We start from the raw sequence: 52133 nt of genomic DNA, 5'->3' as shown, positions 1-52133 counted from the left end.
ATCCTCGCCTCAGCCATCTTCCCCTTGAACACCAGCATTCTCGAGGGCGTCAACAACCGCATTAAGGTCATCAAGCGTATGGCCTACGGGTTCCGGGATTCAGCCTATTTCTTCCTGAAGATCAAGGCCGCCTTCCCCGGAAAGGCGCGATGAACCAAAAAAAAGCCCGGCGGAAGCCGGGCGAGTAAGCCTTGCAAGGATTGCGGCCCGGCAAGGCCCCGCTCAGGGAGGTAAAGCGGGGGGCGGCGAACCGCCCAAGGGGCAATCTAGCACCGGCCTGCCAAGGGGCGCAATACCGGGCATTCCCGGGGATAGACGCCGCCGCCGCGAGGTGGCGCACAATCCTTGCCATGCATCTGTCCAGCCCCACCCCCTTCCCCGCGAACCGTCCGCGCCGCCTGCGCCGCGACGCGTTCACCCGCAACCTGGTGCGCGAACACCGCCTGTCGGCGCACGATTTCATCTACCCGGTGTTCGTGCACGAAGGCGAGAACCGCCGCGAGGCCGTGCCCTCGATGCCGGGCGTGGAGCGCCTGAGCCTGGACCTGCTGCTGCCCGTGGCGGCAGAGTGCGTGCAGCTGGGCATTCCCTACCTGGCGCTGTTCCCGGCCATTGACGCTGCACTCAAAACGCCCGACGGCAAGGAAGCGCTGAACCCCGACGGCCTGATCCCGCGCGTGGTGCGCCGCCTCAAAGCCGAGTACCCGCAGCTGGGCGTGATGACCGACGTGGCGCTCGACCCCTACACCAGCCACGGCCAGGATGGCGTGCTCGACGAGACGGGCTACATCATCAACGATGACACCGTGGAAATTCTCGTTGGCCAGGCCCTGGCACACGCCGCCGCGGGCGTGGACATGGTGGCGCCCAGCGACATGATGGACGGGCGCATTGGCGCCATCCGCGACGCGCTGGAGGCCCATGGCCACATCCACACGCGCATCATGGCCTACAGCGCCAAGTACGCCAGCAGCTTCTACGGCCCCTTCCGCGACGCCGTGGGCACGCGCGGCGCCCTGGGCAAGGCCGATAAAAACGTGTACCAAATGGACCCCGCCAATACCGACGAAGCGCTGCGCGAAGTGGCGCTGGACTTGGCCGAAGGCGCGGACATGGTCATGGTCAAGCCCGGCATGCCCTACCTGGACGTGGTGCGCCGCGTGAAAGACGAGTTCAAGGTGCCCACCTTCGCCTACCAGGTGTCGGGCGAATACGCCATGCTCAAGGCCGCCGCCGCCAACGGCTGGCTGGACCACGACGCGGTGATGCTGGAAGCGCTGCTGGCCTTCAAGCGCGCGGGGGCCGACGGTATCCTCACCTATTTTGCCCGGGATGCGGCACGTTTGCTGCAAAAATAAGAGCTGCTTGCGCTTGACCAGTAAGCGCTGGAGGCCGATTTGACTGTGAACACCGTGGCGCCGCTGCGCATCTTCCACCTGCAGCCTGGCAGCGGCGTGCGCGAGCTGGCGCAGTTGCCCTCGGCCCCGCCCGCGCAGGGCTTCTACTGGCTGGCCTGCACACGCGGCGCGCTGCAGGAACAACTGGCCAGCGTGCAGGCGGCACTGCAGGCCGCCGCCGGACTGCAGCTGGTGGATCTGCACGTCTCCGACCTGCTGAACGCGCAGCTGCCCTCGCGCTACGACTACACCTCGCAGTACGACCTGCTGGTGCTGCGCCGTCTGGCCAGCGCCGGGGCCGATGCGGCCGCGCCCCTGCCGCCGCTGCGCAGCGGCCCGCCCGTGCTGCGGCGCATCGACACCAGCCCCGTGGGCTTCGCACTGTTCGACCAGGTGCTGCTGTCTGTGCACCCCGGTGACTGCGGGGTACGCGACGCCTACGCGGCGCGGCTGCTTGCGGCCCAGCCCACCGACCCGCGCGACGGCCGCGCCAGCGCCACGCCCGGCGCGCGCACGCCCGCCAGCCCGGCCGACCTGATGCTGCGCCTGGCCAACCTGATCGTGGACGGCTTCCTCGACCTGCGGCGCGAACTCTCGCGCCAGCTCGACCACTGGCAGACCGAACTGCTGCGCCCGCGCACGCGCTTTACCAACTGGGGAGCGCTGCTGGACGCACGCCTGTCGCTGCACGAGCTGGACGACGTGTGCGAGGACCAGCGCCAGGCAGTGCAGGACTGGATCGACGCGCTCGACACCTGGAGCGCGCCCGAAGGCACGCAAGGCCCGCGCGAACTCGATCTGCTCAAGGTGCGCAGCCGCGACCTGCTGGAGCACATCGAGCGCGTGGTGCACCACGTGCGCCGCCTGGAGCAAAGCACCGAGACCGTGGTGCAGATGCACTTCAGCGTGCAGAGCAACCGCACCAACGACATCATGCGCACGCTCACCGCGCTCACTGCGGTGTTTCTGCCGCTGAACCTGATCGCTGGCATCTTCGGGATGAACTTTGAGTTCACCCCCTTTGTGCACCAGCAAAGCGGCTTCTGGTGGGCCATGGGCGCGATGGCTGCGATCGCGCTGGCGCTCGTGCTGCTGTTCTGGCGCAAGCGCTACCTGGCCAGAACCGAGGAACGGTAAAGCTCAGGGCGCAGCAACCCCGGCGCTGGCGCCGGCGCCGGCGCCCACCAGCGCCTCCTTGAGCATGGGGTCCGCTGGCGACTGGCCGAGCCAGATGCGCAGAATCATGCCGAAATACTCCGCGTCACCCACGGGCGCGCCCTGCGGCTGGCCCTGGATGAAGAAGGTCGTGCCCTGACCGGGCACGTATTCCATGGCGAAGGTGTCGCCTTCGACGAGCTTGCTGCGGCCCGAGAAGATTTCCACCAGCCGGTTGCTCGCGGGGGTATGGCGGCGGATCTGCTCCGGCGTGGCGTTGGCCGACAGACCCTTGATAAACGACAGCCCCAGATCCGTGCCCGGCAGGTCGCGCAGCGCGACGAAGCTCAGGCGCACCGGGCCCTTGGCGGCCAGCACTTCGTCCGCCGTGCGCACCTTGCGCGGCAGGTACAGCGCCATGTCGTACACCTTGAAGATGGCGCGATAGCGCGTGCCCGCGCCCTGCAACACCAGGGGCGTGCCCTGCACGGTCTGCGTGGGCGCAAACGCCGTGGCGGCACTGGCCGCCGGCGCGACGAAGACCAGGCTGGCCGCCGTCAAGGCCAGCGCGCCGGCCATGCGGGCCGCCGCCTGCGCCGGGGCGTGGTACGAAAGATCGGGGGAGGCATTCATGGTTCGGAGTTCCGCTGAAGGGGGAAATCGCGCCAGCACCTGGGGGCAGTGGCGCCTCGGCTGCGGGCCATCATAGAGGCAATGGTTCCTGACACCAAATTCATAGAATTTGGCTATTAACTCCTGTTTTCATAGCTGCCAGCGCTTGCTTAGCAAGGGCTGCAGGCCTATTGCGCAATGATTTGATTGCGCACCCGCAGGAATGCGATGACGTTTGTTGACGCTCTCAGGCCACAGCGGGCTGTGGCGCGGGCGCGGCGTGCTCCTCGTCGTCGCCGCTGGAGCAGGCACCGCCACAGCCGTGGATCAGTTCCTGCGGCAAGGCGTCGGGCGCGTGCACGGTGTCGGTGGCGGGGTCGTAGCCCACGCGGCGCAGGTGCAGGGCCAGGGCGGCGTCCATGCTTTGCGAGTGCTGCGGGAACCACACGGCCAGCTCGCGCGCCATGGTGCGCACCACGTCGAGCTCGCCCTTGGCGCCGCGCTCGGCGCCCTCACGCATGATGGTCAGCACCACCTTGTGCTGCGTGCTGTGGCAGTTGCCGGAGGCAAAGCGCGTGGCGGCCATCCAGTAGTCTTCCTGGCCGAAGTGCTGGTCGGTGTGGTCGATCAGCGCCTGCCAGGCGGGCAGCACCTGGTCATCGCCGGCCTGCTCGACGGCAGCGAGCAGATCCACAAACTCACGGTGGGTGTCGTCCATCAGTGGCAGGTCGAGCACCAGGGCTTCGGTCCATTCGAGTGCAGCCATTTTTCATCCTTACCGGTCAAACAGGGGCGCCAGCTTAGCCAGCACGGCGGAACGCGCCTTGACTCAAGTCATCTCACCCAGCTGCTGGTGCTGCGGTACGCCCCCAGTGCGGGATACCTGCAGCGCGCGCGCGCAGCTCGCCGAGAACAGCAGCACCGCCGAGGAGAAGTAGATCCACATCAGCAGCACCACAAGGGAGCCCGCCGCGCCGTAGGCCGACACCACCGCCGCCGTGGCGAGGTACAGCGCCAGCGCCTGCTTGCCCACGCTGAACAGCAGCGCACCCACGGCGGCGCCGAACACCAGGCAGGACAGTGGCGGCTTGGGGCCGCTGCCAATGCGCATCAGCCCCACGAACAGCAGCACGGTCACCCCGAGCGACACCGATTCGTTGACCCCGCGCAGCACCGTCCCGGTGCCGAACGGCAGCCAGGCGCTGGCCCAGGTGGCGAGCACGTTGATGACCGTGGACAGCACCAGCGACACCAGCAGCAGGAAGCCGATGACCAGCACGTAGGCCAGCCCGCGCAACCGCAGCGTGGCCATGCGCCACCAGGCCTTGTCCTCGTGCACGGGCTGGCCGCCGGTCCACAGGCGCTCCAGCGCCGACTGCAGCTCGACGAACACGCCCGTGGCGCCCGACAGCAGCAGCACGAAGCCCGCGATGGACGCCAGGCGCCCCTCGCCCGGCGCCTTGGCGCTGGCCAGGGCCAGTCGCACCACCTCGGCGCCGCGCTCGCCCATCACGCCGCGCACCTGGTCAATGAGGTTGGTCTCCAGGTACGCCTTGTCGATCCACCAGCCCAGCACGCCCACCAGCACCAGCAGCAGCGGCGCCAGGCTGAGCATGCCGTAGAACGACATGGCCGCGCTCATGCGCAGGCCGTCGGCGTCGCGCCACATGCGCACGGCGCGCAGGAACAGCGTGGCCTGGGAGCGCAGCAGCGCGCGTGCGGCGCAGAAGAAAGATGGGGGCATGCGCCCGATTGTGCCGGCGCTGCGTGCATTACCAGCCAAATCGGGCTCCAGCGCTCGACAGTCAAGCGCTGACAGCTTCATTTTTTATAGCACTCAGAGGTTTGGTGCGAGGCGGCGGCGCAAGGTCTCCAGGTCCATGCCACGGCGCGCGGCCATGTCCTGGAGCTGGTCCTCGCCGATCTGGCCGACGTTGAAGTACGTCGCCTCGGGGTGCGCCAGGTAAAAGCCGCTGACGCTGGAGGCCGGGAGCATGGCCAGGCTCTCGGTCAGGCCCATGCCAATGTCTTCGGCTTGCAGCACCTTGAACAGGTCGATCTTGGCGGTGTGGTCGGGGCAGGCGGGGTAGCCGGGCGCGGGGCGGATGCCCTGGTACTGCTCTTTGATGAGCTGCTCGTTGCTCAGGTGCTCATCGGCGGCATAGCCCCACAGGTCCTTGCGCACGCGCTCGTGCAGGCACTCGGCGAAGGCCTCGGCCAGGCGGTCGGCCAGGGCCTTGAACATGATGCTGCTGTAGTCGTCCAGGGCGGCGAGGAATTCTTTTTCCTTCTTCTCGGCGCCGATGCCCGCCGTGACGGCAAACAGGCCCGCGTAGTCGGCCACGCCGCTGTCCTTGGGCGCAACGAAGTCGGCCAGGCAGCGGCTGGGGCGCATCACGGGCCGGCCATCCGGGCCGTCCACGGCCTGCTTCTCGGTCTGCTGGCGCAGGCCGTACCAGGTCATCAGCACCTCGGTGCGCGACGCGTCGGTGTAGAACTCGATGTCGTCACCCACGCGGTTGGCCGGGAACAGGCCCAGCACGCCGTTGGCCTGCAGCCAGCGGCCTTCGATGATTTTCTTCAGCATGGCCTGGCCGTCGGCGAAGACCTTGCGCGCCTCCGTGCCCACGATCTCGTCGTCCAGGATGGCGGGGTAGGGCCCGGCCAGGTCCCAGGTCTGGAAGAACGGGCCCCAGTCGATGTACTGGGCGATTTCGGCCAGGTCGAAGTTCTTGAACACGCGCCGCCCCAGCACGCGCGGCACGGTGGGCGGGTGCTGGGTGAAGTTCACGGGCGTGGCATTGGCGCGCGCTTTTTCCAGCGGCCACAGCGGGGTTTTCTTTTTCTTGGCGTGCAGCTCGCGCACCTTTTCGTAGTCGGCCTCGACTTCGGCCAGGTACGCCGCCTTGCCCTCGCCCAGCAGGCTTTGCGCCACGCTCACGCTGCGCGAGGCGTCGGGCACATAGACCACGGGGCCGTCGTAGTTGGGCGCAATCTTCACGGCGGTGTGTACGCGCGAGCAGGTGGCGCCGCCAATGAGCAGCGGAATCTTCTTGATGCGGAAATACTCGTCCTTGTCCATCTCGCCCGCGACGTACTGCATCTCTTCCAGGCTGGGGGTGATGAGGCCCGACAGACCGATGATGTCCGCCCCCTCGGCCTTGGCGCGCGCCAGGATTTCATGGCAGGGCACCATCACGCCCATGTTGATGACCTCGAAGTTGTTGCACTGCAAAACGACGGTGACGATGTTCTTGCCAATGTCGTGCACGTCGCCTTTGACGGTGGCAATGACGATCTTGCCCTTGCTCGACACGTCCAGGCCCGCAGCTTCTTGCTGGCGCTTTTCTTCTTCGATGTAGGGAATCAGGTGGGCCACGGCCTGCTTCATCACGCGCGCGGATTTCACCACCTGGGGCAGGAACATCTTGCCCGCGCCGAACAGGTCGCCGACGATGTTCATGCCGTCCATCAGCGGCCCTTCGATGACGTGCAGCGGGCGGCCACCGCCCTTGACCACGATCTCCTGGTAGGCCTCTTCCGTGTCCTGGACGATGAAGTCGGTGATGCCGTGTACCAGCGCGTGCGACAGGCGCTCGCCCACGGTTTTCGGGTGCTCGGGCGTGCCGCGCCACTCCAGCTTTTTGCTGTCGTCCTTGGCGGCGCCCTTGGCGGCCTCGGCGATCTCCAGCAGGCGTTCGGCCGCGTCGGGGCGGCGGTTTAGCACCACGTCTTCCACGCGCGTGCGCAGTTCGGGCTCCAGGTCGTCGTACACGCCGACCATGCCGGCATTGACGATGCCCATGTCCATCCCGGCCTGGATGGCGTGGTACAGGAACACGGTGTGGATGGCTTCGCGCACCGGCTCGTTGCCGCGGAAGCTGAAAGACACGTTGCTCACGCCGCCCGACACCTTGGCGCCCGGCAGGTGCTGCTTGATCCAGCGCACCGCCTCGATGAAATCGACCGCGTAGTTGGCGTGCTCTTCGATGCCGGTGGCCACGGCAAAAATGTTGGGGTCGAAGATGATGTCTTCGGGCGGGAAGCCCACCTCATCGACCAGGATGCGGTAGGCGCGCTCGCAAATCTCGATCTTGCGCGCAAAGGTGTCGGCCTGGCCCTGCTCGTCAAAGGCCATGACCACGGCGGCGGCGCCGTAGCGCTTGATGAGCTTGGCCTGCTGCTTGAACGGCTCCACGCCCTCTTTCATGCTGATGGAGTTGACGATGCCCTTGCCTTGCAGGCAGCGCAGCCCGGCCTCGATCACCTCCCACTTGGAGCTGTCCACCATCACCGGCACCTTGGCGATGTCGGGCTCGGAGGCGATGAGGTTCAGAAAGCGCACCATGGCGGCCTTGCTGTCGAGCATGGCCTCGTCCATGTTCACGTCGATGATCTGCGCGCCGTTTTCCACCTGCTGGCGCGCCACCGACAGCGCTTCCTCGTACTGCTCGTTGAGGATCATGCGCGCAAACGCCTTGGAGCCGGTGACGTTGGTGCGCTCGCCGACGTTGACGAACAAACTGCCCTCGCCAATGAACACGGGCTCCAGGCCGGAGAGTTTCATGGGAGGAATGGCAATAGCGGACATCAGGCTCACCTGTGCGATCAGTTCGGGGATGAAACAGGCGAGCGTCGTTGCGAAGGGCACAGGGCGCCAGGCCCATGGCAGCCCCAAGCCTGACGGGCCGGCACGGGCCCGCTGCAACGCTCCTTGGGGGAGGCGAGATTTTACGCGGCCCCAAGGCCACAAGTAAAAACAGGCTGTAGCGCTTGACTGGCAAGCGCTGAAAGCTCCTATTTCAAGAGCAAACCAGCGCCAACCCATGGCGCGCGGCGCCGCTGGCAGGCGCGGGCCACTGCGCGCGCCACACCTGCGCCCTGCCAAACAAACGTTGACGCTTCCCGGCTTGTCCAGAGAATCGACGGGATCAGCCATGCGCTGGAGCAGCCAACAACCATTTTTCAACGACGATGAACATGAACAGATATTCCCGATGGGGGGTGCGGTGTCGATGGCGGCGGTGCTGGCCGGCTGCGGCGGAGGCGGCGATGCAGTCAACAACGCGTTCCAGCCCGGCGATGCTCTGACCTTCAGTGTCGACACGGGCGACAACGGCCGCATCGAGCGCCATTTCGTGGTGCATGGCATCTCGCCTGCGGGCGACCTGGTGGCACACAGTGCGCCCGGGCTGCTGCCGGAGCGCTTTGTGATGCTGCCCGAGGCCACGCAAAAGTCCGACGCGCTCGATACCGCCACATTGCAGGCGTTCTACAAGCAGTTATGGCAGGCCATTCAGGCGCACCGGGGCAGCGGGGCGGACTCGGCGGTGGAGATCGACGATTTCGACGTGGACCTGGTGTCCATCTACCGCGACTTTCAGCGCTCTGGCCTGTCACTGGCCGAGTACGTCGGGTTTTATGAGCCGCTCGACCAGGAGCCCTTCTTTGCACAACAGGAAATGGCCGAGGAGGGTTTGCTGGACTTCCTGGCACACACCGGCTGGAGCGCCGGCGACTGGCTGCAGGCCCTGCAAACGAGGCAATGGGACTGGCCCCGCTTCCTGCAGCTCATGGCGCAACGGGGCCACAATTTCTCCGATCTTCAGGCGCTGCAAGCCGCGTGGAAGGAGGCCGGCATCGGGGACTTCGTCGCCCGCTACACAGGCTCTCCCCTGCTGAAGGCCGCAAGCAATTTCAATTTCCAGACCATCAATAAATCCGGCACCATCATCAAGGGCGGGGAATTCAAGGACGGATTTTCTCCCGCAATTCACTGGGAAGACCCAGGCAACGGGGCTTTCAAAAGTGCGTCTGCACGCTGCATGAACCACGCCGAGGTGTTTGGCCGCGCCAAAGTGTCCGCCGCGGAGATTTACTATGAAACCCATTGGAGTTCATCGCGGAGCGAACAAAATCCCGGACTCAGAATCATCTCGTTGTCGTTCAGGGCACCGTCTTACCCGCTTTCGGCGGTTCGCTCCACGGCCCCCCTCAATCCGTTTTCTTTCATGATGGCCCACAGCGTGCAAGTCCGCACCGAGCTGGTCAACCCGGAAAACGTGGGCAGCGTCAACGCGCCGAATATCCGCTTCCAAGTGCTGGCGAAGTACAGCGTCTCCAAGTTCTTCAACTCCCGCCACCTGGTGACCCAAACCACCTTCGAGACGGGCAAGGACACGGGCAAGGAGTACTGCACAACCAAGACCCTGACCACCCAGTAGCGGGCCGAGGCTGGCAAAAGCCGAGAAAGCCGCCGCTACCGCACCGGCAGGAACTGCAGGAACGTGCCCCCCGCCAGCCCCTGCACGTAGCCGATGACGGCACGGCGGTACTTCTCGGTCGTGACCTGGGCCAGCAGGTCGAGCCGCGCGATGATCTTGCCGAACTCGCGCTCGTAGCTCAGGTTGCGCTCCTGGGCGTTGATCTCATCGGCCAGCAGCAGCGGGCCGCCCCGGGCGTTGCGGCGCTGCGCCAGCATCCACACCGCCGTCTCCAGATTGCGCGCGGCGTTGTACAGGTGCTGCGCGTCCAGCCCGTCGATGAGGAAGAACTCGGTCTTGCCGCCGTGCGCGGCGATCAGCATGTCGGCCACGGCGTGGATGAAGGCGGCCACGCGGTCGTCGGCGTACTCGGGCGCGAGGGCCAGGGCCAGCGCGTCAATGTCGCGGCGCTGCTGCAGCGGCGCCCAGCCGCTGCGCTGCTCGATGGCCGTGCGCAGGCGCGCCACCGCCTCGTCACGGCCAGGCGCACCGCCCTTGCGCCATTCGGTGGGGTTGCGGCGGTAGAGCTTGTCGGCCAGGCGGTACAGCGCCTGCAGGTTCTCGCGCATGGCGATGGTGGCCACGCGGTTGATGTCCGACTGGCCCCACTCCCGCGTGCTGGCCTCGGCGCCCTGGACTTCGCCCTTGTGCGCGGGGGCGGGGGCAGCGCAGGCGCCCAGCAGCGCCAGGGCCAGCACGGTGCTGGCGGCGTGGGTGGGCGTGCGGATGGGGCGGTGCATGGCGTGCCATTATGAGCAAAATCGGGGCTTAGCCCTTTCCCAGCAAGCGCTAGCAGCTATCAAAGCTGCAGCGCGCGCAGCTTGCGGTACAGGGTGCGCGGGCTGATGCCCAGGGCCTGGGCCAGTTCGCGGCGCGTGCGGCCCGGGGTTTGCAGCGCGCTGCGCAGGGCGGCCGCCTCCAGGCTGCGCAGGTCGGCGCCGGGCGCGGTGCCGCCAGGGGCCTCGGGTGCGCGCGCGCCCTGGTCGAACGACAGCGCACGCGCCACGGCCGGGCCGGTGAGGGTGTCGCCGTCGGTCAGCAGCGCCGCGCGCTCGAGCACGTTGCGCAGCTCGCGCACGTTGCCCGGGAAAGGGTGCTGCACCAGGCAGCGCAGCGCAGCGGGCGAGAGCGTGAGGCGGCGCCCCGGCGCCACACGCTGCAGCAGCGACTCGGCCAGCAGCGGGATGTCCTGGGCGCGCTCACGCAATGCGGGCAGCTGGATGGGGAAGGTGCTGAGGCGGTAGTACAGGTCCTGGCGGAAGCGCCCCTCGCGCACCATGGCGCGCAGGTCACGGTGGGTGGCGGCGACGAGGCGGATGTCGGCGCGGCGCAGCTCGGTCTGGCCGACGCGCCGGTAGGTGCCGCCTTCAAGCAGGCGCAGCAGCTTGACCTGCATGGACAGCGGGATGTCGCCCACTTCGTCGAGGAACAGCGTGCCGCCGTGCGCCGCCTCAACCAGCCCGGCGCGCGCGGCGTGTGCCCCGGTGAAGGCGCCTTTCTCATGGCCGAAGAGTTCGCTCTCAAACAGCGTCTCGGGCAGGCTGGCGCAGTCCACCACCACAAGCGCGCGCGCCGCACGGCTGCTGGCCTCGTGCACGGCACGCGCGGCCAGTTCCTTGCCCGTGCCTGACTCGCCCAGCAGCAGCACGCTGGCCTGCGAGGGGCCGACGCGCGCGATCAGCTCGCGCACCGCCTGGAACGCCGGGCTGCGCCCGATCATGCCCTGCGCGCCAGCCGCCGCGCCGCTGGCGCTGGGCTGCGGCTCCATCTTTTCCAGGAAGTACTGCAGCTGGCCGCCCGGGCCGCGCAGCGGCAGCAGCTCGATCTGCACGTAGTCCTCGCCGCAACGCGTATGGTGCAGGTGCAGCACGCGCTCGCGCTGGCGGCTTTGCAGCGCGCGCGCCAGCGGGCAGCTCTCGCCCGCCTGGTCGCAGGGCACGCTGGAGTGGTGCGAGACCTCGTGGCAGGTGCGCCCCAGCACCGGCCGCCCCTGGCCATACTGGCGCAGGTAGGCGGCGTTCGCCGCCAGGATGCGGTAGTGCCGGTCGAACAGGATGTGCGGCTCGGGCAGCGATTCGAGCCAGGCGGTCAGGGTTTCGGGCAGGGGCGGGGACGGGTGCATAGGGGCAAGCGCGGCGGCGCGTGGCGTGGTCAATCTGCCATGGAGTGCCATCTACGGCAGCAGGCGCCGCCATTTTGACACCACCCATGGCACAGCGCTGTGCCACAGAAAGTGCAAGCCATTGCTGGGCATGGCTTTTTTGCCAAGGCGCGGTGCGGCACAGGCTGGCACGAGTCTTGAGTTGAAGCAAGGCACATTCGACGCACCAAGGAATCCGCCATGACCGCCCAGACCCTCCCGCCACTGCCCGCCGCCGATGCTGAGCGGCGCACCCTGCTCCAGGCCACGGCCACAGCGGGCGCCGTGGCCGCGGCAGCAGCAGCGGTACCGTTTGCCACCAGCTTCGCGCCGAGCGAGCGCGCCCGCGCCCAAGGTGCGGCCGTGGAGGTGGACGTGAGCACCCTGGCCCCCGGCGAGATGGTGACCGTGGAGTGGCGCGGCAAGCCGGTGTGGATCCTGCGGCGCACGCCCGAGATGCTGCAGGCGCTGGCGCAGCACGATGCCGCGCTGGCCGACCCCGAATCGCACAAAGACCAGCAGCCCGCCTATGCGCGCAACGCGCACCGCTCGATCCAGCCCGAAATCTTCGTGGCCGTGGGCATTTGCACGCACCTGGGCTGCTCGCCCACGCAGGTGCCAGCGGGCGGTGCGCGGGGCAACCTGGGCGCCGACTGGGATGGTGGGTTTTTCTGTCCCTGCCATGGCTCCACCTTCGACAATGCTGGCAGGGTGTACCGTAACAAGCCCGCCCCGACGAACCTGGAGATTCCGCCACACCAGTTCCTGAGCGCCACGCGGCTGCTCATCGGGGAAGATGCCCAAGGCTGATACCCCCCGTGCTTTCGACTTCATAACAACAGCAAGCCCACCATGACCACACCCGCGCCCCAGCAACAGCCGCCCCAAGGCAAGTTCATCCCGCTCTACCAGGCCAAGAACAAGGTCTACCCGCGCGCCATTGACGGCGTGTTCAACCGCTGGCGCTGGGTGCTGGTGTTCCTCACGCAACTGGTGTTCTACGGTCTGCCGTGGCTGCAGTGGGGCGAGCGCCAGATGGTGCTGTTCGACCTGGGCGCGCGGCGCTTCTACCTGTTCGGCCTCGTGCTGTACCCGCAGGACTTCATCTACCTCACGGGCCTGCTCATCATCTCGGCACTGTCGCTGTTCCTGTTCACGGCGGTGGCGGGGCGGCTGTGGTGCGGCTTCTCCTGCCCGCAGACGGTTTATACCGAGATCTTCATGTGGCTGGAGAACCGCATTGAGGGCGACCGCAGCACGCGCATGCGCCTGGACAAGGCGCCCTGGACCTCGTGGGAGAAGCTCTGGCGCAAGGGCCTGAAGCAGACGGCCTGGATCGCCGTGGCGCTGTGGACGGGCTTCACCTTCGTCGGCTTCTTCGTGCCGATCCGCCAGCTGGGCGGCGAAATCATGGCGCTGCAGGGCACCTGGCAGCTGTTCTGGGTGTTCTTCTACAGCTTCGCCACCTACGGCTTCGCCGGCCACATGCGCGAGCAGGTGTGCAAGTACATGTGCCCGTACGCGCGCTTCCAGAGCGCCATGTTCGACAAGGACACGCTCATCGTCACCTACGACACCCAGCGCGGCGAGCCGCGCGGCGCGCGCAGCAAGAAGGTGGACCCGAAGGCCGCCGGCTTGGGCGACTGCATCGACTGCTCGCTGTGCGTGCAGGTGTGCCCCACGGGCATCGACATCCGCAACGGGCTGCAGTACGAGTGCATTGGCTGCGGCCTGTGCGTGGACGCCTGCAACAGCGTGATGGACAAGGTGAACTACCCGCGCGGCCTGATCCGCTACGCCACGCAGAACGGCATGCTCCAGCGCTGGAGCAGCGCGCAGATGGTGCGCCGCGTGCTGCGCCCGCGCGTGCTGTTCTACACCACGGTGCTGGTGGGCCTGAGCGTGGCGCTGCTCACCAGCCTGAGCCTGCGCGTGCCGCTGAAGGTGGATGTGGTGCGTGACCGCGCCGCGCTCTCGCGCCTGGTGGCGGGCGGCCAGCTGGAGAACGTGTACCGCCTGCAGATCATGAACGCCACCGAGGCGCCGCAGCGCTACCGCATCAGCGCCAGCGGGCTGGAGGGGCTCACGGTAGCGTCGGAGCCTGAAGTGGAGATTGGCCCTGCCGAATCGCGCTGGGTGCCGGTGCTGCTGCGCATTCCCTACGGCAGCGCCAGCGAGGGCTCGCACGCGGTGCACTTCGAGGTGCAGACCGTGCAAGGCGCGGCGCATGTGACCGAGAAATCGGTGTTCCTGGTGCCCCGATAAGGCGCCGCAAGGGTTTCCCACGGCTGCCAGCGCGCAAAGGGGCGAGCGCTGGCAGCCGTTTTTTTATGGAATTCGACAAAAATCGAACTCCAGCCCTTGTCCATCAAGCGCTAGAAGCTATCAAAACAAGAGCAACTCTGCCACTCAATGCAGCTGTGGCTGGCTAAAGCGCACCGGCAAGTGCACCGTAGCGCCCGGCAAGGCCGCGCTGATCTGCGCCTGCGCGGCTGCGGCCTGCTCCAACGTGGCGTAGCGCAGCAGCGTGGTCTGGGTGTGCTCGTAGTACTTCACCGCCTGGGCCTGGGACAGGCTGGCGCCGAGCTGCTGGCGCACCTGCGCCGTGGGCAGGCCAACGATGAGCACCTCGTGGAAGGTGCGCCCGACCTTGCCGCTGGCATCCACCAGGTAGGAGGCGCGGCCATCGCCGCCAGCCTTCTGCGCCGGCAGCACGCGGTACTTTTGCCCGCCGATACTCACGCTCTGCAGCGGGCCCATGGCCTGGAGCTGCTGGGCATTCAACTGCTGGCCGGGCGCCAGGGCGGGGGCAGTTTGCGCCTGGGCGCTCATGCAGACGCAGGCGCACAGCGCCAGCACGTAGGGGGGAAAACGCAATTGCATCGAAGACTCCTCACTGAGCGATGACCCGCGCCTGCACTTGCAGCGTGGCTTGCGGGGCCGTGGCGCCTTCGGCGGGCGCGGCGGCACAGGTGGTGGTGGCGGTGCTCCAGCCGTCGGCGGCGCTCCAGTCGGCGGGGTTCAGGCGCGGATTCGACGCCACGGCGTAGATTTTCCAGGTGCCCTGGGCATTTTCCCCGTGGAAGGCGTAGCTGCCCAGGCCATAGCCGGTAAATGCCGCCACGGCGCGCAGCGGGTGCGCGAAGTGGTCCAGCGGCATCTTCAGCAGCGACTTGGTGCCCGAGGGCGACTCCACCGCGATGCCCAGCGAGCCCAGGCACAGCTCGGTGCCCGTCAGGCGCACCTGGAACTGGTCCACCGTCTGGCCGCTGCCCTGGAAGGTGCCCAGCAGGCTGACTTTCTGGTACTCGAAGCCTTTCAGGTCGGCCACGGCCGTGAACTCCGGCACGGCCTGCTGCGCGCTGCGGCTGCGTGCAGGCTCCTTCTTGTAGAGCAGCGCCAGTTCCACGGCCTTGGCGGCGTCGGGCACGCCGAAGCCGTACCAGTTGGAGTAGCGGTAGCCCGCTGCGTTGGTCTGCCAGCCCAGCTCCACGGGCACCTGGGTGGCGCCGGGGGCGATCTGGCGCTTGTCGGCGGCCTGGGGCAGCAGGGCATTGGCCTGCAGGTCAAACAGGCCGGCGTGCGGCTTGTCCTGGCGCGGAGCGCGGAAGCCGCGCGTGCGCTTTTCGTAGCCTTCGTCCACCACGCGCGCCGACTGGCGCAGGATGTCGCGCACGTCGCGCCAGGTCAGCGCCGGGTTGGCGCTGAGCATGAGCGCCACCACGCCGCTGATGGTGGGGGCGGCGGACGAGGTACCGTTCATGGTGCTGTAGTCGCAGTCCGGGTTGTCCTTCACCCCGGGCACGCGCTCGCTCACGCCGCGCAGGAAGGCGTTGGTTCTCTCGGGATTGGCGTCGCTGCGGCTGTAGCCCTCGGTGCACGAGCGGATGTCGGTGGAGAAGATGGTCGGCCCGTCGCCCGCGCGGCCCTGGGCGATCTGCTCGGCGCTGAGGCGGGACTGTTCGCCGTATTGGCCTGCGCTGGCGTACTCCCCACCCATGCCGGTGATCCACAGCACCGATCCGGTACTGCTGTAGCTTGCAGCCTGGCCCTTGGCGTTGAGCGCGGCGGTGACGATGACGTTGGGCTCCAGGTTCGTCGTGTCATTGCCGGAGTTCACGCAGCCATAGCCACGGGTCAGGATGCCGCAGTTGGCAAACGAATCTTCACTCAGACCGACCTCGTCGAATTCGTTGCCCGCCGACTTGACGAACACGATGCCCTTGCCGTCGCGTAGCGCCTTGAGCCCGCGCAACGCCGCCTGACCGGCATCGCGGTAAGGCACCGCGTCGGTGTCTTCTCCGTAGGCTGCATTCATCACATGCGCCTTGCGCGACCAAGCCGCGCCGCCATAGGCATCCAGGTAGTTTTCTTCGGTCGCGACCACGCCCGTATCGATCAGCGGCACCCCGCCGAGCTTGGCCAGCGGCGCCATGCCCATCACACCCTTGCCGTTCTGCGCCGCGCCGATCATGCCCGCCACGTTGGTGCCGTGCGCTTCCTTCTTGGGGGTGAGCAGCGGGTTGGGGTCGTTCTGCCCGGTCAGGAAGTTCCACGACAGGTCGTAGTCGGCGTTGGCCAGCAGGTCTTCGTGGCCCAGGTCCACGCCGGTGTCGATCACCAGCACGTTCACGCCCTGGCCCTTGATGCCCTGGCGGTGCACGGGCTCCACGTTCAGGTCGATGCCGCCGCCAAACGCCGCCTCGTCGGCCTTGCCCTGGAAGTAGCTCTGCAGGTAGTTCAGCGCCCACTGGAAGGTGTAGAGCGGCTCCGTCTCGCCGCTCTTGCAGGCGTAAGGGCCGGTTTCAGGGCATGTAGGGGCCGGGGCGGGGTCTGAACCGCCGTCCCCGCCACAAGCCACCATGGCCGCCGCCACCAGTGGCATCAGCCCGATGCGCAGGCGCAGCGCGGCGCGGCCTGGCTTTGTTAAATGACGCATTGCTGCTCCTTTTCGCAGGGTCAAGAATCGCCTCCGGGGGCGATACAGCGGCAGGTTATCGGACGCTGCTCCAGGGTCAAGATATTTGTTGCACATGGCGCGGCGGCAGATCCCCTTCTGGCGAGGAAAACATGGACACAATTAGTAATGCGAATTATTATTACTAACTTTAAACGCCACTGCGTCCCGCACCCGCCCAGCCCCACGCCCTTGCGCGTCCAGCCACCGCGGTTCTTCCTGCATGAAAGAACCCCTATGCCCGCTCCAACCCTGACCCGCACCGCCGCTCTGGCGGCCACGTTCGCGCTGCCCGCGCTCGCACAAGAAGCCGTGCCGCAGCCCCTGCCCGCCGTCACCATCACGGCCACGATGACCGAGCAGGATGCGCGCACCGCGCCCGCCAGCGTCACCGTCATCACCGCCGAAACGCTCGCCGAGCGCAACGCCGCGGACCTGCTGGACGCCGTGCGCGATACCCCCGGCATCACCTTCAGCGCACGCCAGGTGGGCGGACGCAAGACACTGGCTCTGCGCGGCCTGGAGGGCAAGCACACCCTGACACTGATCGACGGACGGCGCATCAGCGCCAGCGACGACGTGATCGGCCACTCGGACTACCAGTACGGCTGGCCGCCCCTCTCGGCCATTGAGCGCGTGGAGGTCATCCGTGGCCCGCTGTCGGCGCTGTACGGCTCCGAGGCACTGGGCGGCGTGGTCAACCTGATCCCCAAAAAACCCGGCGACCGCTGGACCGGCTCGCTGGGCCTGGCGGGCACGCTGCCGGCACAGTCCGACAGCGCGGCGCATGCCGCGCGCGCCTCGCTGTACGCCGCCGGGCCACTGGGCGAGCGCGTGCGCCTGTCGGTGCAGGCCGAGGGCGGCTACCGCGGCACTGTGGCCGAGGCGGCGGATCCACGCGTCAGCGAACTCGAAGGCAGCCGCCCGCGCAGCCTGGGCCTGAACGCCGAATGGCGGCTGGCCCCTGGCCACACGCTGGAGCTGGGTGCCGTGGACGGCAAAGAGCAGCGCCTGTACGACGATGTGAGCAGCGCGAAAAAGGCCTATGAAAACCGCTACGACCTCACGCGCCGCCAGGCCCATGCCGGTTGGAAAGGCGAATGGGACGGCTGGCGCACTCAGGTGCGCGCCTACCGCAGCGAAATGAGCGTGCGCAACGAGCGCACCAACGGCGTGGCCCCCACCCGCGCGCAGGACATGCGCGACAACGTGGTCGATGGCCACGCCACCACGCGCAGGGGAGCGCACCAGGTCACCTTCGGCGGCGAGTGGCGCAACGAGGAACTGGTCAACGCCGGACTGAAAAATGGCAGCGACAACGCCACACACAAGGCGCTTTTCGTGCAGGACGAATTCGCCCTTGGCAAGAACCTGCTGGCCACGCTGGGCCTGCGCGCGGACCACCACGAAATCTTCGGCTCCGAAATGAGCCCGCGCGCTTACGTGGTGTGGGAAGCCAGCCCGCAGCTGGTCGTCAAAGGCGGCTACGGCCACGCGTTCAAGGCGCCCACGCTCAAGCAAATCTCGCCCAACTACGTGGGGGCCGAGGGGCCGCATACCTTCATGGGCAACGCCAACATCAAGCCCGAAACCTCGAATGCCTTCGAGATCGGCGCCGACTGGCAGGCCCTGCCGGGCCTGGCACTGCGCGCCACGTTCTTCCACACCGACGTCAAGCAGCTCATCACCTACCGCCTCGTCCAGCAGGAAGGCTCGCGCCGCACCTACCTGTACGACAACGTCGACGCCGCGCGCATCCAGGGCCTGGAGGCCGGCGTGACCTGGGACGTGACGCCCACGCTGCAGTGGAGCACCGACGCCACGCTGCTGCGCACGCGCGACAAGACCACGGGCGAGGCGCTGTCCGACCGCCCCCGCACCAGCGCCTCCTCGCGCCTGGCGTGGCGCGTGGCCGGCTGGCAGGCGCAACTGGGCCTGGACTACACCGGCAGCCAGACCAGCAGCGGCGAACACCTGCCGGCTTACACGCTGTGGAACGCCAGCCTGGGCCGCGCCTGGAGCGTGGGCGACGGGCGCACGCTGCACCTGCGCACCGGCCTGCAGAACATCGGCAACCTGCGCCTGGCGGACAAGTCGCCCAGCTTCGGCTACGCCGAACAAGGGCGGCGCCTGTTCGTGAACGCCCGCCTGGACTTCTAGGACTCCTGACTTGATAGCTGCCAGCGCTTGCCTGGCAAGCGTTGGAGCCATATTTGATGCTAAAAAAATTGCTGCATTTCCTGCTGCTCGCGCTGTGCTGCGGCACCGCCCTAGCGCAGCAGCCCCCGGCCCAGCCCGCGCTGTCGCTGCTGTTCATCGCCACCGGCAACGTGCCCGCGGGCAAGTTCCGCCAGCTCGCCGAGATCGCCCGGCCGCACGGCCTGACCGTGCAGGTGCGCTACCTGCACCAGCTGCCACGCAACGCCGACGCCGGGCTGTGGCGCGGGTATGACGCGGTGTTCATCGACAGCTACCTACAGGACGCCGTGCGCGAGCACCTGTCGGGCGCGCTGCCCGGGCTCCAGGTGCCGCACGCCTGGCTGTACGACCAGCAGCCCGCCTGGGGCGGCGGCCTGCCCGAGTCCGTGGGGCGGCGCCTCGTGGCTTATTACACCAACGGCGGGCGGCAGAACTTCGAGGGCTTCTTCGCCCTGCTGGCCGCGCAGCTGCGCGGCCAGCCCGTGCCGGCGCTGCCCGCGCCCATCGTGTTCCCCAAGGCCGCCGTGTACCACCCGGGCGCGCCCGGCTTGGTGTTCGCCAAGGCGCAGGACTTCCTGCGCTGGAAAGGCGTGCCCACGGGTGCCGCGCCGGGCCAGCGCCCGCCCGTCATCGGCATCGCGCTGCACCAGCAGTACATCGCATCGATGCAGACCGCCTTCATCGACGACCTGATCGCACGCATCGAGGCCGGTGGCGCCGTGGCGCTGCCGTTTTACACGCCGATGATGGACCCGTCCAGCTTCACCCGGCTGCTGCAACCGGCGGGCAACGGCGCACCGCTGGCCGATGTACTCATCACCACGCAAATCATGCTCAACGGCGAGGACCGGCGGCGCGAGTTCAGCGCCCTGGGCATTCCGGTGCTGCAGGCCATGCCCTACCGCCGCGGCGGCGAGGCCGACTGGGCCGCCGACCCGCACGGCGTGGCGCTGATGGATGTGCCCTTCTACCTGGCCCAGCCCGAGTACGCGGGCGTGATCGACATCCAGGTGGCCGCCGCCACGCGCAAGAGCGACGACCAGGTGGTGCCCATTGCCGCGCAGGCCCAGGCCGTGGTGGCCAAGGCCCTGCGCTTGGCGCAGCTGCAGCGCAAGCCGAATGCCGACAAGCGCGTGGCCGTGATGTTCTGGAACTACCCGGCGGGCGAGAAGAACCTCAGCGCCTCGTTCCTGAACGTACCGCGCAGCCTGCGCAGCACCCTCGCCGGCCTGCAGGCCGAGGGCTACACCACCGAGGTGCCCGACGAAACCATGCTCACCGGCCTACTGCAGCGCCTCTTGGCGCCCAACTACCGCGAGGGCCTGCTCCAGCCCCTGCTGCAGGACGGCCTGGCCGCGCGCCTGCCGGTGGCGCGCTACCGCGCCTGGCTGAACCAGCTCCCGGCCGAGACGCAGGCTGCGCTGCGCGCCGCCGGCGGCGAGCCCGAGCAGTCGCCCATGGTGCTGCGCCAGGGCGGCGAGGCGTTCTTCGTCATTCCGCGCCTGCAGCTCGGCCAGGTCACACTGCTGCCGCAGCCCGGGCGCGGCCAGCCGGGGCAGGACAAGGAAAAGGCCATCTACCACTCCACCACCGCGCTGCCGCCGCACCACTACCTGGCCGCCTACCTGTGGCTGCGTGAGCAGCAGCAGGCCGACGCGCTGGTGCACTTCGGCACGCACGGCACGCAGGAATGGCTGCCGGGCAAGGAGCGCGGCCTGTCGGTGCACGACGCGCCGCTGCTGGCGTTGGGCGACCTGCCGGTGGCCTACCCCTACATCGCCGACAACATCGGCGAGGCCACGCAGGCCAAGCGGCGCGGCCGCGCGGTGATCGTGAGCCACCAGACGCCGCCCTTCGCCCCCGGCGGGCTACACGCCGCGCTGACGCGCATGCACGACCTGCTGCACCAGTGGCAGGCGCAGGACGAAGGCGCCGTCAAGGAACGCCTGGCCGCCGACCTGCTGGCCGCCGCGCGCGCCGAGCGCGTGATCGCCGACATGGGCTGGACCGAGGCACGCGCGCAGGCCAACTTCGCCGCCTTCGTGCAGGAACTGCACACCCACCTGCACGAACTGGCGCAGACCGCACAGCCCCAGGGCCTGCACACCCTGGGCCAGGCGCCCGAGGAACTGCACCGCCTGGCCACGGTGCTGCTCATGCTCGGCCCCCCGTTCTGGGAAGCCGCCGTGCGCCAAGCCGGCGTACCCGCGCAGGATCTGGACGAAGCCCTGGTCGGCCCCTGGGACCAACTGGCGCAGACCGCGCCCTACCAGCTGCTGCAGCGCCACGTGATCGGCAACGCGCCGCTGGACGGCCTGCCCCCGGCGCTGCGCGACGCGCTGGTGCAGGCACGCCAGTACCACGAGCACCTGGGCGCGCAGGGCGAGATGCGCGGCCTGCTGGCCGTGCTGGCGGGGCGGCACATCGACACCTCCTACGGCGGCGACCCGATCAAGAACCCCGATGCCTACCCCACGGGCCGCAACCTGTACGGCTTCGACCCCTCGCGCGTGCCCACCAAACAGGCGTGGGAGGCAGGCAAACAGGCCGCCGACAACCTGCTGGCCGAGCACCGCCGCCAGCATGGCCGCCAGCCCGCCAAGCTCACGTTCAGCCTGTGGTCGGTCGAGACCATGCGCCACCAGGGCCTGCTCGAAGCGCAGGCCCTGTGGCTCCTGGGCGTGGAGCCGGTTTGGGACGAAGGCGGGCGCGTGACCGGCGTGCAACTGGTGCCGCGTGAGACGCTGGGACGCCCGCGCGTGGACGTGGTGCTGTCCGCCACCGGGCTGTACCGCGACCACTTCCCGAACGTGATGAAGCAGCTCGCCCAGGCGGTACTGCTGGCCGCGCGCGCCAACGAGGCCGACAACCCCGTGGCCGCCAACGCGCGCCGCATCGCGCAGCAGCTGATCGCGCGCGGCGCCGATGCGCAGGCCGCCGAGCAGGCGGGCGCCACGCGCATCTTCTCATCCGAGAGCGGGCGCTACGGCACCGGCCTGGACGATGCCACGCTGGCCACCGACACCTGGAAAGGCAAGGCCGAAGGCGACCGCAAGCTGGCGCAGCTCTACCTGTCAAAAATGCAGTTCGCCTACGGCCCCGACGAAAAGCAGTGGGGCAGCGCCGGGGTGGCGGGCGTGAAAGGTGGAGCGGACGGCGGCGCTGGCGTGAACCTGTACGCCGAGCACCTGCGCGGCACCGAGGGCGCGGTGCTCTCGCGCAGCTCCAACCTCTACGGCATGCTCACCACCGACGACCCGTTCCAGTACCTGGGCGGCATCTCGCTGGCGGTGCGCCACCTCGACGGCAAGGCGCCCGAGCTGTACATCAGCAACCTGCGCGGCAGCGGCGCCGGACGCGTGGAGGGCGCGGCGCAGTTTCTGTCGAAGGAACTCGCCACGCGCCAGTTCCATCCCGGCTACATCCAGGGGCTGATGAAGGAAGGCTACGCCGGCACGCTGCAGGTGCTGGACGCCACCAACAACTTCTGGGGCTGGACGGCGACGGCGCGCGAGATCGTGCGCGACGACCAGTGGCAGGAAATGGCCGACGTGTACGTGCGCGACAAGCACCAGCTCGGGCTGCGCCAGTGGTTCGAGCAGAACAACCCGCACGCGTTGGCACAGACCATGGAGCGCATGCTCGAAGCCGCGCGCCAGGGCTACTGGCAGACCGACGCAGCCACGCTACGCGAACTGAAGGAGCGCTGGCGCGACCTGGCGCGGCGCTTCGACGTGCGCACCGACAACGCCGCCTTCGCCGCCCTGGTCGGCGCCAAGGCGCAGCCCGGCACGGGCTACGGGCTGGACGCGCCCGCCGCCGCCCGGCCCACAGCCACCGCGCCGCCCGCGGCCGACAACGCGCCGCCGCCCGAACCCGCAGCAGCAGCAGCACAGCCGGAACCAGAACCAGCCCCGCCGCCGCCCGTCTCGGGCCTGCTGATGCAGCCCGTAACGCCGCCAGACGACACACCGCCGCCTGGCACACCGCTGCGCGACCTGGCCTTCGGCCTGCTGCTGGCGGCCCTCACCCTCGGCGGCGCCTGGCGCCAGCGCGCCGCCGCCCACCGATTCATCTTGCAAGGAGCCTGAAAACCATGAACACCCCCATCGAAGTGGCGATGTACGACATCAGCCAACTCTTCCTCTACCCCGTGCTCATCGCCATCGCCGCACTGTTCGCGCACGCTTTCTATGCGCTGGGCGCCTTCGCCTGGCAGGCCGTGGCGCGCCTGCGCGGGCAGGCGGCGGGCTTCGAGCTGCAGGCCGTGCGCGCGGCGCGACCGGGTACCACGGTGGTGGAGCTGGAGACACTGGCCGTCAAGCGCCTGGAGTTCGCGCGCATCGCCACGCGCGTGGCACCCATGCTGGGCCTGGTGGCGACCATGATCCCCATGGGTCCAGCGCTCAAGGCGCTGGCCGACGGGCAGCTCGCCGACGTGTCGCGCAGCCTGATGGTGGCGTTCTCGGCGGTGATCCTGGCGCTGCTGGCGGCCGCCATCAGCTTCACCGTGGTGAACGTGCGCAAGCGCTGGTACGCTGCCGACCTGGCCGCCATTGAGCAGGACATGGCCCCCGCCCCACCAGCCCATGCCGAAGGGCTGGCCCCGCTGACGGAGGCCACGGCATGAAGCACCTGCGCCTGATGGACGAGAACGAGGGCGATGACCCGATTCTCTCGGTGGTGAACCTGATCGACGTGTTCCTGGTCATCATCGCCGCGCTGCTGCTGGCCGTGGCGCAGAGCCCGGCCAACCCGTTCAGCGCCGAGCAGGTCACCGTCATCAAGAACCCTGGCAAGGAAAACATGGAGATCATCGTCAAGGACGGACAGAAGATCGAGCACTACCAGGCCAGCGACGAGATCGGCGAGGGCCAGGGCGCCAAGGCGGGCGTGGCGTACAAGCTCAAGGACGGTTCCATGGTCTATGTGCCGGAGCCGGGCGCGACGTCCGCGCCCCCCTGAGAAATCCTCCGCCGCGCGCGGCGGCGCCCCGGTATAGTCGCCCCGGTCACATGGCGATGCCCGCACCGTGCAAGGGCCGTCGCATCATTCTTTCCGGGAGGTTTTGTGATGAACATGCAGCGCGTGCGCCACGGCGCATCCATCGTCGCCCTGGGCTTGCTAGCCACCGCCTGCGGCGGCGGCGGTGGCGGCAGCGACCCCACCCCGCCCGCCCCCGTCTCGGCGCTCACGGCCGCCTGCAGCGGCGCCTTCTGCGGCGCCGCCAGCAACACCCGCTACAGCGGCGAGGGCGTGGGCGTGTGGAGCTACACCAACGCCAGCGACAAGGAAACCAGCATCCCCGTGGCCCTGGAGAACGTGGGCCAGCGCGCCGTGACGCTGGTCTACACCAACCCCAACGCGCCGGGCGTGCAAATGCCGCTCCTGACGCTGACACCCGCCACCACGGCCAAGGCGCAGCAGCACGGCGATGCGCATGCGCACCACAACCAGATCCCCGAGGCCGTGCGCCAATTCGACGTGGCCGCCTACCTGGACAAAGCAGGCACCGGACAGCCTAAAGCCGCCCCAGCCAAGGCGGCCGTGGGCGCACAGCGCAGCTGGTACATCAACGTCGACAAGATCGAGCAGCGCACCGCCACGCTGAAGCGGCAGAAAACCTTTGCCGACGGGCGCGTCATCAACCTGTGGCTCGAAGACGCGGAGGCCGGCGCGGGCAAGATGACCGATGCCATGCTCGACACCTTCATGGAGCGCTTCGCGCGCCCGGCCAACTCCGTGTACGGCCTGGTCACCGGCCTGGCGGGCCAGCCCTGGGGCGCCCACGCCTACAACGACCTGATCGCCGCCGAGCAGCCCATCGACATCGTGTTCGTGAACTTCGTGCCCGACGGCAAGCCGTATGGCCTGCTGGGCTACTTCTGGTCGCTCAACAACCTGCAGGCCAACCCGAGCGACGAGCAGCTCAAGTACAGCAACGAGTCTCTGTCGTTCTACATGGACACGGAAACGGTGTACCTGGACCTGGCCAAGGGCATGGACGTGCAGATCAGCACGCTGGCGCACGAGTTCGTGCACATGGTCAACTTCTACCAGCGCCGGGTGCTGCGCGGCATGTCCTATGGCTTCACCACCTTCCTGGAAGAAATGTCCGCCGTGATGGTCGAAGATGTGCTGGGCGAACGCATCACCCCCGGCTACAACACCGCGCGCGACGAGCACGTGCCCGCCTGGCTGGCCCGTTCGGGCTTCAACTGCGACCCGACCGAATGGAGCGTCGACAAAACCTGTTTTGGCTACAACGTGGTCGGCGCCTACGGGGCCTACCTGCTGCGCCAGTACGGCGTAGGCTTCTACCAGCAGATGCTGAAAAACACCTCGTCCACCGATTCGTGGACGGTGCTGGACAACGCCATCACCACTGCCGGCGGCCCGGGCCTGGCCGGCACGCTGCCGCGCTGGGGCGCCAGCATCGCGCTGTTGCCCGGCGCTGCCAGCCCGCAGGGCTACGGCTATCCGCAGCGCAACGATGCCAGCGGCTTCACGCTCGTAGGCATCAACGGCCCGGACTACGCCCCGGTGCGCCAGTTGCCCAACACGGTGCCCCCCACCCTCGCGGGCCATGGCCACTTCCCGCTCACGCGCCAGGCCAACGACAAAGGCGTGTACCAAGAGCAACTGAGCGTGCCGCAAGGCACCACGCTGACGGTGATCGTGCAGTAACAGGCTGCGCAGTCACTCGATCAACGGCCCCTCCAGGGGCAATGCCGCTCAGTTAAGCCTGAGCGGCCTTTTTCTTGATGGGGTAGTGAGTTTTGGTCATTCGCACCTCACGCGGATACCGTCTTTCGGATCTGCGAGGCGGCAGCACAAAGCGGCGGATGTTCTGGCGCATGGCCTTGAGCTTGCCCGGGATGGCCCCTGGGGTGCGCGAGCTTGAACTCCACAGCCACTCATCGACGATGTAGCGCAAGGCCGTGATGAAGCTGATGCGACAAGGCTGCACCTTGGCCTCATCCGCAATGCGCGTGATCTCCAGACGGATCAGGTTGTACATCAGCAAGGTGGCCCACAGTTCCTGCTTGACCCCCTGTGGCTGCTGGCTGCGCAGTGTCATGGTCTGGCGCAGCATGTCCGTCTTCATCTCCCCGTAGGCCAGTTCGATCTCCCAGCGCTCGTGGTACAGCGCGAACACCTCATCGGCCTTGTAGCGTGCGGGATCCATCAGGGATGTGAACAAGGTTCTAGGCTTGCCATCGAGTTCGCGTGTGATGGCTCGCACTTCCCACGTGAGCGGCAGGCCTGGGTCTTTCTTGCGCGCCTGGGGCGAGACCTTCATGCGCAGGCTCACGTCGCCGGGGCCGTGCGTTTGCACCACTTCGCCTTTGAGTCCTGCGCGCGCGGGGATCAGCCACTGACGCCCCTGGCGGTGCTGCAGCGGCCACAGCAGGCCCGCCGAGTAAAAGCCCTTGTCCACGATCACCAGCGAGTCGGCTGGCAGTTGCGGCCACAAGCGTTCAGCCAAGGTGTATTCGCTGGTGTCGTAGGCATCCACGCTGGCGTCCACCAGCAAACGCGCTCTCGCATCCAGCAGGCAGGCCATGCGTACCAGCGGGAAGGGGCTTTGATGCTTGGCATGGTTGCGCTGGCAGCCAAAGTGCTGCCGGTTCTCTTGCGTGTCCGGGGTGCGCCAGACGACGCCATCCAGGGCATACAGCGACAAACCTTGCCAGCGATGGCGCCCGGCCTCCCGATGTGCCCAGTGGGCAGCGGTGTGTCGAAACAGCCATTGCAGGGGTTCACTGCCCAGGCGCTGACGGGCCTGGCTCAGCGCGCTGGAGCTGATGCCTTCATTGCCCTGTCCAGGCAAGGCCAATTCCAGTACCTCAGCCACATTCACAATGGAGCGATCCCTGAGCAAGGCCACGCCCAGTACCAGCCACAGGGCTTGCTCCATGGGCAAGCGCCGCTTGCGCAGTGTCGCTACACCCGTCATCTGCAAGGCCTGCTCGATCCACTGCTGAGGGATGTTGCTTTGAACGACGCCCCATTGCTCGGGGCTCGCAAACTCGTGGGTATCGCTCAGGTACTCTTGCAGCAGCATCGGCCATCCGCTGGCCGACACGGGCCAGCTCAGTTCATATGGCCCCTACTTTACAAACAACAAAGGCCCCGAGGGGCCTTTGCTTAACTTAGCGGCATTGCCTCCAGGGGCCGTTTTTCATGGCCGCAACAATTTAGAAGAAAAAGGCTTCAAGCGCTTATCCAGAAAGCGCTTGAAGCTCTCTTTTTGGGAGCATGAAAGTGCCCCTTCCCGGCAAAGGGCCTATGCACGCGCCGCATGGCAGCCAAACACAGCCGCCTTGGACAGCGCAAAACCCGGGGAGTAAGCTGCGTGGCTTGACTTCCACAAGGAGACCTCTTCATGTCGAACCCATCCGGCATCGCCACGGCGGCACACCCGCTGCCTTCCTACCTTGACCCCCAGCACCTGGGACCCTGGGGCATCTACCTGCAGCAGGTGGACCGCGTCACGCCCTACCTGGGCAGCCTGGCGCGCTGGGTGGAAACGCTCAAGCGCCCCAAGCGCGCGCTGATCGTGGACGTGCCGATCGAGCTGGACAACGGCACCATCGCCCACTTCGAGGGCTACCGCGTGCAGCACAACCTGAGCCGTGGCCCGGGCAAGGGCGGCGTGCGCTTCCACCAGGACGTGACGCTGTCCGAGGTGATGGCGCTGTCGGCCTGGATGTCGGTGAAGAATGCCGCCGTGAACGTGCCCTACGGCGGCGCCAAGGGCGGCATCCGCGTCGATCCGAGAACCCTGTCCACGGGTGAGCTGGAGCGCCTGACGCGCCGCTACACCAGCGAAATCGGCCTGCTCATCGGCCCGACCAAGGACATCCCCGCGCCCGACGTGAACACCAACGGCCAGATCATGGCGTGGATGATGGACACCTATTCCATGAACGTGGGGGCCACCGCCACCGGCGTGGTCACGGGCAAGCCGGTGGACATCGGCGGCTCGCTGGGGCGCGTCGAGGCCACGGGGCGCGGCGTGTTCACCGTGGGGGTGGAGGCGGCCAAGCTCACCGGCCTGGCGATTGAGGGCGCGCGCGTGGCGGTGCAGGGCTTCGGCAATGTGGGGGGCACGGCGGGCAAGCTGTTCGCCGAGGCCGGCGCCAAGGTGGTGGCCGTGCAAGACCACACCGGCACCGTGTACAACGCCAGCGGCCTGGACGTGCCCGCGCTGCTGGCCCATGTGAAGGCGCAGGGCGGCGTGGGCGGCTTTGCCGGCGGCGAGCGCATGGCCCCCGAGGAATTCTGGGGCGTGGCCTGCGACATCCTGATTCCCGCCGCGCTGGAAGGCCAGATCACCAAGGACAACGCGTCGCGCATCCAGGCGCGCATGGTGATTGAAGGCGCCAACGGGCCCACCACTCCCGAGGCCGACGACATCCTGAACGACAAGGGCGTGCTGGTGCTGCCCGACGTGATCGCCAACGCCGGCGGCGTGACGGTGAGCTACTTCGAGTGGGTGCAGGACTTCTCCAGCTTCTTCTGGACCGAGGACGAAATCAACGCCCGCCTGGTGCACATCATGCAAAACGCCTTCGCCGCCATCTGGCAGGTGGCGCAGGAGAACAAGGTGAGCCTGCGCACAGCCACCTTCATCGTCGCCTGCAAGCGCATCCTGCACGCGCGCGAAGTGCGCGGGCTGTACCCGTAATACAAGCCAAATCAGCCTCCAGCGCTTGCCAGGCAAGCGCTGGCAGCTATCAAAGCAGGAGTCTTGGCGTCACGCCACGGGCGACTCTGGGTCAACCGCCTCGGCAGGCAGCACCGTGCGCAGCGCCAGGCAGAACGGCTGCTCGCACGGCGCCCGCCCGGCGTAAGGGCAGCCCTGCGACTGGCATAGCTGCGCCTCGTGCTCGCGCACCCGTTCTTCGTCCTTGGGCACCTGGCCGCTGGCCTGCAGCGCGGCCATGAGCAGCCAGGGGTCGCTGCGCGCTTGCAGCAGTTCACGGGCGTAGAGCGTCGGCTGCGCCAGCGGCTGGAAGTCCAGCGTCAGCAGCGCGCTGGCCCGTGGCGCTGCCGGTGTGGCCGGCTGCAGCACCAGCGCCCAGGTGCCCGACTGCAAGGCCTCGGGCTTGCCGGCGAACGCCGCCGCCAGCGGCGGGGCCGCGCCGCCTGCAGGCGCTGCCGTGGGTGGCTGCGGCTGGGCCTGCAGCCAGGGCTGGGGCACGCGCAGCGTGAGTGCGAAGCCGCGCGGGCCCTGTTCGGTCTGTACCACGCCCTGGCGCACCAGCCAGGTCTGCAACGGCGGCAGGTCGGGCGGCGCATGCTCGCCATCGACCTGCGGCAGCAGCGCTGCCGGCCAGGGCTGCACGGCCAGCACGCGCTGCGGCTGCGCCGGCGCCGTGAGCTGCTGCACCAGCATGGAAACCATGGCGCGCAGCGGCGCACCCACGCCCGTGGCCGGCCAGGGCGGCAGCACGGGCGCCGCTGCGCCCTGCGGCAAGACGGGGCGGCCTAAAGACGCAGCCAGCGGCGGGGGTGCAGCCGCACCCGGTGCTGCACCTGGTGCCACACCGGGCTGGCGCGGCGTGCCTGCCGCGCCCGGGCCACTGGCCAGCCAACTGGCGCGCGCCTGGGCGGACAGGCTGACCTGGTCGGGCACCTGCGGCGCGGGCGGCAGCGGGGTCGGCGCCCCTGCCGGCGATGGCACGGCCGACGGGCTGGGCGCGGGCAGTGGGGTGTCGCGGCTGGCACCCAGCAGCGCGTTCTGGCGCTGCAGCGCAGCCTCGGCCAGCACCAGGGCTGGCGGCTGCGGTACGGGGGGCAGGTTCACGGACATGGCGGCTGTGCGGCAGGGGGCGGTATCGCCCCGCATTCTGCGGCGCACGCGCCAGCCTGGCTAGGCCTTTTCAAAAACCATAGCTGCCAGCGCCTAGCTGGCGTGCTTTACAGCCCTTTTTACCTGTGAGAACGAACCAAGGGGCAAAGCGCCCCCGGGGGTGCTCTCTCACTCGCGGTAGAACAGCGGCCGGGTCTTGACGCCCTGCACCGCCTGGGCGATGGCGGCGATGTGGTCGGGCGTGGTGCCACAGCATCCCCCCAGCACGTTGACCAGGCCCTCGGCGGCGAACTCGTGCACCAGGCGGCTGGTGACTTCGGGCGTTTCGTCGAAGCCGGTGTCGCTCATGGGGTTGGGCAGGCCGGCGTTGGGGTAGCAGCTGATGAAGGTGCCCTGCGCGGCCTTGGCCAGCTCCTGGATATACGGGCGCATCAGCGCCGCGCCGAGGGCGCAGTTCAGGCCGATGGTGAGCGGGTTGGCATGGCGCACGCTGTGCCAGAAGGCGGTGACGGTCTGGCCGCTGAGGATGCGGCCCGAGGCGTCGGTGACGGTGCCACTGACCATGATGGGCAGGCATTCGCCGGTCTGCTCGAAGGCTTCATCCACGGCGAACAGCGCGGCCTTGGCGTTGAGCGTGTCGAAGATGGTCTCGACCAGGATCACGTCCGCGCCGCCCTCGATGAGCGCCAGCGTCTGCTCCAGGTAGGCGGCGCGCAGCTGCTCGAAGGTGACGTTGCGCGCGCCGGGGTCGTTGACGTCGGGGCTGATGCTGGCCGTCTTGGGCGTGGGGCCGAGCGCGCCCGCGACAAAGCGCGGCTTGTCGGGCGTGGAGAACTTGTCGCAGGCGGCGCGCGCCAGCCTGGCGCTTTCCAGGTTCATCTCGCGCGCCAGGTGGGCCATGCCGTAATCCTCCTGCGCGATGGAGGTGGCGCCGAAGGTGTTGGTCTCGATCAGGTCGGCGCCTGCGGCCAGGTAGCCCTCGTGGATGTCGCGGATCACGTCGGGGCGCGTGAGCGACAGCAGCTCGTTGTTGCCCTTCACATCGCGCGGAAAGTCGGCGAAACGCGTGCCCCGGTATTGTTCCTCGGTGAGCTTGAAGCGCTGGATCATCGTGCCCATGGCACCGTCAAGGATGGCGATGCGCTCACGCAGGATGGCGGGGAGCTGCTGGGCGCGGGTGTAGTGGGGGGCTTGCATGGGGCACTATTTTAGGAAGCCGGGCCTTGCATGGCCCGGCCTAGGTTACTCAGCCTGCAAACGTGCGGCCAAGATTTGCGCAGCTTGCAGAGCTTGCTGGCGAACGGACTCTTCCACTGCGGGGAGTTCAACTCCATCCACACCGTCCACGAACATGGTGCCGCCTACATCGTCGTCGTAGCTGGAGCCATCCTCGTGAATGGCCCGGTAGTCGTCTTGGGTGAGATCCTTGCCCAGCAGCTTGGCGAAATGGAACCAGGTCCATGCCTTGAGCGGGTCATCCGCATGCCACGTTTCTATGAGTTCCCGCAGCGCCCGCATATCACCGCGCTCGGCGGCCACCGTCAGCCAAGCGGGAGTCCATTCATAACGGCCGACGCGCTGGGCCAGGTCAGCAATCCACACCGGATCTGCCAGCACTCTGGGCGCTTGAAGGTCAAAGAAGCGGCTGTCGCCATACCGGTCCGCGAGGACCAGCAGCGCATCGTGCTGGCCCAATGCGGCAGCGGCGTTGAAGTGGTCGCGGGCGGAACTGCAACGCTCGGCCTGCTCGCGCGATGCCGCAGCGCGTTGCTTGACGCGCTCGACATAACCCTGTGCCCATTCCAGTTCAACGCCCTTCAGAACCTCGCCCTTTTGCTGGCGTTCGTACCAGTACAGACCGGCATGCGAATCGGACAACTCGTCCATTACTTCGTCGGCCTCATCGTCTTCATGGAGATCGCAATTCATACGAATTCCGCGCTCAATCAAAAGTCCTAGCGCCAGGTGGGCGCGCCCTTCGCCCTGCCCAGCCGCAGTTTTCAGGGACTGCAATACAAACGAACTGTCAAGGCGCAAGGGCTCCGGGTCGTCCGGCCAGGCGTTGGGGTCGTTGTCAAGCGCGGTCTCCAACACCTCGTAGTAGGCATCGTCGCGTAGCGTTTCGCGGTACAGCTCCCGGTTACCCGACAGCAAGGCTGACAGGATGTCTTCCCATGGCACCAAGCCCAGAGCCTGCGCCGCCATGTCTGTGCACAGCGCGGCAGCCAGCGGCTCGCACCCTTGGCGGACCACGCCCAACGCCTCGGCCCGCGCTGCGCAAAGTCCCGGATGCAGGGTGCCATAGTGCGCCAACAACGGCTGCGATGGCAGTGGGCACAAAAGGCCCTGGGCTTTCAAGGCGGCATGGGAGCCGAGTCCCAAGGCTGCGGCCATCAGTTCGTAAATATGGGAGCGCTTGACGACGGTGCCGCTGGCACCTACAACCGCCTGTAGGCGGGCTTGTGCGTGGTGCGCAAACGAGGAGATATTGTTCATGTGAACCCTTTCTTCAGCGAGCGCGTATCAGCCGGGAAAGTGCACACGTTTAAACCCAGCCGCGCGCTCTGTGAACAGAGGTCGCATGACATCGTCAAGGTTGAGAAGACTGCCTGTTTTTGCTCGTGTGCAAGCAGGGTGGGCACCAGGATGCATTGTAGGCCGATGATCGGCACTGGCACCCTAGAGCAGAACCACACGAGGGCACAATAGTGAGTTTTGTGCCCCGCCCCTCAGCTGTAGCGCACGACCTTTACAAGCCGAACGGCCTCCAGCGCTTACCAATCAAGCGCCACCAGCTATCAAAGATAGAGCATTCCAGTGTCTCCAGCGCATTCCGTCCTCCACGATGTCTTTGGCTACGCGCAGTTCCGCGGCCCGCAGGAGGCGATCGTGGAGCACGTCATCGCGGGCGGCGATGCGCTGGTGCTCATGCCCACGGGCGGCGGCAAGAGCCTGTGCTACCAGGTGCCGGCCATCGTGCGGCGCGACGCCGGGCGCGGCGTCACCGTGGTGGTGTCGCCGCTGATCGCGCTGATGCACGACCAGGTGGGCGCACTGCACGAAGCCGGGGTGGACGCCGCCTTCCTCAACTCCACGCTCGACTGGCAGCAGACGCTGGACGTGGAGCGGCGCCTGGCGCGCGGCGAGATCACGCTGCTGTACGCCGCGCCCGAACGTGTGACGACCGAGCGCTTCCTCGGCCTGCTCGACGACCTGCACGCACGCGGGCAGCTCGGCCTGTTCGCCATCGACGAAGCGCACTGCGTGAGCCAGTGGGGCCACGACTTCCGCCCCGAGTACCGGCAGCTGTCCATCCTGCACGCGCGCTACCCGGGCGTGCCACGCGTGGCGCTCACGGCCACGGCCGACGAGCTGACGCGCGCCGACATCGTCGAGGGGCTGCAGCTGCAGGGCGCGCGCCTGTTCATCAGCAGCTTTGACCGGCCCAACATCCGCTACCGCATCGAAGAAAAAAAGGAACCGCTGGCGCAGCTGCTGCGCTTCATTGAGCGCGAGCACCTGGGCGATGCCGGCGTGGTCTATTGCCAGTCGCGCAAACGCGTCGAGGAAATGGCCGAGGCGCTGGCGCAGGCCGGTATCGACGCCCTGCCCTACCACGCTGGCCTGCCCGCCGAAACGCGCCAGGCGCACCAGGACCGCTTCGTGCGTGAGGACGGCGTGGTGGTGGTGGCCACCATCGCCTTCGGCATGGGCATCGACAAGCCCGATGTGCGCTTCGTCGCCCACGTCGACATGCCCAAGAACATCGAGGGCTACTACCAGGAAACCGGCCGCGCCGGGCGCGACGGCCTGCCCGCCGACGCCTGGATGGTCTACGGCCTGCAAGACGTGGTGAACCAGCGCCGCATGATCGACGACGGCGAGGCGGGCGAGGAATTCAAGGCCGTGATGCGCGGCAAGCTTGACGCCCTGCTGGCCCTGGCCGAAGCCACCGACTGCCGCCGCCAGCGCCTGCTTTCCTACTTTGGCGAAGCCTCGCAACCCTGCGGCAACTGCGACAACTGCATCGCCCCGCCAGCGGTGTGGGACGGCACCGACGCCGCGCGCAAGCTGCTGTCCACGATTTACCGCGTGCACGAGGCCAGCGGCCTGACCTTCGGCGTGGGCCACCTGATGGACATCGTGCGCGGCAAGCTCACCGACAAGGTGCGCCAGTTCGGGCACGACAAGCTCTCCACCTTCAGCCTGGGCGCGCAGTACTCCGAGGCGCAGTTGCGCGCCGTTGCGCGCCAGCTGCTGGCGCTGGGCGCCGTGGGCGTGCACCGCGTGGCCATGGAAAACGGCCACAGCTTCGACACGCTCACGCTCTCGCACGGCTCGCGCCCGGTGCTGCGCGGCGAGCAGACCGTGATGCTGCGCGAAGCCTCGGCCCACGCCGCGCCGAAGAAGGCACGCCGCGCCGCCGCGCCGCCCGTGGCCGCCGCCAACCTGGGCGCGGACGCGCAGGTGCGCTTCATCAACCTGAAGGCCTGGCGCGCCGAGGTGGCGCGGGCGCACAACCTGCCGGCCTACGTGATCTTTCACGACGCCACGCTGGCCGCCATCGCCGAGTGCAACCCCACCACGCTGGAGGACCTGCAGGGCATCAGCGGCATGGGGACGAAGAAGCTCGAAGCCTACGGGGCGGAAGTGCTGCGGGTGGTGCAGGGGTAGCGGGCGGGTGTTCTTGCCGAGCCGGTCATGACCCAATGGCCCGCTTCGATGCCCACGCCCGCCGGGAATGGCACGTGGGCCACCGCGGCAAGAACGCACACTGCACAGGGGCACTATTGGCCCTGCATCAGGGCGGCGTGCCCATCACCGCCAGCGCATAGCCAAAGTACTCAGGCACGCAGGCCGTGTGGCCGCTGGGCGCGACGCTGCTGCATTCACGCAGGCTGACCGGAGCACCACCACTGGAATGCAAAGTTTCGTAGGCCGAGACCGAGGCCGCAAAAGGCACGGTCGTGTCGTCCCGGCCATGGAACAGGTACACCGGTGCGCTGGGCGTCCAGCCCCAGTGCACGCTGCTTTGCGCGCGCAGCGTCTCCTGGTCGTCGGCCAGGTAGGTGTCGAGGAAGCGCGCGTCGTAGCGCACGTCGGCATCGCCCGGCACCAGGGCGCGCAGCAGCAGGCGGCGCACTTCAGCGCGCACGCTAGCACCCAAGTAGCGCAGCGTGCCGGGGTTGAGCATCCAGCCGATGGCGGGGTATTCATCGCGCACGCGGCCCAGCAGCGTGTCCAGGGTCACCTGCATGTCGAAGGGCCCGGCAGCGGGCAGTGCAGCGCGCAGCTGCGGCAGCAGCGGGCTGCGTGTGCGCTCCATCTCGCGCTGCGCGGCCATGGTGGCGTAGCCGCCCTCGGAGTAGCCCAGCAGGTACAGCTGGCCGTTGTCGGCCACGCGAGCGGCGCGGCGCCACTGCTGGGCGGCATCGAGCATGTCGAGCACGGCGCGCGCCGTGGCCCGGGACTGCAGGTAAGGGTGGGCCGCGGCGTTGCTGTGCGCAAAGCCCACGTAGTCCGCCGCGACGACGATGTAGCCCAGCGAGGCCAGCACCAGCGGTGGCTCGCTCGGCGCCAGGTTGAGCGAGGGCGCGTCAGCATTGGCAAAGGTGGTGGCATGCTGGTAGCCCAGCACCGGGCTGGCGCCCGCACCGGCGGGCTTTTGTGGCACGGCCACCAGGCCGGAGGCCTCGACGAGCGCGCCGTCGGCGTCCTGCGTCAGGTAGGTCAGGCGGTAGGTGGAGACCCCGTAGCGCGGCTGCAGCGGCGGAATCCGGCTGGTGCCCGCGGCCACGGCGGCGGTGAAGGCGTCCACGCCGATCTCGGTCAGGCTCTGCGCCGACAGCAGTTGTCCCACCTGGGGCGGCGGCGGGGGTGCGGGCGGCAGTGGCGTAGAGCCGCTACCGCCACCGCCGCAGCCGGCCAGGGCCAACGCCAGCATCCCCAGGGCCAGGGGCATTGCGCGCCATTGCATACGTCTTCTCCTTCGCACGACAAAACGGCGAGGATAAAGCCCGCACCGCACGGCTTGGTGGCCAGAAAAGATCGTTGACAGGCGTTCAGCCCCGCAGCGTGGCCACCGCCAGCCCGGGCCATACCTGCGCCACGCCCTGCTGCAGGGCCTGCCGCGCAGCTTGGGCGCTGCCGGGCGCGCGCTTGTCTTCGCAGGGCTGCAGCACCCAGTGGCGCAGGCCCAGTTGGCGCAGCGCCTCGCCCAGGGCCTGCAATTCCTCCACGGTATACAGGCCTGGGTGCCAGGTGGTGCGGCATTCGTAGGCCACGCCACTGCCCAGAAGCCGCCGCAGCGCATCCCAGGCCTTGACGCCGCTGCCCGGCACGCCCGTGATGGCGTCGTAGTGGTGCAGGGGCGCCTTGATGTCGAGCCCGACCCAGTCGAGCAGCGGCAGCGCGGCGGCCAGGCGTTCGGGGTACATGCCCGCGGTGTGCAGCGCAGTGGCGTAACCCAGCGCGCGCACCTGCGCCAGCGCATCGGGCAGGCCCGACTGCGCCAGCGGCTCGCCGCCCGAGAACACCACGCCGTCGAGCAGGCCATGCCGCTGGCGCAGCAGGGCCAGCACGTCGCCCCAGTCCAGCGCGCCGGGCTGGGTGGCGTCGAGCAGGCCGGGGTTGTGGCAGTAGCCGCAGCGCCAAGGGCAGCCCTGGCAGAAGACCACCGCCGCCAACTTGCCGGGAAAGTCGATGGTGGTCAGCGGCGTGATGCCGCCCACGCGCAGCGTCTCGGCAGCGGGCTGGCGCGCCCTAGCAGGCACGGCCGGGCTCGGCGAAGAACTGGCGCTCGCGGTGCTCGCCCTGCTTGCCGGTGTTGAAGCTGGCCACGGGGCGGTGGTAGCCCATCACGCGCGTCCAGACTTCGCAGGGCTGGCGCTCGTCGTCGGTGAGCTGCACGGCGGCCAGGGCGGTTTGTTCGGTGGTGGAGAAATGGCTCATGGTGAACTCCTTGGGGGGTTGAAAACTACGGTTTTGATAGCTGCTTGCGCTTGATGGGAAAGGGCTGGAGGCCAATTTGCCTTCAAGCCGCAAGCAGGTGCCGGCGCTTCGCCTCCAGCCGTTCGGCGTCGCACGTGGGGCAGAACGGGTGCTCGCCCGCCAGGTAGCCGTGCGTGGGGCAGATGGAGAACGTGGGCGTGACGGTGATGTAGGGCAGGCGGAAGTTCGTCAACGCCCGTTTCACCAGCTCGCGGCAGGCCGCGCCGCTGGAGATGCGCTCGCCCATGTACAGGTGCAGCACGGTGCCGCCGGTGTACTTGCCCTGCAGGGCCTCTTGCCGCTGCAGCGCCTCGAACGGGTCGTCGGTGAAGCCCACGGGCAACTGTGAGCTGTTGGTGTAGTACGGCTGCTCGGCCGTGCCGGCCTGCAGGATGGCGGGCCAGCGCTTCTTGTCTTCCTTGGCGAAGCGGTAGGTCGTGCCCTCGGCGGGCGTGGCTTCCAGGTTGTAGAGGTGGCCGGTTTCTTCCTGGAAAGCCGTCATGCGTGCGCGCACATGGTCCAGCAGGCGCAGGGCGAAGGCGTGGCCCCATTCGCTGGTGATGTCGTGCGCGTCGTGTGTGAAGTTGCGCACCATCTCGTTGATGCCGTTCACGCCCAGCGTGCTGAAGTGGTTGCGCAGCGTGCCCAGGTAGCGCTTGGTGTACGGGAACAGGCCCTGGTCCATCAGGCGCTGGATGAGCTTGCGCTTGACCTCCAGGCTTTGCTTGCCCAGCTCCAGCAGGCGGTCGAGCGCGGCGAACAGCCCCGCCTCGTCGCCCGCGTGCAGATAGCCCAGCCGCGCGCAGTTCACGGTGACCACGCCCAGGCTGCCGGTCTGCTCGGCGCTGCCGAACAGGCCGTTGCCGCGCTTCAATAGCTCGCGCAGATCGAGCTGCAGGCGGCAGCACATGGAGCGCACCATGTTCGGCGAAAGCTCGGAGTTGATGAAGTTCTGGAAGTACGGCAGGCCGTACTTGGCCGTCATGTCGAACAGGGCGGCGGCGTTCTCGCTCTCCCACGGGAAGTCGGGCGTGATGTTGTACGTGGGAATGGGGAAGGTGAACACGCGGCCCTTGGCGTCGCCCGTGGTCATCACGTCGATGTAGGCGCGGTTGATCAGGTCCATTTCGGCCTGCAGCTCGCCGTAGCAAAACGGCATCTCCACGCCGCCGATCACCGGTACCTGTTCGCGCAGGTCCTCCGGGCAGGTCCAGTCGAAGGTGAGGTTGGTGAACGGCGTCTGCGTGCCCCAGCGCGAGGGCACGTTGAGGTTGTAGACCAGCTCCTGGATGCACTGGCGCACGGCGGCGTAGTCCATGCCGTCCTTGCGCACGAAGGGCGCCATGTAGGTGTCGAACGACGAGAACGCCTGCGCACCCGCCCACTCGTTCTGCAGCGTGCCGAGGAAGTTGACGATCTGCCCCACGGCGGAGCTCATGTGCTTCGGCGGCCCCGCCTCCACCTTGCCCGGCACGCCGTTCAGCCCCTCGTGCAGCAGCGTGCGCAGCGACCAGCCGGCGCAGTAGCCGCTGAGCATGTCCAGGTCGTGAATGTGGATGTCGCCGCTGCGGTGCGCCTCGCCGATCTCGGGCGCGTAGACGTGCGAGAGCCAGTAGTTGGCCGTGACCTTGCCCGCCACGTTCAGGATCAGCCCGCCGAGCGAGTAGCCCTGGTTGGCGTTGGCGTTGACGCGCCAGTCGGCGCGCGTGAGGTATTCGTTGATGGCGCTTTCCACGTGCACCAGCGTCTGCCGGTCGGCGCGCAGGGTGGCGTGGCGCTGGCGGTAGGCCATGTAGGCGCGCGCGGTCTGCAGATGGTTGGCGGCGATCAGCGTCTGCTCCACCACGTCCTGGATCTGCTCGATGGTCGGCGCCTCGCCGCGGAAGCGGTGGATCAGCACCTTGGTGGCCTGGGCCGTCAGCAGTTGCGCTTCCTCCTCGCCGAACTCGCCGGTGGCGCTGCCGGCGCGCGCGATGGCCGAGCGAATGCGGTGCGCGTCGAACGCGGTGCGGGCGCCATCGCGCTGGATCACGTCGCGCGGCAGGGTGGCCAGGGGGGAGGACATGCGGCTGACTCCTTCAGGTAAAACACTACCTGTAGTGTGTCGCACGATGACAAAACACTATAGGTAGTTATTCACCCCCTTTGACCCAGCACAATAACCCAGTGTTTCAGTCGGTAAAAAAGCCGGCACAAGGCCGGCGCAAACCTGAGGCACAGAGAAAAACGAAAAGGGAAACGTCAGCAGGCCGCCGCCGCGGCGTGCTGCGCTTCCACGCGTGGGTAGAAATCGCGGTCTTCGTGGCGCATGCGCTCATGCACGCGACGCAGCACGTCGTTCGCCGCGGCGCGGAACCCGGCCTCGTCCTCACGCAGGCGCTGCGCGGTGTTCCAGCGCCGCGCGAACTGGTCGAAGGCTGCGGCGATCGGCCCCATCTCCACCTGAAAACGCTGTCCCAGGCGCGCCAGCGCGGCGTCGTCGCCACGCTGCAGCGCTGGGTACAGCGCCTGATCCTCCACGGACAGATGCAGCTTGATGACCGCGCTCATGGCCACGAGGCCCTGGGCGATGGCCTCGGCATTGCGCGCCACGCCCGCATGCGTCAGTTCGCGCAGGGCGGCGATGCGCCGCAGGATGTCCACATGCTGGTGCTTGAATTTGTCGATGTTCATGGTGCTTCTTTCCCAAAGTTGGTGCCCTGGGCAGATGCAAGCCCCGGGCCAGGCTTGGCCGCCTTGGGAATCAAGCACTTGGCGCGCACAGGGTATTTTCCACCCCGCGCATTCGCGGTTGTTTTAACCTTGCACGGTCATGTATACCCTGATCGACCCGCCCTGCTGGCCGACCTCGCCGCGCCGCACCCGCCCGCCGAGCGCCTGCAGCGCCTGGCCAGCCAGTTGCGCGCGCACTTCCACTGCGGTGCCGTGGTGCTGCTGCGGCTGGAGGAGGAACACCTGCGCCCCATGGCCATGGACGGGCTGGTACCCGAGGCGCTGGGGCGGCGCTTCGCCGTGCGCCAGCACCCGCGCCTGGCGGCCATCCTGGCGCGGCGCGAGGTGGTGTGCTTCGACCACGACAGCACCCTGCCCGACCCTTACGACGGCCTGCTCGACACCTTGGTGGGCGCCCCGCTGCCGGTGCACGACTGCATGGGCGTGGCGCTGTGGGTGGAAGAGCGCCCCTGGGGCGTGCTCACGCTCGACGCCCTGCGCACCGGCACCTTCGGCGCACCCGAGCGCGCCGCGCTGGCGCACTGCGCGCGCCTGGCCGAAGCGGCGGTGCGCATGGCGCAGCTGGAGCGCGAGGTGCAGGCGCTGCGCCTGGCGCCCCCTGCGCGCGCCGCCGCGCCCGCCGAAGGCGCGGCGCCCGCCGCCGACCCGGACGCCGAGATCGTCGGCCAGAGCCCGGCACTGACGCAGCTGCTGCACGAGCTGCGCGTAGTCGCCAGCTCGGCGCTGCCGGTGCTGCTGCTGGGCGAAACCGGCGTGGGCAAGGAGCTGTTCGCACGCTGGCTGCACCGCCACTCGCCGCGCCACGGCAAGCCGCTGGTGCACGTGAACTGCGCCGCGCTGCCCGAGACGCTGGCCGAGAGCGAGCTGTTCGGCCATGTGCGCGGCGCGTTCTCCGGCGCCATGGCCGACCGGCCCGGCCGCATCGAGGCCGCCGAGGGTGGCACGCTGTTCCTCGACGAAGTGGGCGAGCTGCCGCTGGCCGTGCAGGCCAAGCTGCTGCGCACGCTGCAAAACGGCGAGATCCAGCGCCTGGGCGCCGACCGCCCCCGGCGCGTGGACGTGCGCGTGCTCGCGGCCACCAACCGCCCGCTGCGCGAGCAGGTGGCCAGCGGTGCCTTCCGCGCCGACCTGTACCACCGGCTATCGGTGTACCCGGTGCCGATCCCGCCGCTGCGCGAGCGCGGCGCCGACACGCTGCTGCTCGCCGGACGCTTTCTGGAGCTGAACCGCGCGCGCCTGGGCCTGCGCAGCCTGCGCCTGTCGGCCGCCGCGCAAGCGGCGCTGCAGCGCTACCCCTGGCCCGGCAACGTGCGCGAGCTGGAGCACGTCATCAGCCGCGCCGCGCTCAAGGCCCTGAGCCGGGGCGCCGGGCGCAACGACATCGTGACGCTGGAGCCCGCGCTGCTCGACCTGGACCCGGACCTGCACGGCACCAGCGCCGCGCCACAGCCAGCGCAGGCTGCCAGTGACGCCAGCCACGCCGCCGAGGGCCCGCTGCGCGACGCCGTGGACGCCTGCCAGCGCACCGCCATCCGCGCCGCGCTGGCGCGCCACGACGGCAACTGGGCCCGTGCGGCACGGGCGCTGGAGGTGGATGCGAGCAACCTGCACAAGCTCGCCCGGCGCCTGGGCCTGAAGTGAAACGCCCCAGAACGTGTTGGCGACCATTCCGTGGTGCCCGCCGCAAGGGCGGCGCGGGCGCACGCACCCCGCCAGGGTAGGCGAAAAATACAAGCCAAAATGGCCTCCAGCGCTTATCCAGCAAGCGCTGGCAGCTCTTCTTTCAGGAGTAAGCTGCGCCGCCCTGCCTGCGCTGTGCACGCAGCACCGCTGCGGCCACCGGGAGCGGTGGGCCGGCGCAGGCCACGCGCCCGCCTCGGTGCCTGCGGCCGCTGTGCCGAAGGTGGCATTGGCTCCACAATGGCATCCATGCTCACACTCCAGGCCATCCATGACGCCGCCGCCCGCCTGCGCGGCCAGGTACTCGAAACCCCCTGCGTCGAATCCCGGACGCTCTCGCAGATCGTCGGCGCACAGGTGTTCCTCAAGTTCGAGAACCTGCAGTTCACCGCCTCCTTCAAGGAGCGCGGCGCCTGCAACCGGCTCGCGCAGCTCTCGCCCGAGGAGCGGGCGCGCGGCGTGGTGGCCATGAGCGCAGGCAACCACGCGCAGGGCGTGGCCTACCACGCGCAGCGCCTGGGCGTGCGCGCGGTCATCGTGATGCCGCGCTTCACGCCCGGCGTGAAGGTAGAACGCACGCGCGGCTTTGGCGCCGAGGTGGTGCTGCACGGCGACACGCTGGAAGAGGCGCGCCAGCACGCCTACCAGCTCGCCGAGCAGCAGGGCCTGACCTTCGTACATCCCTACGACGACGAGGCCATCGCCGCAGGCCAGGGCACGCTGGCACTGGAGATGCTGCGCGCACAGCCCGACCTGGACACACTCGTCATCTCCGTGGGCGGCGGGGGCCTCATCGCGGGCGTGGCCACTGCGGCCAAGGCCTTGAAGCCCGGGATCACGGTGGTGGGCGTGCAAACCCAGCGCTTCCCCTCCATGGTCAACGCCGTGCTGGGCACGCACCACCCCATGGGCACCGCCACCATTGCCGAGGGCATTGCCGTCGGTACGCCGGGCAAGATGACCCAGGAAGTGGTGGCGCGCCTGGTGGATGAGCTGCTGCTGGTGGACGAAGGCGACATCGAGCAGGCCGTGCTGATGCTGCTGGAGATTGAGAAAACGCTGGTCGAGGGCGCCGGCGCCGCCGGGCTGGCCGCGCTGGTGCGCCACCCCGCGCGCTTCGCCGGCAAGAAGGTGGGGCTGGTGCTGTCGGGCGGCAACATCGACCCGCTGCTGCTGGCCGCCATCATCGAGCGCGGCATGGTGCGCTCGGGCAGGCTGGCGCGCATCCAGGTCAGCGCGCGCGACGTGCCTGGCGTGCTGGCGCAGATCACCGCCACGGTGGCCGCGGCGGGCGCCAACATCGAGGAAGTGCACCACCAGCGCGCCTTCACCATGCTCGCGGCGCAGAACGTGGAGATCGACCTGGTGCTGCAGACGCGCGGCAAGGCCCATGTGGAGGAAGTGCTGGCCGCCCTGCGCGCGGCAGGCATGCAGGCCGCGACGCACTGAAAGACGCGGCCGGGCTGGGTGAAAGCGCCAATGGCATGCCCGGGGCGCGCGCCCTAGAATGGTTCCACGTTGAACGACTGGAGAAAGCCATGTCCCAGACCCCTCCCGCCACCGAGGACCACGCAACGGATCCGATGGAGGATGTGATCGGCGCCGTGCCGCTTGTGTTACCGGCCTTTGGCGCGGTCATGATCTTCCTGCTGGCCTTCATCGCCGTGACCATGGCGTGACCCCCCGCCCCGTCCTACACCGCCCCGATCACCGGGGCTTTTTTACGCCCCATGCACACAAAAGCATAACGTCATGCATCGTTTGCATGAATTTACCACTTGGTGGTAACACAGTTCCGGGCCGGTTTCATAAAATCGACACCCCAGTCGGCAGCCCCAGGCGCAATCCGCCGCCCCATGGCAGGCCGCCACCACCCCGTGCGGTCGCCGACTGAATCTCCCGAGCCATTTTTTCAAAAGCAGCGCCGGGCGGCTTCCGTAGCGGCCGCACCCTTGCGCACCGCCGGTTCGCTTCCTTTGAAAAGATGGTTTTTCAACTTGAGGACGCTCCGATGAACGCACCCACGATGCAAGGTCTGGATATCCAGGCCCCCGCCTACGTCAAGAATGCCAAGCTGATCGCCTGGGTCGCCGATATGGCCGCCCTGTGCAAGCCCGACAGCATCGTTTGGTGCGACGGCTCGAAGGAAGAATACGACCGCCTGTGCGAGCAACTGGTCCAGGCCGGCACCTTCAAGAAGCTCAACCCCGCCAAGCGCCCCGGCAGCTTCCTGGCCTGGTCCGACCCGTCGGACGTGGCCCGCGTGGAAGACCGCACCTACATCTGCTCGGCCAAGAAGGAAGACGCCGGCCCCACCAACAACTGGATGGACCCCGCTGAAATGCGCGCCACGCTGCAGCCGCTGTTTGACGGCTGCATGAAGGGCCGCACCATGTACGTGGTGCCCTTCAGCATGGGCCCGCTGGGCAGCCACATCGCCCACATCGGCGTGGAGCTGACCGACAGCGCCTACGTGGCCGTGAACCAGCGCCTCATGACCCGCATGGGCAAGGCCGTGTACGACGTGCTCGGCGTGGACGGCGAGTTCGTGCCCTGCATGCACACCGTGGGCGCCCCCCTGGCCGCTGGCGAGAAGGACACCACGAGCTGGCCTTGCAACCCCAAGGTCAAGTACATCGTGCACTACCCCGAAACGCGCGAGATCTGGTCCTACGGCTCGGGCTACGGCGGCAACGCGCTGCTGGGCAAGAAGTGCCTGGCGCTGCGCATCGCCTCCACCATGGGCCGCGACCAGGGCTGGCTGGCCGAGCACATGCTGATCCTGGGCGTCACAAACCCCGAAGGCAAGAAGTACCACGTGGCCGCCGCCTTCCCCAGCGCCTGCGGCAAGACCAACTTCTCCATGCTGGTGCCGCCCGAGGCGGGCTTTGCCGGCTGGAAGGTCACCACCATCGGTGACGACATCGCCTGGATCAAGCCCCACGCCGACGGCAAGATGTACGCCATCAACCCCGAGGCCGGCTACTTTGGCGTGGCCCCCGGCACCAACATGCACACCAACCCCAACTGCATGCGCAGCCTGGACAAGGACGTGATCTTCACCAACGTCGCCCTGACGGACGACGGCGACGTGTGGTGGGAAGGCATGGAAAAGGACACCGGCGTCATCCCCGACCACCTGATCGACTGGCAAGGCAAGGACTGGACGCCCCAGATCGCCAAGGAAACCGGCGCCAAGGCCGCCCACCCGAACTCGCGCTTCACCGTGGCCGCCACCAACAACCCGGCGCTCGACCCCCAGTGGGACGACGCCAACGGCGTGGCCATTGATGCCTTCATCTTTGGTGGCCGCCGCTCCACCACCGTGCCGCTGGTGACCGAGGCCCGCACCTGGATGGAAGGCGTGTACATGGCCGCCACGATGGGCTCTGAAACCACTGCGGCCGCCTTTGGCGCCCAGGGCGTGGTGCGCCGCGACCCCTTCGCCATGCTGCCGTTCTGCGGCTACAACATGAGCGACTACTTCCAGCACTGGCTCGACATGGAGCACAAGCTGGAAGAAACAGGCCACACCCTGCCCAAGATCTTCTGCGTCAACTGGTTCCGCAAGGGCGAAGACGGCAAGTTCGTCTGGCCCGGCTACGGCGAGAACATGCGCGTGCTCAAGTGGATGATTGACCGCATCGAAGGCCAGGCCCAGGGCCAGGACACGATGTTCGGCGTGACCCCCACCTACGCCGAGATCAACTGGAAGGGCCTGGACTTCACGGCTCAGCAGTTCGCCACCGTGACCAGCATCGACAAGGCCGCCTGGGTCGAGGAGTTCAAGCTGCACACCGAGCACTTCGACAAGCTGGCCTACCACCTGCCGCAAGCCCTGCTGGACACCAAGGCCGCGCTGGAAAAGCGCCTGGCTGCTTGACGCCCCCCTGAGCCGCTGCGCGGCTTCCCCCCGCTCTCGCAGTGCTGCGCACTGCGGGCAGGGGGACGCAGCCAGCGCGGCGGGGCGGCCCTTGCGCGGCTGCCCTCGCCTGGGCCGCAGCAGCTTCAAGCGCAGCGCCCTGAGTAATTGCCCGCCCCGGGGAACGCATGGCCTCACTCATTTTTTGATAGCTGCCAGCGCTTTCCACAAGCCGCCTTCGGGCGGTTTTTCTTTATAGTCGGGGCCATGAAGATCCAGCTCCTGTCCGACCTGCACCTCGAAGCCCACCCGCAGTTCCAGCCGCGCCCGGCGCCCGGCGCCGATGTGCTGGTGCTGGCTGGCGACATCGGCTCGTACCAGGCGGGCTCGCTGCTGAGCGATGCAGATTTCGGGCTGGCGCGCTTTTCGCCCCTGCCGCGCGCACAGGGAGGCGCGGACTGGCCCACGCCGGTGCTGTTCGTGCCCGGCAACCACGAGTACGACGCACAGGACTTCGACGCCGCGCACGCGCGCCTGCGTGCCGCCTGCGCGCGCTGGGGCATCACCTGGCTGGAACGCGAAACCACCGTGCTGCAGGGCGTGCGCTTCGTCGGCACCACGCTATGGACAGACTTCGACGCGCTGGCCGTGCATGCCGGCTGCACCGACGCCACGCGGCTGCACGCGCAGCGTGAGAAGGCCTACCGCGCTGCTAACTACTACCTGCGCAAGACGGGCGGCACACGCAGCGGAGCCCCTTTTCTGGCCGAGCCCATGCGCGCCCAGGCGCTGGCATGCCAGGAGTGGCTGCGCGCAGCGCTGGCCGAGCCGTTCGACGGCCCTACGGTCGTGGTCACGCATTTCGCGCCCAGCCTGCAAAGCGCCGACCCGCGCTACGGCCTGGTGCCCGGCACGGCCGGCTTTTGCAACGCCCTCGACGAACTGCTGCCCCACGCCCGGCTGTGGCTGCACGGGCACTTGCACGCGCCCAGCGACTACGTGGCGCAAGGCCGGCATGCCGACGGCACGCCCTGGCGCTGCCATGTCGTGGCCAACCCGCTGGGCTACGCCCGCAAGGGCGAGCAGGCGGGCTTCATCGCCGAGGGAACGGTGGAACTGGACACAGCACCGCTAACATAGCGTGCATCGCAACTGAGGAGATCCGCCATGAAGATCCTGCTCGCCATCGACGGCAGCCCCTACACCAAGAAGATGCTGGCCTACCTGACCACGCACGAGGAGCTCATGGCCGGCACGCACGAATACACCGCGCTGACCGTGCAAACCCCGCTGCCCCCCCGGGCCCGCGCCGCGCTGGGCAAGGCCGTGGTCGACCAGTACTACGCCGAACAGGGCGAGAAGGTGCTTGGCCCCGTGGACAAATACCTCAAGCGCCACGGTATCAACTTCACGACCGCAGTGAAAGTAGGCCCGGCCGGGGAAACCATCGCCAAGGTGGCCGAGACCGGCGGGTTCGACCTCATCATGATGGGCACCCAGGGCCACGGCGCGCTGGGCAAGCTGGTGATGGGCTCTGTCAGTACGCAGGTGCTGGCGAGCTGCCAGGTGCCGGTGCTGCTGGTGCGCTAAGCAAAAATCGTAGCAGCTCGCGCTTTCTCTGCAAGGGTTTGAAGCCATTTTGGTTTCAAACCCTTTTTGCATGCACAGCTTCACGGGCAAAGATGCACCCCAGCCCTTGCCAGGCACCGATGCGGCCAGGGCACAAACGGCCATTTAAAACTTGCGCCGCTCCCCCCGCCTTCCAGACAATCGCAACGCATTCCACCTTGCACGAAAGGCATTCCCCATGCGCTCCTCCACTGCCGCCCGCATTCTTGGCGGCGCTTGCCTGCCGCTGATCCTTGCCGCCTGCGGCGGCGGCTCCTCCGACAGCCCCGCGCCCACCCCCACGCCGCCGGGCACCGTCGATCGGATCGAGCCCTACGACCCCAGCGCCGGCAAGGCGGCAGCCGCCACCGAACCCGCCAGCGTCCAGTCCGTGGCCCAGAGCGCGCGCACTGTCGCGCTTGCCCCCCTCGCCGCACCCAAGAGTGCGCCTGCCGCGCTGAAGAGCGGCCAGCCCCTGGAAATTGGCCAAGCGCGCGACGTCGCCGCGACCGCCAGCCCCACCGCCACCGCCGCGCTGCTGCAATGGCAACCCACGGCGCAGGGCACGCAAGTCGCTGCGCTGCGCTTCGTCTCGCCCGGTGCCTACGGCGTGCGCCTGGGCGTGTGGGTGCAGGCCCTGCCTGCGGGGGCCGTGCTGCGCAGCTACGGCGCCGGCGGCGCGGCAACGCAAATCAGCGCTGCCCAGCTCCAGGCCATGGCCCAGCGCAACGCCGAAGGCGGCGCCAGCGACGCCGAGGCGCACACCTGGTGGAGCCCCGACTTCGCCGCGCCAGAGACCACACTGGAAATTGAAATCCCTGCAGGCACCGACCCCGCCGCCGTGCGGATCGCCGTGCCGCGCCTGTCGCACTACACCATCGACGCCGCACACTGGGAAAGCGCCGCAGCCACCACCAAGGCCGCTGGCGACGCGGGCGCCTGCAACCGCGACGCCATCTGTACCCCCGAGTACCTCGACCAGAGCCGCGCCGTGGCGCGCATGTCGTTCACGCGCAGCAACGGCAAATCCTACTGGTGCACCGGCACGTTGATGAACGACGCGCGCAACTCTGGCACCCCCCATTTCCTGACCGCCAACCACTGCATCTCCACGCAGTCCGAGGCCACCTCGCTCCTCACCGACTGGTTCTACCGCGCCAGCGCCTGCGGCACGCCCACCACCGACCCTGCGGCCCGGCGGCTGACGGGCGGCGCCACGCTGCTGAGCGCGAACGCCAACACCGACGTGAGCTTTCTGCGCCTGAACGACGCGCCGCCCGCAGGTGCGGTGTATGCGGGCTCGTACTTCGGCACGCCGGCGGCCACCGGCACGCCGCTCGTGGCCGTGCACCACCCGGTAGGCGACCGCCAAAAGATCAGCCTGGGCACGCTCAGCAGCTACCAGAACTGCCCCAACGGCGGCGATCTGTGCCAAACAAGCGCTCCGGCGGACGCCAACTTCATCCGCCTGTCCTGGCAACAGGGCGTGGTCGAGCAAGGCAGCAGCGGCTCCGCCGCGTTCCTGACGCTGCAAGGCAAGCGCTACGTGGTCGGCCAGCTGTTCCGTGGCTCTTCAAGCTGCGACAACCCCCAGGGCACGGACGACTACGGCCGCTTTGATGTGTCGTACCGCAGCGCGCTTTCCAAATGGCTCAACCCATGACGCGCCGCCGCCCGATGAAAGCCCTCCTTGCAGCCCTCGCCCTGCTCGGCGCCGCTGGCACCAGCCTGGCCGCCGAGCCCCCCTGCGCCAAGGAGGCCGTGGCCCAGGCGCAGAAGCTGCTCGCCTGGCACAGCGAAGGCGACGACCGCGCGGCCATCGAGCCACAGGCCAAGGCCCTGCCGCCGCTGGCCAATCCCGCCAACAAGGCGCAGAAGCTGCACGTGCTGGAGGTCACTGGCCACGTCTACAAAGCCAATTACCGCATGCGCATGCTCTACGCAGCCAGCCCTGGCCCATGCCTGCTGATGGGGCAGGAAATCCTCGAACTCTCCAGCTTTTGACTTTTGACCCCGTTGTGACCAAGGAACCGACCATGCGCCGCACCCTTACCCGCCTCGTCCCCCTGGCCGCCGCACTCGTGCTGGCGGGCTGCGCCGCCATGAGTGCCGAGGAGTGCCGCACCGCCAACTGGCGCGACCAGGGCTACCGCGACGCGCTGGCCGGCCAGCCGCGCTCGCACCTGGGCGACATCCGCGAGGCCTGCGCCGAGGCCGGCGTACGGCCCTCCGAGCCGATGTACTGGGAAGGGTGGAACCAGGGCATCGGCCAGTTCTGCACCCCCGCCAACGGCGCGCGCTGGGGCCGTGACGGCAAGAGTTACCACAACTCGTGCCCGCCCGAGCTGGAAATGGGCTTCCTGGCGCGCTACCGCGACGGCCGCACCGCCTGGGACGCCGAGCAAACCCTGCGCCGCCTGCAAACCGAGCAAGGCAACAAGCAGCGCGAGCTGGACAACACCAAGGACGACAACCAGCGCAAGCGCCTGCGCGAGCAGTTGCGCGACATGGACTGGCGCCTGCGCAACGCCCGCGACGACCTCGACCGCGCCGAGTGGCGCCTGCGCCAGGGGTACTGAGCCCCTGCCATGGCACCTGCCGAACCGCTGCCAGCCACCTTCTTCGCCACCGCCGGGCCTGGCGGCGCCAGCCGCTTTGAGGCGTGGCGCGCCAGCATCTCGGTGCTGTTCGACACCGCGCCGCTGGCGCGCGACACGCTGGAGGACTTTCACGCCAGCGTGCACGCCACGCACCTGGGCCAATTGCTGCTGGGTGACCTGCACTTCGGCGCCCAGCGCTTCGCGCGCAGCAGCGCCCGCGCTGCGCATGACGGGCTGGACCACTACCTCGTGCAGTGGTATCTCGAAGGCGGCTTCGTCGGCCAGCACAGCAGTGACGACGACCTGCGCGTGGCCCCTGGGGACGTGGTGTTCTTCGACATGGCGCGCACCCAGCACACCGTGGCGCAAAAGTCGCACGTGCTCTCGCTGATCGTGCCGCGCGCACTGGGCGACGCCGCCTTCGGCGCCGTGGTGGGCACCGACGCCGCGCGGCTGCACGGCAGCGTGCTGCGCGCGGGCAGCGTGTTCGGCGGCCTGCTGGCCGACCACCTGGCAGCGCTGCACCGGCGCCTGCCCACCATCGGCATGGCGCAGGCCGACGACGTGGTGCGCGCCACCACCCACATGCTGGCAGCCTGCCTGCGCCCAAGCCAGCGCACGCTGGCCGAGGCCCAGGGTGGCATAGAGGCCGTTACGCTGGAGCGCATCCAGCGCCACATCGCGCGCCACCTGGGCGCGCCGCTCACGCCCGAGGCGCTCTGCCAAGCCTTTGGCATCTCGCGCCACCGGCTCTACCAACTCTTCGAGCCGCTCGGCGGCGTGGCGCGCTACGTGCAGCAGCGGCGGCTGCAGCGCGCATTCCAGACCCTCAGCAACCCGGCCTACCGGCGCCTGCGCGTGGCCGACGTGGCCACGCGCCTGGGTTTTTCCAGCGAGGCGCACTTCAGCCGCGCCTTCCGCAGCACATTCGGCCACACTCCCAGCGACGTGCGCGCCATGGCCGAAGCAGCACGCGCCACCGGCATGGCGCCGCCCACGCCCTCCACAACTGCATCGGTCGAGTACGCCGACTGGCTGCTCAGCCTGCACGTCTGAAACGCCCAGTCAAGCGCTGCGCAAACGCACAGTCAAACCGCCAGGGCTTGGCGCCCGCAAGATGGCCGGCAGTGCATCCACCTGTGCCTCAGGCTTCCATAAAGATAGCTGCCAGCGCTTGACACAAAAGCGCCGGCAGCAGTTTTCATGCCCGACGGTGGCTGGGTGGAACACGCCTCCACCCACCCACCACATCGCCATGAAAACCTTTGCCCTTCGGATTGCCACGCTTCTGCTGACGGCGGCGGCCTCAGTGTCTGCTGGTGCGGACGTACTGTTCGACAACACCAGTGCCGCCACCACAAGTGTGTCGTTGAGTGAGTCGTACGATCCCTGGTATTCCGACAAGCGCTTCGCCAACCGCATTCCCGTGGGCCCCACGCCCATGCGCATCGAAACCGTGCAGATCGGCGTGGACATGTTCAACGGGCTGGCTGTGGAGGTGTGCGACACCCCCACAGCCAGCACAACGCCGTACGTCAACACGTGCACCACCTTCACGCCCGATACGAACGCTGGCGACCTGCGCACCTTCTCCGGCAGCCACGTCGTTGCAGCGGGCAACGTGGCGTGGGTGGTGATGCGTAACCCGGGGGTCTCACACCCCACCTGGACCGACATAAAAGCGCAAGAGCACACTGATCGCGAAGGGCTGGCCTGGACCACCAGCAATGGCACTCAATGGTTGACCATGCAACAGATCACATTCGCCATGCGCGTCCATGGCACGCAGCAACCCGTCGCAGGTGTCTGCGGCATTGCCAATGGCCTCACCCTCATCTCCACCATCCCCGAGGGCATCCTCGCATGCACCGCAGGAACGCAGACGGCCATGGACACCGACGGATACAGCTACACATGGCAATGTCAGGGGACGGCGGGCGGCAACTCCGCCCAGTGCAGCGCACAACGCGCATACTCCGTCCAGACCAAGGCCAGCGGCGGCGGCGCCATCGATGCGGGCTACATAGTCGCTGCAGGCCAGAAGGCCACATTCAACCTGGCCACACCCGCGGGCTACACGGCCTTGGCCAGCGGCTGCAACGGCGCGCTGGCGGGCAACGTATTCACCACGGGGGCCATTTTCGACGACTGCACGGTCAGCGCCGTCTTTACGTCCAACACTTACGCCATCGTCACTTCCGCCACCGGCGGCATGGTCACCTGCACGCCCAACCCCGTGCCCGAAGACGGGACTGCACACTGCACCGCCATGCCCAACCCTGGCTATCAGTTCACCGGCTGGTTGGGTGCCTGTCAGAACACCGGCGCCGGCACCGGGCCATGCCAGCTCACCAACGTCACCAGCCCGCAATACGTAAGCGCCACATTCGAGTTCACCACCCACGGCATCAGCATCGCCCCGGTCAGCGGCGGTATGGTCAGCTGCACCCCCAGCCCCGTGCCCCACGGCCAAACCGCCATGTGCGGCGCCACACCCTTTACTGACCACCACTTCGTCGGCTGGTCGGGCGATTGCGCAGGCTCTGGCAGCAACCCTTCGTGCTATTTCCCCAGCGTAACCCGGCCACTTGCCATTTCGGCCACGTTCGCGCCCAACACCTACGCCATTGCCACCCCCGCCACCGCCAACGGCACGGTTACCTGCACGCCCAACCCCGTCACCCACGGCCAGGATGCAAGCTGCACCGCCACGCCCGATACGGGCTACCACTTCACCGGCTGGTCGGGTGATTGCACGGGTACGGGGGCATGCCAGTTCACCAATGTGACCAGCACGCGCAGCGTGAGCGCCACTTTCGCGCTCAATACCTACGCCATCAGCATCACCCCTGCCGCCGCCAACGGCGCGGTTACCTGCACGCCCAATCCCGTCACCCACGGCCAGAATGCAAGCTGTACCGCCACGCCCGATGCGGGCTACCACTTCACCGGCTGGTCGGGCGATTGCGCGGGTACGGGGGCATGCCAGTTCACCAATGTGACCAGCACGCGCAGCGTTTCGGCCACTTTCGCGCCCAACACCCACGCTATCGCCACCCCCGCCACCGCCAACGGCACGGTCACCTGCACGCCCAATCCCGTCCCCCACGGCCAG

The 52133-nt window shown here is 68.2% G+C and carries 41 protein-coding genes and 1 riboswitch; of the genes, 24 read left to right on the top strand and 17 right to left on the bottom strand.

The genetic code is table 11. From position 1 onward, the window contains the following. The 3 genes from BN2503_RS19585 to BN2503_RS15915 all read left to right on the top strand — a co-directional run. Window positions 1-153, top strand: a 153-nt coding sequence (locus BN2503_RS19585; protein ID WP_148639746.1) for a transposase, incomplete at its 5' end; no start/stop codon positions are given. A 197-nt stretch (window positions 154-350) separates the two neighbouring features. Continuing rightward, window positions 351-1358, top strand: a complete 1008-nt coding sequence (gene hemB, locus BN2503_RS15920; RefSeq protein ID WP_054257621.1) for a porphobilinogen synthase — start codon at window positions 351-353, stop codon at window positions 1356-1358. A 39-nt stretch (window positions 1359-1397) separates the two neighbouring features. Further along, window positions 1398-2534, top strand: coding sequence for a magnesium transporter CorA family protein (locus tag BN2503_RS15915; protein ID WP_054257620.1), 1137 nt, complete (start codon window positions 1398-1400; stop codon window positions 2532-2534). Window positions 2535-2537: 3 nt separating this feature from the next. Here BN2503_RS15915 and BN2503_RS15910 read toward each other — a convergent pair whose 3' ends face one another. The 4 genes from BN2503_RS15910 to metH all read right to left on the bottom strand — a co-directional run bounded on the left by BN2503_RS15910 (window position 2538) and on the right by metH (window position 7731). Further along, window positions 2538-3185 carry a chalcone isomerase family protein gene (locus tag BN2503_RS15910; RefSeq protein ID WP_054257619.1) on the bottom strand — a complete coding sequence of 216 codons (648 nt, stop codon included), beginning with the start codon at window positions 3183-3185 and terminating at the stop codon, window positions 2538-2540. Window positions 3186-3411: 226 nt separating this feature from the next. Further along, complete coding sequence (locus BN2503_RS15905; RefSeq protein ID WP_054257618.1) at window positions 3412-3930, bottom strand: hemerythrin domain-containing protein; 519 nt, start codon at window positions 3928-3930, stop codon at window positions 3412-3414. Between the two features lie 63 nt (window positions 3931-3993). Further along, window positions 3994-4908, bottom strand: a complete 915-nt coding sequence (locus BN2503_RS15900; protein ID WP_054257617.1) for a YihY/virulence factor BrkB family protein — start codon at window positions 4906-4908, stop codon at window positions 3994-3996. Between the two features lie 93 nt (window positions 4909-5001). Then, window positions 5002-7731 carry a methionine synthase gene (gene metH, locus BN2503_RS15895; protein WP_074930388.1) on the bottom strand — a complete coding sequence of 910 codons (2730 nt, stop codon included), beginning with the start codon at window positions 7729-7731 and terminating at the stop codon, window positions 5002-5004. 56 nt (window positions 7732-7787) lie between these two features. Next, window positions 7788-7886, bottom strand: a riboswitch (S-adenosyl-L-homocysteine riboswitch). 104 nt (window positions 7887-7990) lie between these two features. On the opposite strand from metH, the gene BN2503_RS15890 reads away from it, so the two are divergent. Beyond that, complete coding sequence (locus BN2503_RS15890; RefSeq protein WP_139235492.1) at window positions 7991-9388, top strand: hypothetical protein; 1398 nt, start codon at window positions 7991-7993, stop codon at window positions 9386-9388. 35 nt (window positions 9389-9423) lie between these two features. Here BN2503_RS15890 and BN2503_RS15885 read toward each other — a convergent pair whose 3' ends face one another. Together BN2503_RS15885 and BN2503_RS15880 are read right to left on the bottom strand one after the other, a co-directional pair. Next, complete coding sequence (locus BN2503_RS15885; protein WP_054257615.1) at window positions 9424-10167, bottom strand: hypothetical protein; 744 nt, start codon at window positions 10165-10167, stop codon at window positions 9424-9426. A gap of 59 nt (window positions 10168-10226) precedes the next feature. Beyond that, window positions 10227-11549 carry a sigma-54 interaction domain-containing protein gene (locus tag BN2503_RS15880; RefSeq protein ID WP_054257614.1) on the bottom strand — a complete coding sequence of 441 codons (1323 nt, stop codon included), beginning with the start codon at window positions 11547-11549 and terminating at the stop codon, window positions 10227-10229. Between the two features lie 219 nt (window positions 11550-11768). Between BN2503_RS15880 and petA the strand changes: the two genes are divergently transcribed. Together petA and ccoG are read left to right on the top strand one after the other, a co-directional pair. Further along, a complete protein-coding gene (petA, locus tag BN2503_RS15875) occupies window positions 11769-12377 on the top strand; it encodes a ubiquinol-cytochrome c reductase iron-sulfur subunit (RefSeq protein WP_054257613.1) in 609 nt (202 codons plus the stop codon). 42 nt (window positions 12378-12419) lie between these two features. After that, complete coding sequence (ccoG, locus tag BN2503_RS15870; RefSeq protein ID WP_054257612.1) at window positions 12420-13832, top strand: cytochrome c oxidase accessory protein CcoG; 1413 nt, start codon at window positions 12420-12422, stop codon at window positions 13830-13832. Window positions 13833-13976: 144 nt separating this feature from the next. On the opposite strand, the gene BN2503_RS15865 is transcribed toward ccoG, so the two are convergent. Both BN2503_RS15865 and BN2503_RS15860 read right to left on the bottom strand, forming a co-directional pair. After that, a complete protein-coding gene (locus BN2503_RS15865; RefSeq protein WP_054257611.1) occupies window positions 13977-14450 on the bottom strand; it encodes a hypothetical protein in 474 nt (157 codons plus the stop codon). 10 nt (window positions 14451-14460) lie between these two features. After that, window positions 14461-16506, bottom strand: coding sequence for a S8 family serine peptidase (locus BN2503_RS15860; protein WP_054257610.1), 2046 nt, complete (start codon window positions 16504-16506; stop codon window positions 14461-14463). 255 nt (window positions 16507-16761) lie between these two features. Here BN2503_RS15860 and BN2503_RS15855 point away from each other — a divergent pair, with 255 nt between their 5' ends. The 5 genes from BN2503_RS15855 to BN2503_RS15835 all read left to right on the top strand — a co-directional run bounded on the left by BN2503_RS15855 (window position 16762) and on the right by BN2503_RS15835 (window position 25410). Then, window positions 16762-18684 carry a TonB-dependent receptor plug domain-containing protein gene (locus BN2503_RS15855; RefSeq protein WP_082366642.1) on the top strand — a complete coding sequence of 641 codons (1923 nt, stop codon included), beginning with the start codon at window positions 16762-16764 and terminating at the stop codon, window positions 18682-18684. A 56-nt stretch (window positions 18685-18740) separates the two neighbouring features. Next, window positions 18741-22814: a cobaltochelatase subunit CobN gene (gene cobN, locus BN2503_RS15850; protein WP_054257609.1), complete on the top strand. Its 4074-nt coding sequence runs from the start codon at window positions 18741-18743 to the stop codon at window positions 22812-22814. Between the two features lie 5 nt (window positions 22815-22819). Then, window positions 22820-23353: a MotA/TolQ/ExbB proton channel family protein gene (locus BN2503_RS15845; protein WP_054257608.1), complete on the top strand. Its 534-nt coding sequence runs from the start codon at window positions 22820-22822 to the stop codon at window positions 23351-23353. Further along, on the top strand, window positions 23350-23688 hold the full coding sequence (locus tag BN2503_RS15840) for a DUF2149 domain-containing protein (RefSeq protein WP_054257607.1): 339 nt from the start codon (window positions 23350-23352) through the stop codon (window positions 23686-23688). The genes BN2503_RS15845 and BN2503_RS15840 overlap by 4 nt, the downstream gene beginning before the upstream one ends. Window positions 23689-23796: 108 nt before the next feature. Further along, window positions 23797-25410, top strand: a complete 1614-nt coding sequence (locus tag BN2503_RS15835; protein WP_233495103.1) for a M30 family zinc metallopeptidase — start codon at window positions 23797-23799, stop codon at window positions 25408-25410. A 52-nt stretch (window positions 25411-25462) separates the two neighbouring features. On the opposite strand, the gene BN2503_RS15830 is transcribed toward BN2503_RS15835, so the two are convergent. Then, window positions 25463-26812, bottom strand: a complete 1350-nt coding sequence (locus BN2503_RS15830; protein WP_233495102.1) for an IS4 family transposase — start codon at window positions 26810-26812, stop codon at window positions 25463-25465. A gap of 300 nt (window positions 26813-27112) precedes the next feature. Between BN2503_RS15830 and BN2503_RS15825 the strand changes: the two genes are divergently transcribed. Continuing rightward, complete coding sequence (locus BN2503_RS15825) at window positions 27113-28417, top strand: Glu/Leu/Phe/Val family dehydrogenase (RefSeq protein ID WP_054257605.1); 1305 nt, start codon at window positions 27113-27115, stop codon at window positions 28415-28417. 69 nt (window positions 28418-28486) lie between these two features. On the opposite strand, the gene BN2503_RS20560 is transcribed toward BN2503_RS15825, so the two are convergent. The 3 genes from BN2503_RS20560 to BN2503_RS15810 form a co-directional block, all read right to left on the bottom strand. Next, window positions 28487-29545 carry a hypothetical protein gene (locus BN2503_RS20560; protein WP_158447369.1) on the bottom strand — a complete coding sequence of 353 codons (1059 nt, stop codon included), beginning with the start codon at window positions 29543-29545 and terminating at the stop codon, window positions 28487-28489. Window positions 29546-29713: 168 nt separating this feature from the next. Then, window positions 29714-30742: a homocysteine S-methyltransferase family protein gene (locus BN2503_RS15815; RefSeq protein WP_054257604.1), complete on the bottom strand. Its 1029-nt coding sequence runs from the start codon at window positions 30740-30742 to the stop codon at window positions 29714-29716. A 45-nt stretch (window positions 30743-30787) separates the two neighbouring features. Next, the gene (locus BN2503_RS15810) at window positions 30788-32041 is read right to left on the bottom strand and encodes a hypothetical protein (RefSeq protein WP_054257603.1); all 1254 of its coding nucleotides are present in this window, start codon (window positions 32039-32041) and stop codon (window positions 30788-30790) included. 321 nt (window positions 32042-32362) lie between these two features. Here BN2503_RS15810 and recQ point away from each other — a divergent pair, with 321 nt between their 5' ends. Next, window positions 32363-34219: a DNA helicase RecQ gene (gene recQ, locus BN2503_RS15805; protein ID WP_054257602.1), complete on the top strand. Its 1857-nt coding sequence runs from the start codon at window positions 32363-32365 to the stop codon at window positions 34217-34219. Window positions 34220-34346: 127 nt separating this feature from the next. On the opposite strand, the gene BN2503_RS15800 is transcribed toward recQ, so the two are convergent. From BN2503_RS15800 to BN2503_RS15780, 5 genes are all read right to left on the bottom strand, one after another. Further along, window positions 34347-35522 (bottom strand): alpha/beta hydrolase family protein, encoded by a 1176-nt coding sequence (locus tag BN2503_RS15800; RefSeq protein ID WP_054257601.1) that lies wholly within the window; start codon window positions 35520-35522, stop codon window positions 34347-34349. Window positions 35523-35607: 85 nt separating this feature from the next. Further along, window positions 35608-36318 carry an anaerobic ribonucleoside-triphosphate reductase activating protein gene (locus BN2503_RS15795; protein ID WP_054257600.1) on the bottom strand — a complete coding sequence of 237 codons (711 nt, stop codon included), beginning with the start codon at window positions 36316-36318 and terminating at the stop codon, window positions 35608-35610. Continuing rightward, window positions 36308-36496, bottom strand: a complete 189-nt coding sequence (gene nrdD, locus BN2503_RS15790; RefSeq protein ID WP_054257599.1) for an anaerobic ribonucleoside-triphosphate reductase — start codon at window positions 36494-36496, stop codon at window positions 36308-36310. The genes BN2503_RS15795 and nrdD overlap by 11 nt, the downstream gene beginning before the upstream one ends. Before the next feature lie 82 nt (window positions 36497-36578). Further along, entirely contained in the window at window positions 36579-38600 is a 2022-nt protein-coding gene (locus tag BN2503_RS15785) for a ribonucleoside triphosphate reductase (protein WP_054257598.1), read from the bottom strand. A gap of 176 nt (window positions 38601-38776) precedes the next feature. Continuing rightward, a complete protein-coding gene (locus BN2503_RS15780; protein ID WP_054257597.1) occupies window positions 38777-39208 on the bottom strand; it encodes a hemerythrin domain-containing protein in 432 nt (143 codons plus the stop codon). Between the two features lie 129 nt (window positions 39209-39337). On the opposite strand from BN2503_RS15780, the gene norR reads away from it, so the two are divergent. The 11 genes from norR to BN2503_RS15725 form a co-directional block, all read left to right on the top strand. After that, complete coding sequence (gene norR / locus BN2503_RS15775) at window positions 39338-40909, top strand: nitric oxide reductase transcriptional regulator NorR (RefSeq protein WP_054257596.1); 1572 nt, start codon at window positions 39338-39340, stop codon at window positions 40907-40909. Between the two features lie 288 nt (window positions 40910-41197). After that, window positions 41198-42397 (top strand): threonine ammonia-lyase, encoded by a 1200-nt coding sequence (locus BN2503_RS15770; protein WP_054257595.1) that lies wholly within the window; start codon window positions 41198-41200, stop codon window positions 42395-42397. 89 nt (window positions 42398-42486) lie between these two features. Then, window positions 42487-42627 (top strand): hypothetical protein, encoded by a 141-nt coding sequence (locus BN2503_RS20740; RefSeq protein WP_175537968.1) that lies wholly within the window; start codon window positions 42487-42489, stop codon window positions 42625-42627. Window positions 42628-42959: 332 nt separating this feature from the next. After that, window positions 42960-44831 carry a phosphoenolpyruvate carboxykinase (GTP) gene (locus tag BN2503_RS15760; protein ID WP_054257593.1) on the top strand — a complete coding sequence of 624 codons (1872 nt, stop codon included), beginning with the start codon at window positions 42960-42962 and terminating at the stop codon, window positions 44829-44831. Window positions 44832-45077: 246 nt separating this feature from the next. Beyond that, the gene (locus BN2503_RS15755) at window positions 45078-45950 is read left to right on the top strand and encodes a metallophosphoesterase (protein ID WP_054257592.1); all 873 of its coding nucleotides are present in this window, start codon (window positions 45078-45080) and stop codon (window positions 45948-45950) included. Between the two features lie 27 nt (window positions 45951-45977). Next, window positions 45978-46400: a universal stress protein gene (locus tag BN2503_RS15750; RefSeq protein WP_054257591.1), complete on the top strand. Its 423-nt coding sequence runs from the start codon at window positions 45978-45980 to the stop codon at window positions 46398-46400. Between the two features lie 217 nt (window positions 46401-46617). Continuing rightward, window positions 46618-48081 (top strand): trypsin-like serine peptidase, encoded by a 1464-nt coding sequence (locus tag BN2503_RS15745; protein WP_054257590.1) that lies wholly within the window; start codon window positions 46618-46620, stop codon window positions 48079-48081. A 14-nt stretch (window positions 48082-48095) separates the two neighbouring features. Continuing rightward, window positions 48096-48422, top strand: coding sequence for a hypothetical protein (locus tag BN2503_RS15740; RefSeq protein ID WP_054257622.1), 327 nt, complete (start codon window positions 48096-48098; stop codon window positions 48420-48422). A gap of 32 nt (window positions 48423-48454) precedes the next feature. Next, window positions 48455-48997, top strand: coding sequence for a DUF2799 domain-containing protein (locus BN2503_RS15735; RefSeq protein ID WP_054257589.1), 543 nt, complete (start codon window positions 48455-48457; stop codon window positions 48995-48997). Window positions 48998-49006: 9 nt separating this feature from the next. Then, the gene (locus BN2503_RS15730; RefSeq protein WP_054257588.1) at window positions 49007-50074 is read left to right on the top strand and encodes a helix-turn-helix domain-containing protein; all 1068 of its coding nucleotides are present in this window, start codon (window positions 49007-49009) and stop codon (window positions 50072-50074) included. Window positions 50075-50273: 199 nt separating this feature from the next. Then, the coding region (locus BN2503_RS15725) for an InlB B-repeat-containing protein (protein WP_199445263.1) at window positions 50274-52133 on the top strand (1860 nt) is incomplete at its 3' end.

The organism is Paenacidovorax caeni, assembly GCF_001298675.1.
In the GTDB taxonomy this organism is placed as follows: Bacteria; Pseudomonadota; Gammaproteobacteria; order Burkholderiales; family Burkholderiaceae_C; genus Paenacidovorax; species Paenacidovorax caeni.
This window is presented reverse-complemented; position numbering and strand designations above follow the sequence as displayed.

Bases quoted from the DNA above. Each gene is read 5' to 3' on its own strand.
- hemB (WP_054257621.1), top strand. From the start codon at position 351: ATGCATCTGTCCAGCCCCACCCCCTTCCCCGCGAACCGTCCGCGCCGC.
- BN2503_RS15910 (WP_054257619.1), bottom strand. From the start codon at position 3,185: ATGAATGCCTCCCCCGATCTTTCGTACCACGCCCCGGCGCAGGCGGCG.
- BN2503_RS15905 (WP_054257618.1), bottom strand. From the start codon at position 3,930: ATGGCTGCACTCGAATGGACCGAAGCCCTGGTGCTCGACCTGCCACTG.
- BN2503_RS15900 (WP_054257617.1), bottom strand. From the start codon at position 4,908: ATGCCCCCATCTTTCTTCTGCGCCGCACGCGCGCTGCTGCGCTCCCAG.
- metH (WP_074930388.1), bottom strand. From the start codon at position 7,731: ATGAAACTCTCCGGCCTGGAGCCCGTGTTCATTGGCGAGGGCAGTTTG.
- BN2503_RS15890 (WP_139235492.1), top strand. From the start codon at position 7,991: ATGGCGCGCGGCGCCGCTGGCAGGCGCGGGCCACTGCGCGCGCCACAC.
- BN2503_RS15885 (WP_054257615.1), bottom strand. From the start codon at position 10,167: ATGCACCGCCCCATCCGCACGCCCACCCACGCCGCCAGCACCGTGCTG.
- BN2503_RS15880 (WP_054257614.1), bottom strand. From the start codon at position 11,549: ATGCACCCGTCCCCGCCCCTGCCCGAAACCCTGACCGCCTGGCTCGAA.
- petA (WP_054257613.1), top strand. From the start codon at position 11,769: ATGACCGCCCAGACCCTCCCGCCACTGCCCGCCGCCGATGCTGAGCGG.
- ccoG (WP_054257612.1), top strand. From the start codon at position 12,420: ATGACCACACCCGCGCCCCAGCAACAGCCGCCCCAAGGCAAGTTCATC.
- BN2503_RS15865 (WP_054257611.1), bottom strand. From the start codon at position 14,450: ATGCAATTGCGTTTTCCCCCCTACGTGCTGGCGCTGTGCGCCTGCGTC.
- BN2503_RS15860 (WP_054257610.1), bottom strand. From the start codon at position 16,506: ATGCGTCATTTAACAAAGCCAGGCCGCGCCGCGCTGCGCCTGCGCATC.
- BN2503_RS15855 (WP_082366642.1), top strand. From the start codon at position 16,762: ATGCCCGCTCCAACCCTGACCCGCACCGCCGCTCTGGCGGCCACGTTC.
- cobN (WP_054257609.1), top strand. From the start codon at position 18,741: ATGCTAAAAAAATTGCTGCATTTCCTGCTGCTCGCGCTGTGCTGCGGC.
- BN2503_RS15845 (WP_054257608.1), top strand. From the start codon at position 22,820: ATGAACACCCCCATCGAAGTGGCGATGTACGACATCAGCCAACTCTTC.
- BN2503_RS15840 (WP_054257607.1), top strand. From the start codon at position 23,350: ATGAAGCACCTGCGCCTGATGGACGAGAACGAGGGCGATGACCCGATT.
- BN2503_RS15835 (WP_233495103.1), top strand. From the start codon at position 23,797: ATGAACATGCAGCGCGTGCGCCACGGCGCATCCATCGTCGCCCTGGGC.
- BN2503_RS15825 (WP_054257605.1), top strand. From the start codon at position 27,113: ATGTCGAACCCATCCGGCATCGCCACGGCGGCACACCCGCTGCCTTCC.
- BN2503_RS20560 (WP_158447369.1), bottom strand. From the start codon at position 29,545: ATGTCCGTGAACCTGCCCCCCGTACCGCAGCCGCCAGCCCTGGTGCTG.
- BN2503_RS15815 (WP_054257604.1), bottom strand. From the start codon at position 30,742: ATGCAAGCCCCCCACTACACCCGCGCCCAGCAGCTCCCCGCCATCCTG.
- BN2503_RS15810 (WP_054257603.1), bottom strand. From the start codon at position 32,041: ATGAACAATATCTCCTCGTTTGCGCACCACGCACAAGCCCGCCTACAG.
- BN2503_RS15800 (WP_054257601.1), bottom strand. From the start codon at position 35,522: ATGCAATGGCGCGCAATGCCCCTGGCCCTGGGGATGCTGGCGTTGGCC.
- nrdD (WP_054257599.1), bottom strand. From the start codon at position 36,496: ATGAGCCATTTCTCCACCACCGAACAAACCGCCCTGGCCGCCGTGCAG.
- BN2503_RS15785 (WP_054257598.1), bottom strand. From the start codon at position 38,600: ATGTCCTCCCCCCTGGCCACCCTGCCGCGCGACGTGATCCAGCGCGAT.
- BN2503_RS15780 (WP_054257597.1), bottom strand. From the start codon at position 39,208: ATGAACATCGACAAATTCAAGCACCAGCATGTGGACATCCTGCGGCGC.
- BN2503_RS15770 (WP_054257595.1), top strand. From the start codon at position 41,198: ATGCTCACACTCCAGGCCATCCATGACGCCGCCGCCCGCCTGCGCGGC.
- BN2503_RS20740 (WP_175537968.1), top strand. From the start codon at position 42,487: ATGTCCCAGACCCCTCCCGCCACCGAGGACCACGCAACGGATCCGATG.
- BN2503_RS15760 (WP_054257593.1), top strand. From the start codon at position 42,960: ATGAACGCACCCACGATGCAAGGTCTGGATATCCAGGCCCCCGCCTAC.
- BN2503_RS15755 (WP_054257592.1), top strand. From the start codon at position 45,078: ATGAAGATCCAGCTCCTGTCCGACCTGCACCTCGAAGCCCACCCGCAG.
- BN2503_RS15750 (WP_054257591.1), top strand. From the start codon at position 45,978: ATGAAGATCCTGCTCGCCATCGACGGCAGCCCCTACACCAAGAAGATG.
- BN2503_RS15745 (WP_054257590.1), top strand. From the start codon at position 46,618: ATGCGCTCCTCCACTGCCGCCCGCATTCTTGGCGGCGCTTGCCTGCCG.
- BN2503_RS15740 (WP_054257622.1), top strand. From the start codon at position 48,096: ATGAAAGCCCTCCTTGCAGCCCTCGCCCTGCTCGGCGCCGCTGGCACC.
- BN2503_RS15735 (WP_054257589.1), top strand. From the start codon at position 48,455: ATGCGCCGCACCCTTACCCGCCTCGTCCCCCTGGCCGCCGCACTCGTG.
- BN2503_RS15730 (WP_054257588.1), top strand. From the start codon at position 49,007: ATGGCACCTGCCGAACCGCTGCCAGCCACCTTCTTCGCCACCGCCGGG.